This is a genomic window from Peribacillus sp. QJM3NY_7 (assembly GCF_056173225.1).
In genome coordinates this window covers 2,220,344-2,278,014 of the sequence record NZ_CM149663.1, presented here as the reverse complement: position 1 = coordinate 2,278,014, position 57,671 = coordinate 2,220,344, and the positions used below count along the sequence as shown (strand labels likewise).

Annotated in this window: 48 protein-coding genes and 2 pseudogenes (1 of these 50 cut by a window edge); 11 read left to right on the top strand and 39 right to left on the bottom strand. The window is 39.6% G+C overall.

Annotation, left to right across the window (positions count from 1 at the left end):
- Positions 1–518 precede the first annotated feature (518 nt).
- Positions 519–869 (top strand): c-type cytochrome, encoded by a 351-nt coding sequence (locus AC0VX1_RS10900; RefSeq protein ID WP_145505907.1) that lies wholly within the window; start codon positions 519–521, stop codon positions 867–869.
- 108 nt (positions 870–977) lie between these two features.
- Here the strand turns inward: AC0VX1_RS10900 and AC0VX1_RS10895 are convergent, their stop codons facing one another.
- The 3 genes from AC0VX1_RS10895 to AC0VX1_RS10885 form a co-directional block, all read right to left on the bottom strand.
- Entirely contained in the window at positions 978–1,238 is a 261-nt protein-coding gene (locus AC0VX1_RS10895; RefSeq protein ID WP_054396339.1) for a hypothetical protein, read from the bottom strand.
- Positions 1,239–1,745: 507 nt separating this feature from the next.
- Positions 1,746–2,729 carry an alpha-ketoacid dehydrogenase subunit beta gene (locus AC0VX1_RS10890; RefSeq protein WP_095679607.1) on the bottom strand — a complete coding sequence of 328 codons (984 nt, stop codon included), beginning with the start codon at positions 2,727–2,729 and terminating at the stop codon, positions 1,746–1,748.
- A 12-nt stretch (positions 2,730–2,741) separates the two neighbouring features.
- Positions 2,742–3,737 (bottom strand): thiamine pyrophosphate-dependent dehydrogenase E1 component subunit alpha, encoded by a 996-nt coding sequence (locus AC0VX1_RS10885; protein WP_475471194.1) that lies wholly within the window; start codon positions 3,735–3,737, stop codon positions 2,742–2,744.
- 541 nt (positions 3,738–4,278) lie between these two features.
- Between AC0VX1_RS10885 and AC0VX1_RS10880 the strand changes: the two genes are divergently transcribed.
- From AC0VX1_RS10880 to AC0VX1_RS10870, 3 genes are read left to right on the top strand one after another with little or no spacing between them, the layout of a single operon-like run.
- On the top strand, positions 4,279–4,758 hold the full coding sequence (locus tag AC0VX1_RS10880) for a MarR family winged helix-turn-helix transcriptional regulator (protein WP_057275992.1): 480 nt from the start codon (positions 4,279–4,281) through the stop codon (positions 4,756–4,758).
- Positions 4,755–6,479 carry an ABC transporter ATP-binding protein gene (locus AC0VX1_RS10875; RefSeq protein WP_475471192.1) on the top strand — a complete coding sequence of 575 codons (1,725 nt, stop codon included), beginning with the start codon at positions 4,755–4,757 and terminating at the stop codon, positions 6,477–6,479. The genes AC0VX1_RS10880 and AC0VX1_RS10875 overlap by 4 nt, the downstream gene beginning before the upstream one ends.
- Positions 6,476–8,335: an ABC transporter ATP-binding protein gene (locus tag AC0VX1_RS10870; RefSeq protein WP_475471190.1), complete on the top strand. Its 1,860-nt coding sequence runs from the start codon at positions 6,476–6,478 to the stop codon at positions 8,333–8,335. Before AC0VX1_RS10875 ends, AC0VX1_RS10870 begins: the two co-directional genes overlap by 4 nt.
- A 52-nt stretch (positions 8,336–8,387) precedes the next feature.
- On the opposite strand, the gene AC0VX1_RS10865 is transcribed toward AC0VX1_RS10870, so the two are convergent.
- Positions 8,388–8,840 (bottom strand): MarR family winged helix-turn-helix transcriptional regulator, encoded by a 453-nt coding sequence (locus AC0VX1_RS10865; protein WP_239861050.1) that lies wholly within the window; start codon positions 8,838–8,840, stop codon positions 8,388–8,390.
- A gap of 122 nt (positions 8,841–8,962) precedes the next feature.
- Between AC0VX1_RS10865 and AC0VX1_RS10860 the strand changes: the two genes are divergently transcribed.
- Both AC0VX1_RS10860 and AC0VX1_RS10855 read left to right on the top strand, forming a co-directional pair.
- Positions 8,963–9,403 (top strand): GNAT family N-acetyltransferase, encoded by a 441-nt coding sequence (locus AC0VX1_RS10860; RefSeq protein WP_475471188.1) that lies wholly within the window; start codon positions 8,963–8,965, stop codon positions 9,401–9,403.
- A gap of 32 nt (positions 9,404–9,435) precedes the next feature.
- Positions 9,436–9,614: pseudogene (locus AC0VX1_RS10855) on the top strand (YitT family protein); the annotation flags it as partial.
- A gap of 487 nt (positions 9,615–10,101) precedes the next feature.
- On the opposite strand, the gene AC0VX1_RS10850 reads toward AC0VX1_RS10855, so the two are convergent.
- Positions 10,102–11,370, bottom strand: a complete 1,269-nt coding sequence (locus tag AC0VX1_RS10850) for an erythromycin esterase family protein (RefSeq protein ID WP_475471186.1) — start codon at positions 11,368–11,370, stop codon at positions 10,102–10,104.
- Between the two features lie 29 nt (positions 11,371–11,399).
- Entirely contained in the window at positions 11,400–11,753 is a 354-nt protein-coding gene (locus AC0VX1_RS10845) for a hypothetical protein (protein WP_475471752.1), read from the bottom strand.
- A gap of 305 nt (positions 11,754–12,058) precedes the next feature.
- Between AC0VX1_RS10845 and AC0VX1_RS10840 the strand changes: the two genes are divergently transcribed.
- The gene (locus tag AC0VX1_RS10840) at positions 12,059–12,547 is read left to right on the top strand and encodes a divergent PAP2 family protein (RefSeq protein ID WP_034312708.1); all 489 of its coding nucleotides are present in this window, start codon (positions 12,059–12,061) and stop codon (positions 12,545–12,547) included.
- 344 nt (positions 12,548–12,891) lie between these two features.
- Here the strand turns inward: AC0VX1_RS10840 and AC0VX1_RS10835 are convergent, their stop codons facing one another.
- From AC0VX1_RS10835 to AC0VX1_RS10770, 14 genes and pseudogenes are all read right to left on the bottom strand, one after another.
- Positions 12,892–13,215, bottom strand: a complete 324-nt coding sequence (locus AC0VX1_RS10835; protein WP_413022926.1) for an AtuA-related protein — start codon at positions 13,213–13,215, stop codon at positions 12,892–12,894.
- On the bottom strand, positions 13,196–14,536 hold the full coding sequence (locus AC0VX1_RS10830; protein ID WP_413022924.1) for an acyclic terpene utilization AtuA family protein: 1,341 nt from the start codon (positions 14,534–14,536) through the stop codon (positions 13,196–13,198). Before AC0VX1_RS10830 ends, AC0VX1_RS10835 begins: the two co-directional genes overlap by 20 nt.
- Before the next feature lie 7 nt (positions 14,537–14,543).
- Positions 14,544–15,848: a CitMHS family transporter gene (locus tag AC0VX1_RS10825; protein ID WP_364278681.1), complete on the bottom strand. Its 1,305-nt coding sequence runs from the start codon at positions 15,846–15,848 to the stop codon at positions 14,544–14,546.
- A gap of 386 nt (positions 15,849–16,234) precedes the next feature.
- Complete coding sequence (locus AC0VX1_RS10820; RefSeq protein WP_475471183.1) at positions 16,235–17,650, bottom strand: sigma-54 interaction domain-containing protein; 1,416 nt, start codon at positions 17,648–17,650, stop codon at positions 16,235–16,237.
- Positions 17,651–18,065: 415 nt separating this feature from the next.
- On the bottom strand, positions 18,066–18,773 hold the full coding sequence (locus AC0VX1_RS10815; protein ID WP_034312712.1) for a GntR family transcriptional regulator: 708 nt from the start codon (positions 18,771–18,773) through the stop codon (positions 18,066–18,068).
- A gap of 250 nt (positions 18,774–19,023) precedes the next feature.
- Positions 19,024–20,076 (bottom strand): YeiH family protein, encoded by a 1,053-nt coding sequence (locus AC0VX1_RS10810; protein ID WP_413011072.1) that lies wholly within the window; start codon positions 20,074–20,076, stop codon positions 19,024–19,026.
- Positions 20,077–20,109: 33 nt separating this feature from the next.
- Positions 20,110–20,859 (bottom strand): annotated as a pseudogene (locus AC0VX1_RS10805) (PIG-L family deacetylase).
- A 151-nt stretch (positions 20,860–21,010) separates the two neighbouring features.
- A complete protein-coding gene (locus AC0VX1_RS10800) occupies positions 21,011–22,363 on the bottom strand; it encodes an aminotransferase (RefSeq protein ID WP_475471751.1) in 1,353 nt (450 codons plus the stop codon).
- A gap of 144 nt (positions 22,364–22,507) precedes the next feature.
- Complete coding sequence (gene xsc, locus AC0VX1_RS10795; RefSeq protein WP_063576547.1) at positions 22,508–24,271, bottom strand: sulfoacetaldehyde acetyltransferase; 1,764 nt, start codon at positions 24,269–24,271, stop codon at positions 22,508–22,510.
- Positions 24,272–24,446: 175 nt separating this feature from the next.
- Entirely contained in the window at positions 24,447–25,277 is an 831-nt protein-coding gene (phnX, locus tag AC0VX1_RS10790; protein ID WP_475471181.1) for a phosphonoacetaldehyde hydrolase, read from the bottom strand.
- A gap of 70 nt (positions 25,278–25,347) precedes the next feature.
- Positions 25,348–25,803: a hypothetical protein gene (locus tag AC0VX1_RS10785; RefSeq protein ID WP_475471179.1), complete on the bottom strand. Its 456-nt coding sequence runs from the start codon at positions 25,801–25,803 to the stop codon at positions 25,348–25,350.
- 166 nt (positions 25,804–25,969) lie between these two features.
- Positions 25,970–27,382, bottom strand: coding sequence for an amino acid permease (locus AC0VX1_RS10780; protein ID WP_057276002.1), 1,413 nt, complete (start codon positions 27,380–27,382; stop codon positions 25,970–25,972).
- Between the two features lie 368 nt (positions 27,383–27,750).
- Entirely contained in the window at positions 27,751–28,383 is a 633-nt protein-coding gene (locus tag AC0VX1_RS10775; RefSeq protein WP_475471178.1) for a YitT family protein, read from the bottom strand.
- Positions 28,384–28,749: 366 nt separating this feature from the next.
- Positions 28,750–30,168 (bottom strand): sigma-54 interaction domain-containing protein, encoded by a 1,419-nt coding sequence (locus AC0VX1_RS10770; RefSeq protein ID WP_475471176.1) that lies wholly within the window; start codon positions 30,166–30,168, stop codon positions 28,750–28,752.
- 175 nt (positions 30,169–30,343) lie between these two features.
- Between AC0VX1_RS10770 and AC0VX1_RS10765 the strand changes: the two genes are divergently transcribed.
- The gene (locus AC0VX1_RS10765) at positions 30,344–31,549 is read left to right on the top strand and encodes an iron-containing alcohol dehydrogenase (RefSeq protein ID WP_475471174.1); all 1,206 of its coding nucleotides are present in this window, start codon (positions 30,344–30,346) and stop codon (positions 31,547–31,549) included.
- A 271-nt stretch (positions 31,550–31,820) separates the two neighbouring features.
- A complete protein-coding gene (locus AC0VX1_RS10760; RefSeq protein WP_413011056.1) occupies positions 31,821–33,146 on the top strand; it encodes an MFS transporter in 1,326 nt (441 codons plus the stop codon).
- A 308-nt stretch (positions 33,147–33,454) separates the two neighbouring features.
- Here AC0VX1_RS10760 and tatC read toward each other — a convergent pair whose 3' ends face one another.
- The 3 genes from tatC to AC0VX1_RS10745 form a co-directional block, all read right to left on the bottom strand.
- Positions 33,455–34,156, bottom strand: a complete 702-nt coding sequence (tatC, locus tag AC0VX1_RS10755) for a twin-arginine translocase subunit TatC (protein WP_413022939.1) — start codon at positions 34,154–34,156, stop codon at positions 33,455–33,457.
- Positions 34,157–34,302: 146 nt separating this feature from the next.
- Positions 34,303–34,515 carry a twin-arginine translocase TatA/TatE family subunit gene (locus AC0VX1_RS10750; protein ID WP_034312740.1) on the bottom strand — a complete coding sequence of 71 codons (213 nt, stop codon included), beginning with the start codon at positions 34,513–34,515 and terminating at the stop codon, positions 34,303–34,305.
- Between the two features lie 70 nt (positions 34,516–34,585).
- The gene (locus AC0VX1_RS10745; RefSeq protein WP_413011054.1) at positions 34,586–36,328 is read right to left on the bottom strand and encodes an alkaline phosphatase D family protein; all 1,743 of its coding nucleotides are present in this window, start codon (positions 36,326–36,328) and stop codon (positions 34,586–34,588) included.
- Between the two features lie 540 nt (positions 36,329–36,868).
- Here AC0VX1_RS10745 and AC0VX1_RS10740 point away from each other — a divergent pair.
- Positions 36,869–37,036: an aspartyl-phosphate phosphatase Spo0E family protein gene (locus tag AC0VX1_RS10740; protein ID WP_082352106.1), complete on the top strand. Its 168-nt coding sequence runs from the start codon at positions 36,869–36,871 to the stop codon at positions 37,034–37,036.
- A 219-nt stretch (positions 37,037–37,255) separates the two neighbouring features.
- Here the strand turns inward: AC0VX1_RS10740 and AC0VX1_RS10735 are convergent, their stop codons facing one another.
- From AC0VX1_RS10735 to AC0VX1_RS10725, 3 genes are all read right to left on the bottom strand, one after another.
- Positions 37,256–38,242, bottom strand: coding sequence for a 2-hydroxyacid dehydrogenase (locus tag AC0VX1_RS10735; RefSeq protein WP_475471171.1), 987 nt, complete (start codon positions 38,240–38,242; stop codon positions 37,256–37,258).
- A gap of 21 nt (positions 38,243–38,263) precedes the next feature.
- A complete protein-coding gene (locus AC0VX1_RS10730; protein ID WP_475471170.1) occupies positions 38,264–39,562 on the bottom strand; it encodes an MFS transporter in 1,299 nt (432 codons plus the stop codon).
- A 932-nt stretch (positions 39,563–40,494) separates the two neighbouring features.
- Entirely contained in the window at positions 40,495–41,415 is a 921-nt protein-coding gene (locus AC0VX1_RS10725; protein WP_475471168.1) for a patatin-like phospholipase family protein, read from the bottom strand.
- Between the two features lie 248 nt (positions 41,416–41,663).
- Here AC0VX1_RS10725 and AC0VX1_RS10720 point away from each other — a divergent pair, with 248 nt between their 5' ends.
- Complete coding sequence (locus tag AC0VX1_RS10720; protein WP_475471166.1) at positions 41,664–42,167, top strand: DinB family protein; 504 nt, start codon at positions 41,664–41,666, stop codon at positions 42,165–42,167.
- 171 nt (positions 42,168–42,338) lie between these two features.
- Here the strand turns inward: AC0VX1_RS10720 and AC0VX1_RS10715 are convergent, their stop codons facing one another.
- From AC0VX1_RS10715 to AC0VX1_RS10655, 13 genes are all read right to left on the bottom strand, one after another.
- Positions 42,339–44,753 (bottom strand): heavy metal translocating P-type ATPase, encoded by a 2,415-nt coding sequence (locus AC0VX1_RS10715; RefSeq protein WP_475471164.1) that lies wholly within the window; start codon positions 44,751–44,753, stop codon positions 42,339–42,341.
- A gap of 75 nt (positions 44,754–44,828) precedes the next feature.
- Positions 44,829–45,035, bottom strand: coding sequence for a copper chaperone CopZ (gene copZ / locus AC0VX1_RS10710; RefSeq protein ID WP_053534714.1), 207 nt, complete (start codon positions 45,033–45,035; stop codon positions 44,829–44,831).
- A 16-nt stretch (positions 45,036–45,051) separates the two neighbouring features.
- Positions 45,052–45,390 (bottom strand): metal-sensitive transcriptional regulator, encoded by a 339-nt coding sequence (locus AC0VX1_RS10705; protein WP_223255974.1) that lies wholly within the window; start codon positions 45,388–45,390, stop codon positions 45,052–45,054.
- A 1,351-nt stretch (positions 45,391–46,741) separates the two neighbouring features.
- Positions 46,742–47,044: a hypothetical protein gene (locus tag AC0VX1_RS10700; protein ID WP_328144175.1), complete on the bottom strand. Its 303-nt coding sequence runs from the start codon at positions 47,042–47,044 to the stop codon at positions 46,742–46,744.
- Between the two features lie 137 nt (positions 47,045–47,181).
- Positions 47,182–48,432 carry an ABC transporter permease gene (locus AC0VX1_RS10695; RefSeq protein WP_413011038.1) on the bottom strand — a complete coding sequence of 417 codons (1,251 nt, stop codon included), beginning with the start codon at positions 48,430–48,432 and terminating at the stop codon, positions 47,182–47,184.
- Positions 48,425–49,324, bottom strand: a complete 900-nt coding sequence (locus tag AC0VX1_RS10690) for an ABC transporter ATP-binding protein (RefSeq protein WP_057276035.1) — start codon at positions 49,322–49,324, stop codon at positions 48,425–48,427. The genes AC0VX1_RS10695 and AC0VX1_RS10690 overlap by 8 nt, the downstream gene beginning before the upstream one ends.
- Positions 49,325–49,726: 402 nt before the next feature.
- Positions 49,727–50,488, bottom strand: coding sequence for a DeoR/GlpR family DNA-binding transcription regulator (locus tag AC0VX1_RS10685; RefSeq protein WP_101221779.1), 762 nt, complete (start codon positions 50,486–50,488; stop codon positions 49,727–49,729).
- Between the two features lie 139 nt (positions 50,489–50,627).
- Positions 50,628–51,787 (bottom strand): IS3 family transposase gene (locus AC0VX1_RS10680; RefSeq protein ID WP_475471161.1). Its coding sequence is split into 2 segments (ribosomal slippage): positions 50,628–51,529 and positions 51,529–51,787, totalling 1,161 coding nucleotides; the frame shifts between segments, so codons are not numbered across the junction.
- Positions 51,788–51,897: 110 nt separating this feature from the next.
- The gene (locus AC0VX1_RS10675; protein ID WP_475471159.1) at positions 51,898–53,193 is read right to left on the bottom strand and encodes a class II aldolase/adducin family protein; all 1,296 of its coding nucleotides are present in this window, start codon (positions 53,191–53,193) and stop codon (positions 51,898–51,900) included.
- A gap of 15 nt (positions 53,194–53,208) precedes the next feature.
- Positions 53,209–54,672 carry a rhamnulokinase gene (rhaB, locus tag AC0VX1_RS10670; protein WP_475471157.1) on the bottom strand — a complete coding sequence of 488 codons (1,464 nt, stop codon included), beginning with the start codon at positions 54,670–54,672 and terminating at the stop codon, positions 53,209–53,211.
- Complete coding sequence (locus AC0VX1_RS10665) at positions 54,672–56,336, bottom strand: ribulokinase (protein WP_475471155.1); 1,665 nt, start codon at positions 56,334–56,336, stop codon at positions 54,672–54,674. The genes rhaB and AC0VX1_RS10665 overlap by 1 nt, the downstream gene beginning before the upstream one ends.
- 95 nt (positions 56,337–56,431) lie before the next feature.
- Positions 56,432–57,469 (bottom strand): autoinducer 2 ABC transporter substrate-binding protein, encoded by a 1,038-nt coding sequence (locus AC0VX1_RS10660; RefSeq protein WP_413002701.1) that lies wholly within the window; start codon positions 57,467–57,469, stop codon positions 56,432–56,434.
- A 68-nt stretch (positions 57,470–57,537) separates the two neighbouring features.
- A protein-coding gene (locus tag AC0VX1_RS10655; RefSeq protein ID WP_475471152.1) for an ABC transporter permease crosses the window boundary here: on the bottom strand, positions 57,538–57,671 show its final stretch. 841 nt of this gene lie beyond the right edge of the window; only the last 134 of its 975 coding nucleotides appear in the window; the start codon falls outside the window, past its right edge; it ends in the stop codon at positions 57,538–57,540.

Here is a 57,671-nt window from a genome sequence, read left to right as displayed (position 1 = left end):
TTACATTTACTAAAACCGTTTGTACCCTTTACAGTAAACGTTATTATTCACAATAAAGGATGTTTAAGTGACTTTTTTATTCCTTTTACATATATTCACAAAACTGCTCAATTTTATACCTAGCTTATATTTAGACATGCCTGTTTTGTTTACAGTTCAATATTCAAATTCCTCATCTAAATAGTACATATTAGTTTTTCAGTAATTCGACTATATGTATAAACTTTTATTAAATAACCATGCAGAAAGTTGGAAATGTTATAAAGGAATTTTTGGTACCCGAGATTAGAGTAAAAGAATCTTACCTTTTATTAAAAATGTATTCATGCAAAAATAACTTTGGGGAAAGATATGAATTAATAATAATGCTTAAATACTTTGGAAGAGTAAAATAAGACCTTAGAGGTTTATGTATTTTCCACGGATTCTATTATTATGCAGGAGATATATTAGAAACGTTCTTTGTTCTATTATCAAAAAGATTTTCACTCCACGCCACATTAAATACGGAGGTATTTATGAAAAAAATTTGGTTTACTTCTGGAGCCAGTATCGTTCTTGCTGGATGTTTAATATTTTTACTGTTTTTTTACAGAGGCCATCAACCCTCACCCTCCCCAAATTCAAATGGGGGAACACAGGATACTTCAGCTGGTAATCCTGAAGAAATTGTGAGTAATAGTTGTATATCTTGTCATGGGGAAAATTTACAAGGAGGAGCTGGTCCAGCATTAAATAAAATTGGTGCAAAATATTCACAAAATGATATAGAAGATATTATTAATAATGGTAAAAATGGAATGCCAGCAGGCGTTATTTCAAATGAAGAAGCTGCAATCGTGGCAGAGTGGTTATCCCAGAAAAAGTGAAGAGGCAATTTTTCAACTATATCGATGGCCTTAATTAAACGTAAAATAAAACAGCCAAATCCAATCAAAATGGATCAGGCTGTTTTGTAATTTCAGGAATAAATATATTTAAAAAAATGAGGACCAATTCAAAACAATAGACCAAACAGCTGTGTTCAATAATAAGCCTGTAATAAAAAGAGACCATTGGTTTTTCTTTTGTTCCCAACAGGAAATCATGAGGGCAAGACCAATTGAAACACCAATAAAGGAAAGCCATGGAAATGAATCAGTGAACTTTGTGAGAAAAACCGCAAGGCAAGCTGTGAATAATAATGATACAAGGTACTCGGTGAATAATGATAATTCGCTTTTAATATGATCGCTCAATTTTTTCCTCCTTCGAAATAGATATTATCTTCATATAATACTTCATGATGAATTTTTTATACGAAATTGCGTGCGCCCGTAGATTTCTAAAAGATAATAGTCCCTTGCTAGTTTCAATTCACCAATCACTGTACTGCGTTCAACATTTAAATATACATAATATTTATTGCTAATATATTGAATTTTGCGTGACTATTGACAATTACAATTCCAGAATATGTACTTCCAGACACCATACCAATAGTTTATTATTGGATAATTGTCCAGAATTCTTTTCAATAGTATTTATTCATGTAGTGAAAGTCCCCCAAAAAATCACTGGTTTTATATGCTCCCTCTAGCGTAATCAAACGGATTATTTTTTAACTATAGATGATTTATTCAGCGTAAAAAAAAAGCCTGGCAACCTATTTTATAGTTGCTAGACTTAAGTTCATTTTTAAGATCAATCCAAAATAAACAACAATTTAAACGGATAAGAAGAGTTCGTTCCTTCATGCAGACCATTTAATAGGCAACCAGGTCCCGCAGTGCCTTTTCCACTTTTTCAGGATTCACCATGAATGATTTCTCTAATGATGGTGAATATGGCATGGCAGGAACATCCGGGCCAGCGAGTCTCATGATTGGGGCATCAAGATCGAAGAGGCAGTTTTCTGCAATGATCGCCGATACTTCACTAATGATGCTTCCTTCCTTATTATCTTCAGTAATCAATAGGACTTTTCCTGTTTTGGATGCAGCTTCCATTATTGCCTCTTGATCTAATGGATAAACGGTACGTAAATCAAGTATATGAACGGATATGCCATCACTGGCCAGCCTTTCAGCTGCCTGAAGCGCAAAATGAACACAAAGGCCATAAGTGATCACTGTAACGTCCTCGCCTTCACGTTTTACATCCGCTTTACCAATCGGTAAAACATAATCATCATCCGGCACTTCTTCTTTAATTAAGCGATAGGCTCTTTTATGTTCAAAGAAAAGGACCGGGTCATCATCGCGAATGGCAGCTTTCAATAATCCTTTCACGTCATAGGGTGTAGAGGGCATGACAATTTTAAGTCCCGGTTGATTCGCAAAAATGGCTTCAACGGATTGTGAATGGTATAACGCCCCATGTACACCTCCGCCGTATGGAGCTCTGATGACGATAGGACAATGCCAGTCATTATTGGAGCGATAACGGATTTTTGCAGCTTCCGAAATGATTTGGTTGATGGCTGGCATGATGAAATCAGCGAATTGCATTTCCGCAATCGGCCTCATTCCATACATGGCCGCGCCGATGCCGACTCCTGCGATTGCGGATTCAGCAAGCGGTGTATCAATGACACGCTGTTCACCGAATTGTTCGTATAACCCTGAAGTCGCTTTAAACACGCCGCCCTTTACCCCTACGTCCTCACCTAATACAAATACACGGGAATCACGTTCCATTTCTTCCCGCATCGCCATTATCACGGCATCTATATAAGATATCACTGCCATCTTCTTTCCTCCTTACCTTTCTGCGTAAACGTATTTTGAGAGCGTGTCTTCATTTGCAAATGGAGCATTTTCCGCATAATCCGTCGCTTCGTTCACAACTTCCATTATTTCCTCGTTCATTTGTTTCTCCATTTGATCATCCATGATTCCCACTGCTCTTAAATAGGCACCAAAAGTAATGATTGAATCTATTTTTTTTGCCTCCGATACTTCATCAGGCGACCTGTATTGACTATCATCATCATCGCTTGAATGTGGTGTAAGCCTGTATGAAACCGTTTCGATTAAGCTTGGTCCCTCACCACGCCTTCCTCTCTCAGCAGCTTCTTTCACCACCCGGTATACTTCGATCGGATCATTTCCATCAACCGTCACCCCTGGCATGCCGTAACCAATGGCCCGGTCGGACACTTTCCCGCAAGCCAATTGCTTTTCAATAGGGACGGAAATGGCATACTGATTATTTTCGCACATCAAGATGACCGGAAGTTTATGTACACCTGCGAAATTCGCTCCTTCATGAAAATCACCTTGGTTTGATGAACCCTCACCGAATGTAACGAATGAAACAATATCTTTTCCTTCCATTTTTGCAGCGAGTGCAATCCCCACTGCATGTGGCACTTGAGTCGTAACTGGCGAAGATCCCGTCACGATTCGATTCTTTTTTTGCCCAAAATGCCCAGGCATTTGACGTCCGCCTGAATTTGGATCTTCTGCCTTGGCAAAACTGGATAACATTAAATCCCTGGCGGTCATCCCAAACGCAAGCACCACTCCTAGATCCCTATAATAAGGAAGCACATAATCATTTTCACGATTCAACGCAAATGCTGCACCCACTTGAGCTGCTTCTTGCCCTTGACAAGAAACGACAAATGGAATTTTTCCAGATCTGTTCAACAGCCACATCCGTTCATCCACTCTTCTTGCCAACAACATAATTCTATACATCTCAAGCACCTGCTCATCACTCAGACCTGCCTGTAGATGGCGGTTTTCAACCATATGTCATCATCCCTCCTAATAATTAAAACGGTTTTCTGTTAAAACCAGAATGTTCTCCTCACGCTGTCACCCAATATAAATATGGGTCTATATATCACAAATTACTAACCTCTCTTATTAGCTGTTTGTTTGTCTCGCAAACTTATATCCTGTTATGTATCTAAGGAAGGGAAAGCTCTTTTATGTATGCATGCTTGCCATTTAACACCCTCAAATGCGTTATCATCTACTATTATTACCTGGTACTAACTCAATGCAATATTATCCTACCACTTTTCATCTCACATTTTCAAGTTAATTTCACTTTGTATCGTTGTTTTCACGAGAAAACCTTTTTTTAACAAAAATAAAATAGGTTTAACAGTTTTGGCCTGACCTGACTTTAACTCATTTCCATATAAGCACCAAGACTAGATAAAAGCCGGGGTGTTGAAGTTATTTATTTGTTGACTAAGCGGAAGAATAGCTGTAAATTAAAATGATTCATAAAATTAAATGTTCGAAATGGAACAGTTCAATACAGAAAGAATGGTGATGTTGAGTGGAGAATGAAAAACAATTAATGCGTTCCGTACAACTATTGCGTTCATTTTGGAACGTACAGAAAAATATCATGCGGTTCGTTCAAAAGACAGCCGCAGAAAATGGATTAACAGTTCCTCAATATTCCATTTTGATGACCATTACCCTTTACAAAGAGACCTCCCAAAAAAATGTCGGGGAGAAAACATTTCTTCCAAAAAGCACCTTGAGCCAAGCGGTTGATGGTCTGGTTCGCGGAGGTTTGCTCCATCGTGAGCCTGTGGAGGGCAACCGGCGTGAGATTCAATTGTCAATCACCGATAAGGGCGAAAATTTATTAAAAACGATTCATTTTCACGAAGGAAGCATTCACCAAGTCTTTCAAACGGCCATTGAAATGCTTTCCGAAGAACAGTTTGAAGAGTTGCTAAAAACACATCTTCAAATTACAAACTTTTTAGAAGCACAAGCAACCGAACAAGGAGAGTGTACAAAATGATAAAAATACTGAAAAATTTATCCGTTTATAAGTGGATTATTTTAGCAGTTATCGGTCTGGTGTTTATTCAGTCCATGTCGGACCTCTTTTTGCCTACACTAATGGCTGATATTATTGACAAAGGCGTTGTTCGAGGAGACACTTCTTATATTTGGAAAATCGGCGGTTTTATGCTGTTGGTTTCCGCACTTGGCGCTTGTGCATCCATAATCGCAAGTTACTATTCGTCCAAAGCGGCAATGGGAATGGGACGCGACCTCCGCCTGAAGGTCTTTAATCACGTTGAAAAATTTTCGTTACAAGAATTTGATGAAGTCGGTACGGCGTCATTGATTACACGTACGACCAATGATATAACACAGGTCCAGCAAGTGGTTATCATGATGCTTCGTATGGTTATCAGTGCACCTATCATGTTAATCGGCGGAGTAATCATGGCTGTATCCATGGATGCAAAATTATCACTTGTCATTGTTGTCACAATGCCTTTTTTGATTGGGTCAATCTTGCTTATTCTATATAAAGGTGTGCCGCTCTTTCAAACGGTTCAAAAACGATTAGACCGGTTGAACCTTGTATTACGAGAAAATTTAACTGGCATTCGCGTCATTCGTGCCTTCAATCGTGAAACACAAGAGAAAGAACGTCTAAAGAAAGCGAATAAAGAATTAACGGATGTCTCAATCAAAGTCAATAAAATCATGGCCTTCATGATGCCTGTAATGATGCTTGTCATGAACTTGACGGTTGTTGGTATCATTTGGTTTGGTGGAGTCCGTATTGATAACGGCGGTATGCAGATCGGGGACTTAATGGCATTTATCCAATATGTTATGCAAATTATGTTCGCTCTCGTTATGGCTTCCATGATGTTCGTTATGGTTCCACGAGCTGCCGTGTTGGCAACAAGGATAAACGAAGTCCTTGACATGAAACCTTCATTCCTGGATGAGGGGACAGAAAAGGCAGATCGTGTACACGGTACCCTTGAATTTGAACATGTTACGTTCAGTTACCCAGGAGCAGAAGAACCTGCATTATCGGATATTAGTTTTTCAGCAAATCCTGGTGAAATCACAGCAATAATCGGTGGAACAGGTTCCGGGAAAACGACTCTTGTCAATTTGATCCCTCGCTTCTATGATATTTCAAGCGGAACGATTCGCGTCAATGGTGTTGATATTCGGAAGTCATCACAAGATGAAGTCCGTTCAAAAATTGGCTTTGTACCACAAAAGGCCTCCCTCTTTACAGGTACTATCTCTGAAAACATTCGCTTTGGAAAACAAACAGCCACACAAGATGAAGTTGAGCATGCGGCTCGGATCGCACAAGCGGAGGATTTTATCAGCAATATGAAAGGCGGCTATGAGGCAGAAATCGATCAAGGCGGTTCAAACCTATCAGGAGGGCAAAAACAACGGCTTTCGATTGCAAGGGCACTCATTCGAAAACCGGATATTTATATATTCGATGATAGTTTTTCGGCACTGGACTACAAGACGGATGCCAACCTTCGCGCAGCCCTGAAAGATGAAACGAAAAATTCGACGGTACTTCTCGTTGCACAGCGTGTCAGTACCGTCGTTGACGCTGACCGAATCATTGTGTTAGACGAAGGCCGCATTGTAGGCATTGGAACACACCAAGAGTTGCTTAGTACAAACGACATTTACCGTGAAATTACCTTATCACAGCTCACAGAGGAGGAAATTGCATGAGTAATCAAAAAAAACCTCAAGGCGGCGGTCAGGTCGGGCATGGCCCTGGTGGCGGTAACATGATGATGATGGGTCAAAAAGCAAAAGATTTTAAAGGAACATTAAAACGTCTATTGACCTATTTAAAACCGAGGCGCAACAGATTGATTTCCGTGTTCTTAGCTGCAATCATGAGTACGATTTTTATGATTGTAGGACCGAAGATCATGGGAAATGCAATTACAGAATTATTCGAAGGAGCTTACGGGAAATTCCAGGTAATACCAGGAGCAGCTATTAACTTTGATAAAATTGGCCAGATTCTTCTACTCCTTGCCGGACTTTATGCTTTAAGCAGCCTTTTCAGCTATGTACAACAATACATTATGTCAAGTGTTGCACAAGACACGGTATATGATCTTCGAGAAGATGTGAACAAAAAGCTCGAGAAACTTCCACTCAAATATTTTGAAGGACGTCCAAACGGTGAAACACTTAGCCGAATGACAAATGATATTGATACAATCGGGAGCACCCTTCAGCAAAGTTTAACGCAATTCATCACATCAATCGTAACGATTGTGGGAATTATCATTATGATGCTTTCGATAAGCCCATTATTGACATTAATCTCGATAATCAGCTTACCTTTGTCAATATTTGCAATCCGGCCTATTTTAAAAAGATCCCAAAAACATTTTGCCGATCAACAGCGTAAACTCGGACAATTAAATGGTCACATTGAAGAAATATATACCGGCCATCAAGTTGTTAAAGCATTCGGATATGAAAAAAAGGCGAGTGCCCAGTTTACTGAAGTTAATGAAGAATTGTATAAAGCGGGAAGCAAAGCCCAGTTTATATCAGGTATCATCATGCCCGTAATGTTCTTTATCGGAAATTTGAGCTATGTCCTCATCAGCGTTGTTGGCGGAATATTGGTAACGCAACGTTCGATTTCAATTGGTGACATTCAAGCATTCATCACATATTCAAAGCAGTTCACCCAGCCAATCACACAAACGGCTAACATCGCTAACATTATTCAGTCGACGGTTGCAGCCGCTGAGCGTGTTTTTGAACTACTTGATGAAGAAGAGGAAATGAAAGAACAAACCACAGTTAATATAAAAAGGGCAAATGGTGCTGTTTCTTTTGAACATGTGGACTTTGGATATGGGGAAGAAATGTTAATTGAAGATATGAACATCGATGTCTTGCCTGGACAGACGGTCGCAATTGTTGGACCGACTGGTGCTGGAAAAACGACCATGATAAATCTCTTGATGAGATTTTATGAACTCAATGGCGGAAAGATTACGATTGATGGTCTTGATACACGGAATATGTCACGTCATGATCTTCGAAAGAATTTTGGTATGGTACTTCAAGATACCTGGCTCTTTAATGGTACGATTAAAGAAAATATCGCTTATGGCAAAAATGGAGCAACTGATGAAGAAATTTTTGCAGCTGCTCGGACGGCACATGCCGACCATTTCATTCGGACACTGCCAGATGGTTATGAGACAATCTTAAACGAAGAAGCTTCGAACATCTCACAAGGCCAAAAGCAGCTTTTGACAATCGCCCGGGCTGTTCTAGCAGATCCGCCAATCATGATATTGGATGAAGCGACGTCTAGTGTGGACACTCGGACAGAAGTCTTTATCCAAAAGGCCATGAACCGACTGATGGAAGGACGAACCAGCTTTGTCATTGCCCATCGTCTCTCAACGATTAAGGATGCAGATTTGATTCTTGTTATGGAACAAGGAAAAGTAATTGAGAAAGGAACGCATTCAGACCTTTTAAGGGAGAATGGTTTCTACGCAGAGCTATACAATAGTCAGTTCACTGAAAATGTAGCTGGATAATTAGAAAGAGGCTCGATTCCGAAACGGAATCGAGCCCCTTTCTTATAATGTATCAATACCCCCTTTTATTTCCCTTTTTCACAAATTCCCAATCTACCTCAATATTTTTTCTGACTCTTTGAAGAAGATGAAGCATCGTTTCCGCTTCGTCCAAAGAAAATCCAGATAACGCAACCTTGTCAGTATACTCCCCTTCTTTTTTCAAAAAAGGATAGACCGTTTCACCTTTATCGGTTGCATATAGCTTTTTAATTTTTTTGTTTTCCTCATCATTTTTCTTCTCGATTAACCCTTGTATTTCAAGTTTTTTAATGGCACGAGCTGCTGTCGTTCGGTCAACCTTTATCATTTCTGCTAACTTTTCCTGAATGATACCTGGGTTTTCACATATTCGAACAAGATACAAATACTGCCCTTTTGTAAGGTCAAATTCTTTAAATTCGATATTACTTATAGAGTCCAATGCCCTTGCTATCATTCCAATTTCACGGAGTATTTCCTTCATTCAAAAAGCCCCTGACTTTTTTGTTGTATTTACAACAAAAATAATTTCATTTATACTAAAATAGGATATACATTTATTATGACTTGTCTTATTATATAAATCTAGAAAAGGGATGAAGAACATTGGATTCAAAAAGAATAACTACTGAAAATGATTTAAAAATAGCCTTTCATATCAGAAAAGAAGTATTTGTCGAGGAACAAGGTTTCCCATTAGAATTTGAATTTGATGAATTTGATACACTTAATGCTTTATCTGAACACATATTAGTCTATTATAATGAAAAGCCAGTCGGAACTGGAAGATTGAGAGTTGTTTATGGGTTAGGTAAATTGGAAAGAATTTGCATCTTGGAGCCTTACCGTAAATTTGGTCTCGGTAAAATAATACTTAAAACGTTGGAAGAAATTGCAAAGGAACAAGGTATTACTCAGGTTAAATTACATGGGCAAACACAGGCAGAGGGCTTTTATAAAAAACTCGGCTATCGGACTTCATCCGATGTCTTTATGGAAGATGGCGGTCCGCATCTATTAATGATAAAGGAACTGGTTAACGAATAAGTGTTAAATGTGAGTAAAACAAACATTAACAAACTGGAATGAATACACTATATTCAAAAACATTCATTTATCTTTCTTCTTGGTTTTGGAAATCACTTACAGTGGACCAATAGGTATCGGAACTTTATTAACCGTCTGTTTAGGAGGCCCGATTCTTAATTACTTCATATTATTAATTGGCAGTTTATATAAAAAACCAGTCCATCCGTAAATAGATATCAAGATAAAAACCATCTTATAGAATGGTTTCAGACTGTAGACAAAATCAGTGAAAATTGATTTTTTTAGGGGATTGTATAATTTGAACGTTGATTTCCACTACAGGCACTCGCTTTCCGCGGGCGGTCCGGGAGCCTCCTCGGCGCCTTTGCGCCTACGGGGTCTCCCCCTGGACGCGCTTTTCCCGCAGGAGTCTCGAACACCCGCTCCAACAACTTTGTTTTACTTTTAGAAAGAACCCTTTTGTCTAACTGAACCATTATTTATGAAATGGTTTTTAATTTAAAAATTAAATCGCTTTGCACGTAACGATTCATTAGATTTTCATTAATCTCAAATAAAAATAGAAATGATCAAACCAATAAATTTGGTTTCCGTCGCGATAATATCTCCAACATTGGGTAGCATTAAGAATAAGCACGAACAAAAAGACGAAGCCGTTTATAACACGAAATGTTATAAACGGCTTCGTCTTTTTATTACCGAACGGGTGCTTTTTCTTGAACGAGCGGGTGAAGGGCCTGGGTTTCATCAATATAAATAAAAGCATCATATCTATCTGACATCACAGAAGGTACATAGTTACCATATTGTTCATATTCCGGTCTGTATACAACCCCAATCGCCCGATGTCCAATCCTCCCTTGGAATAGCTGACGATTTTCATCAGTGAAAATTAGCAACTTATCATAAGCCCCCGAAAGGTGCATCGCCTCCTCCCAACTTCCCTTCATTGCCGGGGGTACTGTTTTAATTTCGAAATCCACGCCCCACTCCTCTGCTGCTATAACAGTTCCTCTGTAGGTTCCGAAACCTGTGATAAATACATCTTCAGTCGGGTTTTGCTCTCGAATGACCTGGCCGACATTAATCATCCCGGAATCTTTCATATCAGTAGCGCTGGCGTCACCAACATGGGTATTATGTTCCCATACAATCGCCTTGCCTTCAGAGCCGTAAAAATCCATAATTTCATTAAGTGCATCAACCATATGCATATCTCGAATATTCCATGATTTATCATCATGGACGACCATGGTCCTGTAATAATTTTCGGCATTGTATGCTACCAATGCATTCACTTGAAGATTCAAATTCAATTCTTCGTGATGGGGGTATTTTTCTTTTTTTCGTTGAATAGTCGTCAGTAATTTGGCTACTTCCTCTATACAGTCTTCCGAAAAAATACCTGCAGAAACTGCGTACTCCTCGTTATTCCGATTGAATGGCTCAAAACAAGTGAACGCCTGTCTGGCAGCTTCAAGGTCAGTTGAATCAATTTGTTTTAAGTAACGGATAACTTCATCCATGGATTCCCAAAGACTGTATATATCTATCCCATAAAATCCAACTTTCGTTTGATTTTGTCCAGACTCATTGTATTCTTTCATCCATTCAATCAGGTCGATCATTTCCTCGTTTGCCCACATCCAGGTCGGCCAGCGGTCAAAACTTTTTAGCACATCCTTTGCGGATTTAGTCACTAGGTCATAGCCTTTAACATACCTATTTATTGCCTGGCATGCGGGCCAATCGCCTTCAACGGCTACAAAGGTGAACCTTTTTTCTTGAATCAGCTTTTTTGTTATTTCAACTCGTGCCGTGTAAAATTCGGATGTCCCATGTGATGCCTCACCCAGCAAAACAAATTTTGCATTATTAACTTGTTGAATGAGCTTATCCCAATCTGCTTCACTTGTAAGCATGACTGATTGTTCGACTATTGACTGAACAAGATTATGTTTCACCGTTTCTCCTCCTTGTTATCTTACGAACATTATCGTTTGTACTCGGCATTATAAGAATTGGAACCTGCGTGTACGGACAGTAAAGTATCAGCGTATCCCACTAGACGATTTATAAGTTCATCACAAATAGAGTAAACCAGCTGAAAATTTTCTTCCTCAAATAGAACAGGGTCATCCAGTATGACCGTTGTGTTAATGAACATATCTTTGTTTCCATATAGGTTGTAGTGAACGATAGCCTTTCCAGCAGCTCCCCCTGTACCAGGATCATTGAAGCCTGGTATGAATACGAACCATTCTTCTGCAGTAGCGGACCTGAAGTTTTTCGTGAAAGACATTCTCTCGGTTTCCGTCATGATCTTTTTTAACTCTTTCGGATTCATATCCTTGACCTTGTTCATTCCATTGCCACCTTAAAACCATGTTAATTATCTTCCGTTATATATTTTCCTTAAGGTTCCCATTCTATAAATATTATTATGAAATAGTGACCTTTTCCGAAGAAAATAAGCCTGAACCCACCTCGGATATGATGCTTCAGCTGAACTCGGACACAGCAAAAAGTGATATCATGATTCATTCATCATGGAACTGCTGCATATAAAAAATATTTTTGGGGTATCAAAAGAGGGAAGATAAATTCCCGGATTGGGTTGGGTTGGACTGGTCTGGAGTGGAGGAGTTGCTCATGGAAAAGATGAATCGGGGAATTTTAACGGCGCTGTCGGCGATTGGCATTGCGCAAGGGCTGAAAATTTTAACGCATTATAAGCTGACGGGAAAGTGGGACTCGAAGCAGGCTTTCACAACGGGTGGCATGCCCAGTTCGCACTCTGCGGGGGTGGCCGCACTGGCAGCGTATGTAGCAGCGAATAAAGGATGGCTGCATACGGAAACATCGCTTGCGACAGTGTTTGGCGTGATTGTGATGTATGATGCTCAGGGGATTCGCCGCCACACAGGCGAAATCGCTAAGCTCGTGAATGATCTTGAAGATAATATGGCCAAATTTTCCGGAGAGTTTCCGAGCTTTGAGTATGTTGAGCGTGAGAAGGAACTGAATGAACTGCTCGGACATCAGCCTGTGGAAGTGGGAGCAGGTGCGTTGCTGGGAGTTGCCCTTGGGCTTATTTCGGCTAAATTGGAGGATGGCAAGCCCTCAAAACCGAACGGCTGAAAACGGTGGGCAAGCCTTGATATTCTAGGTTTTAAAGTAAGGTATGTAAGGAAGAGTAAAAGATTGTCCAAGGTTTATAAATTTCCAACATAAATATAGATATTTTCAACTTGAAAATAAACCATCTCAGTAAGGTGTTTTTCTATCTTGTCCTTCTGCGTCGTGAAAACAGAAAAACCTCTATGTGGTGTTAGAGGTTTTTTTGATACTTTAAACAATTGGAATATAGTTAATAAATCATTTTAATACAAAATTGCTTTTTGCAAAAACAAGCTCAGTAAATTTAAAATAAGCAGCAACATCAACACACTATTTGTAGATTTTGTTGTTTTTTTATCCTCCTACTATAAAGATTCCTGTACCTCTATTTCCATTTCCAATAAGGCGTAACTCAAACTTTTCCCATGTGTATCCATTCCGAGTGATATTGTAACTCCGCCAAGCAAAGCTTGATGGCAAACGAACTGAAGAGCAGCGATATTTGGAACCTCGTATCGAAAAATTTCACCAACAACAATGTCCTTAAAATGTTGTTTTACTCTCTCTATTGTTACTTCTTTGCATAAAAGCGAATAGTCTTTTTCCTTATATGGAATAAGCGAAAGCATCAAAATATTCCCTTTATCACCGGCGCGACTGTGGGCAACCTCATACAGTTTTCTCTTCATGCAGTACACTCTCCTTTATTACAACACTCACTTCAATTTCTTCTCGAGGAAGTAGAGAAGAAACAATTCCTAAAACTTCCTGTGTATACTTTCTTGCTCCTCCTCCACCGGCTGGCCCGTTTGTGTAAAGAGATTCAACCTCTTCACCAATTTTAGCGGCATCGCTTAGACTGCATGTTTTAGCTGCGACCCTTAGTCGGACTTCGTATGGTTCATTCCATTGTCCAAACGTATTACGGTGTGTGGATGAAACACCGATATAATCAATCCGCAATTCATCAAAACGCTTCTCAAGTCTCGTTCTCATAACGTCTCCAGCTAGTTGTGCTCGTCCCCATGCATTTGAACCTGCATAAGAAATTTCTCCTTCTCCAATAAACCCTGCATGGTAACCGACGCTTACTTTTAACGTTTCCGGCCGTTTCTTTCCTTTCCCTCCTGTTACCTCAATTCGATCCGGCCCTGCCTCACGAAGCTTCACTGACATAAAGTCGGCAATTACATCAGGTGTAATGTATTCGTTCGGATTTGTGACTTCATATAAAAGCTGTTCTTTTGCCGTCATCAAATTGATAACTCCACCTGTATTTGGGATTTTTGTAATCAAGGCAGAACCATCTGCTTTTACCTCTGCATACGGAAATCCTAAGTCCTCCAAGTGTGGAACATCCTTTTTTCCCGGATCTGCGTAATAACCGCCAGCAATTTGACCACCGCACTCCAAAAGGTGGCCAATAATGGTTCCCTGTGCAATTAAATCTGTATCGTCAACCGACCACCCGAAGTGGTGTACCATTGGGGCTAAAAATAAGGAAGGATCTGACACTCTCCCGGTCAGAATAATATCTGCTTCTTTTTCTAACGCAGGTAAAATTGCTTCGACACCGAGATAGGCATTTGCCGATAAAATCGGGCCATATGAATGTAGAGGCTTATTTGTTTCCATAGACAGTGCATCTGTATCTAGGAAAGCCGATACATCATCTCCTGTCACAGCCGCGACTTTAATAGAAAGACCTAGTCTTTGGGCAATTTCAATTACCTTTTCAGCGCCACTGACAGGGTTGGCTGCTCCCATATTTGTAATTAACCGCACACCATTTTGAATGAGTGTTGGAAGTAATAGCTCCATCCTCTTTTCAAGCAGCGGATCATATCCTAATGAAGAATTCTCTTTTTTTCGCTTGTGTGCCAGTGCGATTGTCCGTTCAGCCAAACATTCCAACACTAGATAATCCAAATTCCCTTTTTCTGCAAGAAGTAATGCGGGTTCCAACCTATCTCCTGAAAATCCTGCACCTGAACCGATTCTAATCAACATAATCACCTCAAATAATAGTAATAGCTCCTGTTAGCAGGGCTGCGATAGTCATGATAATCGTTGTTCCAAATGCCCATTTAAAAATAAAACGCTGATGATCTCCTAAATCAACGCCTGTCATTCCGATAAGAATAAACGTAGAGGCAGTTAATGGACTTAATGGGAAGCCGGTTGTCATTTGCCCGAGTATAGCTGCCCGGCCAACTTCAATGGGATCAATTCCAAAAGTAGAAGCGGTTTGACTTATGATAGGTAAAACTCCAAAATAGTAAGCATCCGGTGTAAAAACTAAACTAAGAGGCATGCTTGTAATCGCTGTCAAAATAGGTAAGTAGCCCGCCATCGCTTCAGGAATAACCGACACCATTGAAAGCGCCATAGCATCAATCATTTTTGTACCGGTCAAAATACCGGTAAAAATCCCCGCAGCAAAAATCATGGTCGAAACCATAACAACGTTGTTTGCGTGACTTGTGATACGCTCCAGCTGTTGTTTTTGGTTTGGGTAATTCACCAATAAAGCGATTGCAAAAGCAATAATAAACAAGGTAGGAAGTGGCAGCCATACTTTGATTAAAGCGATGAGAAGAATCAGTGTCAAAATAAGATTGAACCAAAAAAGTTGGGGACGTTTAAATTCTAATGTCGCTACCGCTAATTCTTGAAAAGCTATGTTGTCCTTTTCCTCCATATCTATAATCCCTAATCTTTCCCTTTCTCTTTTTCCAAGCAAATAGGATGAAAACAACACCCATAGGATGCCTGCAACCATAGCAGGTAGAATAGGATTAAATAGTTGAGCAGACGTGACATTCAACGTTGCCATCGCCCTTGCTGTTGGACCGCCCCATGGTGCAAGATTCATGACCCCGGCTCCCAGAGCCACTACACCTGCTAAAATCAGAGGGTTCATCTTTAATCTCTTATAGAGAGGTAGTAAGGCCGAAACAGTAATCATAAAAGTTGAAGCACCATCTCCATCTAACGATACAAGCATCGTGATAACTGCCGTGCCCACCACCACTTTTAGGGGATCTCCTTTCACGATCAGGAGCATCTTGGAAACGATTGGATCAAACAAACCCGTGTCCATCATCAGTCCAAAATATAAAACAGCAAAAGCCACCATAATTCCGGTAGGAGCAACCTTTACGATACCCGCTAGCATCATTTCCCCTATCCCCAAGCCAAATCCGCCAATCAAAGCAAAAACGATTGGCACCAACACCAGAGCAATTAAGACCGATAAACGTTTTGTCATGATAAGGTAAAGGAAAACTCCTATTGTCAAGCAACCTAAAATAGCTAACACATTATTCCCCCCCACAAGGCATATTTACTAAAGATTCCATTGCCCTTTCTAAAAGAATTTTGCTGTGTACTATTCTTTTTGCAAGAACCATGCCTAAACAAAGAAAGTTAGATTATATTATTATTCAAGTTAGATTTTCTTAGGTGTTTGTTCACTCTAATGCTGATTTATCAGCTATTTAATTACTCACTAAGAAAATTGAAAAAACAAAAAAAGAAAGCACTTTATTGTTAGCGCTTTCCTTTATGGTAGATCAATTTCTAATTTTTTAGAAAATATAACTAATCATTCTCAAATAAATAATTTCATCCCCTAATTCTATGGCCTTTGTGGATTTCTAATTTTTTAGAAATCTAATGATTTATTCTAATTTTTTAGAAATCACTTTAAATAATACGGTATTTTTTCATTTTATTATATAAGGTGGCCAAAGACACCCCTAGAGAATTTGCTGTTTTTTTTCTTCCTTCCATATCATTTCCGAACTTTCCCAAAGTTTCTTGAATGTGTTTTGATTCTGCTTCTTCCGTTATGTCTTTTAGTGTTTGACCATTTGGTTTTAAAGTAGAATCCAAGCGATTCATTTCAAGCTTCATCATTACATCTGGTAAATGGTGGAATTTTATTTCCGTACCTTCCGCCATACAAGTTGCATAGTCGATTACATTTCTCAATTCTCGAACATTGCCAGGCCAATCATATGATCGAATAAATGCTAAAGTTTGTTCGTCTATCGTGTACATAGAACCATCCCTTGCTGATGGAGTTAATGACGAACGAAGCAATGAATGAACCAGTTCAGGGATATCTTCTCTTCGTTCCCGAAGAGGTGCTATCTTTAAGCTTATAACATTAAGTCTATAAAACAAATCTCCGCGAAAATGATTTTTATTTACAAGCTGTTGTAAATCACGGTGTGTAGCGGCAATAATCCTGACATCAATATTTCTCTCTTCTGTTTCTCCTACTCTTCTGATCTTACTTTCTTGTAACACCCTGAGTAACTTAGCTTGGAGATCATATGACATATCACCAATTTCATCCAAAAAGAGCGTACCCTGGTCTGCCATTTCAAATAAACCGATTTTACCGCCCTTTTTTGCATTGGTAAAGGCCCCATCCCCATAACCGAATAACTCACTTTCTAATAAAGTAGGTGGAATGGATGCACAATTTACTGGAATAAAAGGCTTATTACCACGATGGCTTTCATGATGAATGGCCTGTGCGAATAATTCTTTTCCTGTCCCACTCTCGCCGATAATTAATATTGGAAAATTGGAATCGGATACCCGTTTTGCCACATATACAACGTCCTTCAAGCCGCCATCTTTTCCTATAATGTCATCAAAAGTGTATTTTACTTTATAAAGTGCATTCATTTGCTTTTTAAGCAGCCGGACTTTCTCGTTTTGTTTTTGAAGTTCAAGTGACAATTTATGAACTTCAGTTAAGCTTTTGCAGATGGACACAGCACCAACAATCTGTTCATTGATAATTATTGGAGCCATATCGACCACATATTCCCGGTCTTTTGTTTTTCGATAAACCCCAACACGACACTGGCAATCTTTTAGTGTTTTTGTAAGTTGCGCTCCGGGCCGATATTTTACCAGTGGCTTCCCTATGATATCAGGTGTAACACCAGTAATACGTGTATATTCAGGATTAATCATTTTTACGTACCCATTATGATCAATTACTAGAACACCGTCATTGATTGACTCTAAAATTGCTTTCCACCAGCCTATGCTATTTTCACTAATTGAAACAGTGTTTTTATTATCTGATCGCTCTTTCAAGGAATTAACTCCTTTCACCCTTATATACTAATGTTCATCTAAAATTACCTCTCTATTTAGTTCGCATTTCAGCCATTTTTCTCCTGGATTATTTTTTAATTTTATCTCTAAACCTTACATTCGTGAACATTCCCTTTGTGGTGTTATGTGTATACCCACTTCTTCAAATAAAGTCCTCTCAATGTGTACGTTGAATACTATAATACTTAAATATTGTCTCTACTAAGTTAAAAATCAGCCATTTTTCTATCTTAAAACTACCTTGAACGCGGGAAATCATTTTGTAGCTAATAGGGTTTATTAGAATATCTTGACTGGAGTTTTTAAACGGTTCCAAACCGACTAACTCAATGATTTTAGAACCGAAAATGACCTAAGCCTCTCTTCTTCTTAGAAAGGCTTAGGTCATTTTAATTCAATTCTTCCGGGACATTTTCATTGCGAATGAATACATATCCGATCGGAATAACCCTTTATAATATTCTACTAAGTTACCATCAGAATCAAAAATCATTCGTTCTGTAATCAGTAAGCACATCGTTTCGGCTATACCCAAATGTTCTGCATCTTCTTTTGTTGGAAAGCCGCAGGTTATGATTTGTTCCGCTTCACAAAAGTCAATGTTTAATTCACCTTCGAGTGCATCATACAATACGGTTGTACTTAAATCGAATTTCGTCAATTTTTTTCCTAGGTCCAAAGAATAATAATGCAATTCAATGGCTATTGGGACATCCCCCTGTAACCGCAGCCTTTTAATATGGTAAGATTCATCCTCAAACCCATTTGCATCAGCTATATTTTCAGGTGTCATTACACGGCCATGATCTAGTAGTTTAATCCCCATGCTTTTAGTGGTTTCCGTAAAACTTATCATCTTAAGCCATTCTTGCACAGGTTTAAGGGAGACGAACGTTCCCTTCCCATGCCTCTTTTCCAATATTCCCTCACGAACCAGGATGGAAACGGCTTCCCGTACAGTGCTCCTGCTGACAGAATACATATCCATCAGTTCCCTTTCACTCGGGATTTTGTCTTTATAATAACCTTCCAAAATCTGATTTTCCAATATGGTTTTCAATTGGGCATGTAAAGGGATTGGATTTTTAAAGTCTAACTCCATAAAATTTCCTCCAAACAGAAAAAGACATCGTAATGTTCGTATCAGTTCTTATATTGTAAACCAAGTAGTTATAATATTCAAACATGCCAGCGTTCAATTTTTCCCTTAAATTAGGATTTTGTTGAGTTTCCAGCGTTCAAATACCGTTTTTCTTAGAGTGAATAAAAAAAACCTGAATAGCTCTATGTATTCAGGGCTTATCCTATATGCAACCTTCATCACATTTCAGGCATATATGAAAGCTTATATATTAAATGATAAAGTACGAAATTATGGAAAGCAGCAAAGAGGTAATGGTCATGGCTAAAAGGGGACGCATGGCTTTTGTTCGCAGTGCCTGCAGGCTAACATTCAGTCCAAGACCGATCATGGCCATAGTCAATATAAATGTAGTCGCTTTGGAAATGCCATCCATTACGAGAGGTGAAACCGTAATATAACTTCCAAACACATAACTTCCTATTAGGCTCATGATTATAAAACCAACGAGGAACCATGGAAAATCAATTTTGGCATCATGGCCCATTTTCCCGGATGTTCGCTTTTTCATCCAATACATAAAAATGAAACATAAAGGAATGAGTAAAAAGACACGTCCCAATTTGGCGAGGAGTGCAATCGCTAGCGCATCTTCACCAGCCGGTGCTCCTGCCAAAGCAACATGGGCGATTTCATGAAGACTGATCCCAGACCAGATTCCATAATCCAAAGCAGATAGCGGAAGGATCGGACGTAAAAGTGTATAAACAATGGAGAAAAGGGTTCCCATTAAAGCGATTATCCCGACGCCTATGGCTGTATCCTCTTCCTTCGCTTTCACGATTGGAGATATTGCCGCGATGGCTGCTGCACCGCATATCCCGGTTCCTACAGCAAGAAGAAGGGAAATGGAAGCATCTGCCTTAATCCACTTAGCAATCAGGACCATCACGACTATGGCGAATGTTACTGTCCCTATGTCACGTATCAATAATGGCAGTCCCTGATTGAAAATCACATCGATATTTAATTTCAACCCGTATAAAATAATGGCAAAACGCAAAAGTTTTTTTGCGGAAAATTCGATTCCCGTCCGGAATTTCTCTGGATATCCCGCTATTTGACGATATATCACGGCAATGATGATCGAGCATGCAAGTGGACCGATACGATCGAATCCCGAAATCTTCGAAAGCCCCAAGCCTAAGAGGGCAATGAAAAAGGTGAAAGCGATACCGCTCAGCCACAAAAGCACCTTATTTTGAAGTGGGTTTTGCTGTGCCTGGGGTGCTTCTTCAAATGGCTCATATTTTTCTAATTCCATACATTCCTTCCCCCTTTCCAGATAAACTAAATATCATCCCATCCTTTCAATCGTTTGAAAAAAATCGGTTTCTTCTAGATTAGGAAGTGAATTCCCTTTGATAAAATACTCGGATTCCTTTAAAAAAGGCAAGCTTGGATTTTGATTCGTCCACAATTCAGGAACCGCTAAAGTCTGGGAACGATGTGACCTTAAGGCACGGATTTTTTTCTTTAAAGTCCCTGCTATATTGACTTCTGTGATACTGCCCGGCCCATTTTCCTTTAACCATTCATCATAAAACGCATGCCAAAGTACAAAGTACAAACTTTGAACCTTAATAGCTGGAAATACTGGATCTGGATAAAAATCGGGATCACCGGAGTTTAAGAAAGCAAATGCGGCAGCACGGCCAATCGCACAATGGTCTGGATGCCCGCCGTATTTCTCATGGAATGTAATTAGTGCATCCGGCTGAACTTCACGAATCACCTTTACGATTCTCTCGGCCAATAAATCGAAGCTTTCAAATTCAACCGTTTTATCCCTTACGTTTAAAAATCGCAAATCACTAATCCCCTATTCTTCACAAGCTTTATTTAACTCCTCCACCCTTAGTTTTGGCAATGCCTCCCTTGTTGTTACAATGGGATTTCCCATTCGTCTGCCCATTTCGCCTTTTGTCGCACATAGTAAAGTTATCTGAACACCTCGCTCAGACATTTTAGCAATGGTTCCCCCACACAGGAATGACTCATCATCGGGATGTGCCAGAACCACCAATAACCTTTGTTGTGATTGCATATTTCCTCCTGTTTTGGATTCCCCAGTTTTCCCACACTGTTAGACTTAATATGAAAAAATGGACATGGATGTCAAATCGGCTAGACATATCATGCCCATCTTCATTTTTTTCTTCTATATATATAGCACCCTAAAGCTAATCATCTTTTGGTTAGCATAATTCACATAAAACGGATTTAACCGTTTCTATGACAAAGCGTAAATCTTCAACGGTCGAAGATAAAGGCGGTGCAATGATGAGTACATTACCATATCCAGGAACCGTATCACCATTACGTCCGATGATAAGACCCTTTGCCTTGCAAGCCCCGATTATTTTACCCATGACCTCTTCGGAAACAGGCGTTTTTGTCTTTTTATCTTCCACTAATTCAATGCCATATAAAAACCCAACTCCCCGAACCTCCCCTACTTTATCCAGGGCTGTCAATTCAAAGAGCGCGCTTAGTGTCGATTCACTAAGTTCAGATACTCGTTGAACGATGTTTTCATTTTCCAAGATTTCAATGTTCTTTAGCGCAACTGCGCAAGATGCAGGGTGGCCTCCATATGTTGACACATGCCTGAAATGATTTAAATTTCCGTTGTCTTTGAACTTCTCATAAATCCTGGAATTCACTGCCGTTGCCCCAAGTGGAAGATAACCGCTGGTCAAACCCTTTGCCATCGTAACAATATCCGGTTGAACCCCATCTGAGTGCATGAACCCAAACATTTTTCCGGTTCTTCCAAAACCTGAAACCACTTCATCCACAATTAATAGAACATCATGCTTCTTACAGATTTCCGAAACCCTCGTTAAGTATTCTTTTGAAGGAATAAGGACCCCGCCACCAGAGATGAATGGTTCAAGGATAACGCCCGCTACCGTTTCAGCTCCTTCAAAGTTAATGACCTGATCGATATATTCAGCTGCAAGCAAATCGGAGTTTTCAACGTTTTCCCCAAACGGGCTTCGATAACTGTACGGGGGTGGAACATGCAGGAAACCTGGAACCGCCGGATCATATTTCACTCTTCGATTAGCCTGTGCAGTTGCGCTGAGCGCGCCAAAAGTATTGCCATGATAAGCTCTATACCTTGAGATGAACTTGTATTTACCCTGATTTCCATTTTGGGAATGATATTGCCTGGCTATTTTAAAAGCTGTCTCATTCGCCTCGGAGCCGCTGTTCGTAAAAAAAGTTGTATAAGGGCCCTTTAAATGTTCACTTATTTTTGCAGATAATTCGATTGCCGGCCTATGACTTAATGTTAAAGGGAAGTAAGATAAGTTAATCATTTGTTCATAGGCTGCCTGGGCAATCTCTTTTCGTCCGTGACCAAGGTTCAAGCACCATAATCCGGAGACACCATCTAAATATTTATCCCCTTTAGTATCAGTGAACCATGAGCCGGATCCTTCTGTAGCCATCATGGGAGCATCCTTCTCATTATAGCGATGCATCGCATGCCATAAATGGTCTTTATCCATTTGAACAAGGTCTTTCGTTTCAGTTTCCATCTTCACTTTTGAAACCCCCTTATTTTTCATCGAATGCAACTAAGTTAAGTTCCCATGCTGTTACAGATCCTTTTATGCGAATTGGTGATGGTGCGATGACCCCAATCGTTCATCAGGGCATCGCAGCTGTCCTATCACCTTTTTTTATTTATCCCAGTTTTTATGATCTAAATGAGAATATTTTTCTAATAATCTAGTAGGCATTTTTAATGCATCTTTTCTAAATGGCGGAGCCAATTGTGTTCCATCCACTTGTATATCAATGACAGTCGGTTTGTTTGATTTTATTGCTTTTTCAATGACAGCGCCTAACTCGTCTGCTTTTTCGACCCTAATGCCTACAGCACCCATTGATCGGGCAACTTCTGCAAAATCAGGATTTTGGATATCGGCCCCTACAAAACGGTTATTATAAAAATCGACCTGATTCTTTTTCTCAGCACACCAAGCATTATTATTGAAGACACAAGCTATGACAGGTATGTTTTCTTCAACGGCCGTGCTCACTTCATGTAAGCTCATGCCCCACGCGCCATCTCCAACAATGGCTATAACAGGCGTATTCGGCTCAGCTAATTTGGCACCTAGTGCGGATGGGTAAGCAAATCCAGTATTCCCGAATGTAAGCGCAGCGATATGCCTGCGTCCCTGATTGAATTTCAAGTAAGCGTTTGCAGTTGAAGATACATTACCGATATCTGTAGTGACGATGGCATTTTCAGGCAACACTTTTGTCAATTCCAATAGGGCCCGACGCGGATTGATCGGGGTTCCATCGATCATCGCAAGATTCACCAATTCTTCTTCCCATTTTTGTTTTTCATTCGTAACTTCTACTATCCGCTCTTTTTCTTGTTTTAGGTTTGGTTTATCAGCCTTCAACCGTTTCAAGATTTCACGACTCGCTTCGCGGGCATCTCCGATGATTCCCACTTCCACAGGGTGCGTCCTCGCTATTTGCCTTGGGTTAATATCAATTTGGATGATTTGCGCATCTTTCGGGAAATAATCAATGTCATAGCATGGTAACGTTCCAAATACCGATAATCTTGTGCCTACCGCCAATATGACGTCCGCTTTCTTAAGTGTATTCATCGCAGCCTTTGAACCCATGTAACCGATTGGGCCTACTGACAATGGATGATCAGCAGGAAAAGCATCATTATGCATATATGAGACAGCTACCGGAGCCGTTAAATATTCCGCCATATTCTTAATTTCCTCAATGCCATCTGAATCAACCGTTCCCCTACCGGAAATGATCACCGGATACTTCGCCTCGGCTAAAATTTCTGCCGCTCTATCCAAGGATTCAGAAGACCCGCAGCCCCTTTCATCCACGCGATATTGATGTGGTTGAAGTATTTGATCTTCCACTTCACCATAGAAGTAATCACGAGGGATATCGAATAAAACCGGTCCCCTCTCGGCATAGGCAATCCGAAATGCTGTCCTTAGGCAATCAGCGACCCGGCCTGGGTGTGTCACTCTAACTGTTTCTTTCGTGATTGCCTTGAAGATGGAAACCTGATCGCATTCCTGAAAACCATCCCATCCAACTGTTGGTGTACCAGCTGAAGGTGATATGACCACCATTGGAGTATGAGCTTGATTGGCCGCTGCGACAGAGGTGACCATATTCGTCATTCCAGGTCCGTTTTGCCCGATGACAACTCCAGCAACACCAGAGACACGACAATAAGCATCTTCCATATGTGCTGCACTTTGTTCATGGCGGACACCAATGAAACGAATGCCTGCAGTTGGCAATAAATCAAGCATATCCATGAAAGCAGATCCCAAAATTCCCGAGATATGTTTAACTCCCTCGGCCACTAATGTCTCAACGATGGCTTCACTTGGTGTCATTTTTACTTTCGTACCTCTTAACATTTTTGTTTCGACCATAGCACATTCTCCTTAATTAAAATTTATTTCTGATAATGACGTTGCGACGTCCGTACCAGTTATAAGATGTATAATACTACCATTATGCGTAACAGTCAATAAATAATTTGAATATTTCGAATTAATTTAAAATCTCTGTCCAGCATAGGCACTAACACATGTATTTGACTCTTTTTTAACCAATAAATATATCCTTTTTTTCAGTCAATCTGTAGTTGATTCTATCGATGATCTCCAATAAATCACCTATTTCATCAATTACGAAATCGGCACCTGCATTCAAAAAACGGTTTTCTGCATGCTTCATCCGTTTTTGCAGATCATAAGGGTCCATTTCACTGATTTCTGCTTCTGAAAGTCCGATTTCACTGCCGCCTTTCAATACGGCAACAGTCCACATTCCCGCATAAATTCCTTCTTTAATATCACTGATCGTATCACCCACTTTAACGATTTTGCTGAGTGGATACACTTGGAGATTCATCGCCGTCTTAAAGCACATCCAAGGAGCAGGCCTACCTGAAGGCACTTCGGTGGACGCAACGATGGAATCGGGTTGATAGCCCCATTTTTCCGCCTCTTCTTTAACAACATCAATCATTTCACGAGTATACCCCGTTGTCGAACCGATTTTTATTCCTTGCTGCCTTAAACGGCTGACTAATTCAATTACGCCGGGTATTGGCTTGGCATTATCCTTTAGAACTTTAAAAAGCAAAGCCTCAAAGTCTTTATATAATGAATTTAGATCTCTTTCGTCCGGTTCTTTCCCGAATTTAGCACTCCATAAATTAGAGATTCGTTTCATTTTCAGGAGTTCCATAATATGATCCATTTTCAATAACCCCATAGGTCCCCTTGCTTCCTTAACGGTAATATCTATCCCCCTTATCCTGAATATCTCGACAAATGCTTGGACCGGTGCAAAACAACCATAATCCACCGTCGTTCCTGCCCAATCGAATATCACTGCTTGAACCTCTTTGCATTCTTTTGCCCTTTCCAATCTATGCTCCCCTCCTCATCTTACCTCCTCCAAAATCACCAAACTTGCTAAACCAGGGTATAAAGAGAATTCAATTAACTTCTTCCAAAAATAACTGTAAATCTTCCTTTGTAGCTTCAGAGAGTCGTTTAATCTTTTCAAGGTCCTTTTCCGGATTCCCTGACTCCCCAATTAATGGGTAAAGGTTTTTCTCAATTCTTTCATACCAATCCGGGTATTCATCTTCCACTTGCTTTTCTATCGAATCCCAAATTGAACTCATATCTTTTCCCGTTTCTTGAATTCTCTCTGGATCCGCTTCCGCACTTAATTCTGATTCCAATTCTTTTATGGATTGAATCACATCGCCGACACCTTTTTTAATGACCTCCGGATTTTGGGTTTCACCCGTATTTGATTCCGGATTTTCATTCATGATTGGACTTTTTTCTTGTTGAGCCTCGTCCGGTTCAGCTGAATTGCCGCAGCCTGACAGCAATATGGCTCCAAGGACAACTCCACTGGTTATTACACTTAAACCATTCAATATAACCCCTCCTTCATGATTTAAAAGACAAATGGCACCAAGCACTTATTGGCACAATCTCTTTTTCTATTGGAATCATATTCTAGCTGATTAGTGAATTGAAGAATTTTGTCTGAGGAATTCCATAGAAGTAACCTTAAATTAAACCAATGGTGTAGAGCCAAAGCTAAAACTTTTCAGAATTAGGGGAACCAGAAGCAATATTTAATTCATTCTCCAAATACTTCGCTTTTTTTCGCCGAATGAAAAAGAATGAACAAATAACGATCAAGCTAAATAGCATGGTAAATATGAACTGCGGACGCTGCGAATCGATAAAAGCCATTAATATTAACACGGAAATCATGGAAATGATGGTTGCATAAGTCAAATACGGGAATAACCACATCTTGATCTTGAATATTCCAGGATTCTCCTTCTCCATTCTCTTCCTTAATCGGAGGTGGGAAACCGCAATGGCCAGATAAACAAGAATTCCGACTCCTCCCGAGGAATTCACTAAAAAGAAAAAGATTTTATCTGGTGAAACATAACTGAAAATGGTGCTGATAAAGGCGAATATAGTAGAGCCGACTACAGCAAATATAGGGACACCGTTCTTGCTCACTTTAGAAAATAGCTTTGGGGCGTCACCCTTTTGTGCAAGTGAAAATAACATGCGTGAACTCGTATATAATCCCGAATTCAAACAGGATAGCAATGCAATGAGAATCACTATATTCATGATCAGGGCAGCAGAAGGGATTCCCAGCATTTCAAGTACGGCGACAAATGGACTTTTCAGCAAAGAAGCCGAATTCCAAGGTAATAGCGTCACCAGTATGGCGATGGACCCGATATAGAAAATCAGGATTCGCCAAACCACACTATTCAATGCACTTCTAACTGATTTGACCGGATCACTGGTTTCACCCGCAGCAATCGCTGGTATCTCCACTCCAACAAATGCATGAAAAACGATCGCAACACCAACAAGCACAGAACTTAGACCATTTGGAATAAACCCGCCAAAGTTTAAAAGATTGGAAGTGCCAGGTGGTTTTATCGTTGGGATAAACCCTAATATCACTGCCACCCCCAGGCACAGGAATAGTATGATACTGATTATTTTAATGATTGAAAACCAGTATTCGAACTCACCAAACGATTTCACGGAAAAAATATTCGTCATTTTCAATAGGATGATCAATGATAGACTTATGACCCAGACGGGAACGGAAGGAAGCCAGCTGTGAATGATTGCTGCTCCAGCCGTTGCTTCCAAAGCGATTACGATAACCCAAAAGAACCAATATAACCAACCTGTTGTAAAACCGGCCCATTCACCTATCCCTTCTCTTGCATAAACCGCAAAAGATCCAGTATTAGGATTCACTGTGGCCATTTCCCCAAGCATCCTCATGACTAACACAACGATCAAGCCTGCCAAAACATATGATAATATCGCCCCGGGGCCCGTTTGACCAATAATGATACCGCTTCCTACGAATAAACCAGCTCCTATGACACCACTCAAAGATATCATCGTTAAATGTCTTTGTTTCAGACCTGGTTTCAGTTCTTCCTGTTGATGTTTCATACCCTCCACCAACTTTCAATAATTTGGGGAATCAACTAAGATAATCGCTACTTGAATGTAAAGCAGGCTTTTCAGCTGCCTGTCCTTTACACTTTCACAAAGATAGTGGGAACTGGAAACATGGCATTTTCAAACAACACAGGGTATGACACTATGAACTTAGGATTCTATATCACTAGTCCTCCTTCCTTATGGCTATTTTGAAATCCGAAGCGGATCTAACATCACTACGTCATGATGTTAGTACCACTTTCTATGTGTATAATACACTCTGATTTTTTTAAAGTCAATTTAAAAATCAGAATATTTAGATAACAAAATGAAAATTTTCATATAAAAAACGATGTCCATTAAGTCTGCAATTTTAGTTATTTTACTTCATTTACCTGTGGTGTTTCATCCAACACACTTTCCGTAGCTGACGTTACTGCCTTCTGCTTCCTATCCAGCATTTTCTTTAAAAGATATGAAAAAAGCAATGTAAAAGCAATTCCCTTAACAATCGATGCATAACCATAAACCAGAAGGCCCAATATCAGTACGATAAGATTAATAATCCTTATTGTCGCAGCAATATCTATTTTTTCATTTTTGTGATGTAAAATTAAGGCGAGCACGTCAAAGCCAACAGTGGAGGCATTTGCAGTTATACATAAATAATATCCTATCGCTATAAAAATCGACGAAATGAAAATCACTAAAACGATATTCATATCAAAATGAAAGTTCAATGAATAAAAAAAATTAAAAAAAACCATATAGCTAAGGGAACTTACGATCGACTTAAAAAAGTACTCTTTCCCTAGAAAAACTAAACAAATGATTAACAGTAATCCTGTAACCAAATTGGCGAGCATGGCAATGTTATAGCCCAATAATGCATTCAATAATAATGCCGAGCTAGTTACCCCGCCATTGATGATTTCATTGGGGACGATTAAATAAGCATAGGCAAAGGTCATGGAAATGTTTCCTGCGATAATTTTCAATAAATCCTTCATACATTCTCACCATCCTGTTCGATATTTTGATAATGCTCTTTCCCCCCTAAATATATATTTATATTTGAACGATAATAAGGTTCGAACCTTTCACCTTTCGATATTTTTACTATTACGTTCTTATGTTTCTTTTGGAATGTCCAATTACCTATTACATGTTGGAAATTAACATATGATATTATTAGTTTGTTTAAAATGATATGAGTGAATTAAAGGGGAATATAATTTGCTGGGTCATTATTATTCAGGAAAAAAACTCCTTCCATAACTATCCAATTTTATCGTATAGGGGTAAAAAATATAACTAGAGGTAAAAACTTTGGGTGCATATCGTCTATTAGGCTTCATTTATAGATTTCATTTGCCTCAATTCTGAATCCCAAGACGTTTCATTCTCCTAATTAGATTTGCATGGTCAATTTCGAGTTTAATAGCTGCTTTTCGAATGCTTGGTGAGGATTTTAAGGCTTCTAAGATTATCTGAGCTTCAAATTGATTCATTGCTTCCTTTAAGTTACGGTGACTTGAGGGGGATATATGATATTCCTCATATTCGGTATCGCTCTCTAATTTCCAATTATCCCTAATATGTTCAGGCAGGTCTCTAGGGAATATGGAAGGTACTGATGTTGATACCACCAAATACTCAATTATATTTTTCAGCTCACGAACATTTCCTGGCCAATGATAACTTTCCATAAGCTTTATAGTTTCAGGCATTATTTTTTTTATTAACCCGAACTGCTCACAAAGCATCATAAGGTAAAAATCAATAAGAGGTAAAATATCAGATTTCCGCTTTTGTAACGGTGGTATATCTAAATGGATGACATTAATCCGATACCATAAATCTTCTCTGAATTGCTTTTTATAAATAAGTTCCCTTAGGTCTTTATTGGTGGAACAAATTAATCGAAAGTTAAGAGGAATTGGTCTTGTTTCACCTATTCGGGTAATAGCTTGATCTTGGAGAACACGGAGCAATTTAGCTTGCATCATCAATGGAAGTTCCCCAATTTCATCTAATAAGATGGTACCCATATTCGCTTTTTCAAAAAATCCAGCCTTTCCACCTTTTTTAGCTCCTGTAAACGCTCCATTAGCAAATCCAAACAATTCCGACTCAAATAATTCAGATGGGATGGCTGCACAATTCACCTTAATGAAAGGGCCTTCTTTTTGTGGGCTGTATTGATGTATGTAATTAGCCAATACTTCTTTACCTGTCCCGGAGTCACCTGTAATGAGTACAGATGTTGGAAATGCAGCAATTTTTTTTGCCTTTTTTATAAGGGTCTGCATTTGCTGACTTTTATAAATTATTTGAGGATGATGTTTAATGTTGTGTTTTGCGTCAATTTCATTATCAAGTTCAATTTTTCTTGTTTGACTTTGTAAATGATTCAAATAAGTTATATCTCTTACACTCGTAACTATCATTTTTACCTTTTTCTTTGAGTTATCAAAGACTGGGGTAGCTGTTGCTACAAAATATTTACATTTATTGATTTTTTGCATGATAGTGGTAGTTTTCTTAGACTGTAATGCCATATACGCAGCTGATTCATCAAAATACTCCATTAATACTAAATCTCTAATATCCTTACCAATAACTTCATTACGATTTATCCCTGTCATTTCTTCATAAGCCTTATTAACTTCTATAGTGATTCCATCCTCATCAACCACATAAAGCCCGTCTGAGGAAAAGTCAATGATTGTACGCATTTGTTTATTGTTTGCCTCTAAATGTTTTATCTTTTCTAAAAGTTCCTTTTTTTCCATTTATCCGCCTCCTTTTGTAGTCATTTTATTACCAGGTTGGTGACAATTCAATACCATTATTTTAAGTGAAGCACCTTTTTTACACAATTTTCACAACATTCCAACTTCGGCATGTTTCTTGCATTATTATTTTATCAGTTAAACTCTTTAACAATATTAAGAAAAGGGTGATAAAATGGCTATACTTGATTTACCTCGGAATATTATGCTTGAAAATGGTGCCATTCATTATTTGGGAAAACTAATTAGTTCAAAAGGAGGAAGAAAAGTTTTCATACTCATGGACTCTTTCTTGGCTAAACCTCCGTTGAACCTCCATGAAAAGATAGGGGTTATCTTAACGAAAAGTGGTATAGAATACAAACTTTTCACTAATTTTTCAGGCGAACCGTCTACCAAACATGTTAAAGAGGCATTAACCCATTTCAATGATTTTCACGGGGATTGTGTACTCGGCATAGGAGGAGGCAGTGCCATTGATTTAGCAAAGGCATTATCAGTTTTCGGTAAATCGATGGATACTGAATGGAAGAGCATACCTAATTACCAAAAACTAGATCGACTCCCTCTTTTTGCGGTTCCTACAACATCTGGAACCGGATCTGAAGTTACTAAAATTATGGTTATCACTGATTTTGATACGAATATAAAAATGAATCCAAGTCACCCGGACCTTGTTCCAGATGTGGCAATTCTAGACCCGGAATTAACTTTAACCCTCCCCCCCAGTTTTACGGTCTATACAGGGCTCGATGCTCTTTCACACGCTATTGAAGGACTTCTTTCGAACAGAGCGACAATCATGACCAAATTATTTTCTATTGAGGCTATAAAACTAATCAGAAAATCACTGCCAAATGTCTTTGAAAATGGATCAGATATTGATTCAAGAAGAGAAATGATGTTGGCAAGCTGTTATGCAGGCATCGCTTTTTCAAATGCTTCAACAAATTTAGCCCACGCAGCAGGAAGAGCGTTAGGAGCGAGGTTCCACATTCCACATGGACTAAGCGTAGCCTTGCTGATGCCCTTTGTTATGGAATTCAGCCTAGATTCCTGCCAAGAACATTTTGCAGAAATAGCATTGGCACTTGGGGCCTCTCCCTCTCTCAGCAAAGAAAACCTTACTTTATTTGCTATTTCCTCTTTGGAAGAATTTAATGAAAAGTTCGGTGTTTGGCATGACGGACTTAAATATATAGACACCCAAAAATTAAATGCCGAAATTCCAACATTAGTTAATGATGCACTTTCAGGTAATGGAATAGCTACTAACAGAAGAGTTCCGACTGAGCAGGACATACGGAATGTTTTTCACTTATTAGCTGAAAAACTTTCTAACCGAAATTCACAAGCTGTCTCTGAAATAACACCAAAATGAAAGCACATACCAAACTGGCCAATTCTGAAAGTTTTAACAATTATTGAAGTGCCCAAACAAATCAAGGATAGATACATTCACTTTAAAACATCTTTAGAAAGCATTTTAAAAACAGTACAAAATTCATTTGTGGAGTTATCAGATACTGGTATATATCGATTAAATTGTCTCCCACTCGGATTAATTTTTTGAAATCCATTAGATACTTTATCGTACTCTTCTTCATATCCAACCATTTTTTTGAATTTGTCAATTTTAGGGAGGAAAAGAGATGGAAATAAAAAAGGATAAAACGCTCTCACGTGTGGTGGGAGCAAGTCTCATTGGTTCTACTATTGAGTGGTATGACTTTTTCCTTTACGGTGTAGTCGCTGGAATAGTATTCAATAAGCTATACTTTCCTGCTGATGATCCGATCGTATCCACTTTGCTAGCCTATGCCACATTTGCTGTGGGGTTTATAGCCCGTCCGGTGGGAGGCTTGATTTTTGGTCATTTCGGAGACAAAATCGGGCGGAAAAGCATGTTGATAACCAGCTTAGGTATTATGGGCGGGAGTACTGTATTAATTGCCCTAGTACCCACTTATAACCAAATTGGCATATGGGCTCCTATCTGCTTGCTTATCTTAAGAATATTGCAAGGAATTGGACTAGGCGGTGAATGGGGCGGTGCTGTACTAATGACTTTTGAACATGCACCATTAAAAAAGAGGGGGCTATATGCGAGTCTTCCACAAATTGGATTATCAATTGGCTTGCTTTTGTCTTCTGGTGTTGTGGGAGTACTTTCTTCCACTTTATCTGATAGTCAGTTCATGTCATGGGGATGGCGAACAGCTTTTGCGCTTAGCTCGATATTGATATTCCTTGGTTTATGGATTCGGCTTAATGTTTCGGAATCACCTGAGTTTAAAAAAGTGAAGGAAAGTAACGTAGAATCTAACATGCCAATAAAGGACATGTGGAAAAATAATACCGGTAATGTCCTGGCTGGCATGGGTGCAAGATATATAGACGGCGTGTTTTTTAATGTTATGGGTGTATTTTCAATTACCTATTTAACAAACTCTCTTGATTTATCACGTACTGAAGCATTACTCGGTGTATCCGCAGCAGCATTTGTCATGTGTTTTTTCATTCCTATCTTCGGTCATGTATCTGACCGAATTGGAAGAACTCGAACCTATTTAATTGGCAGTCTTGTTACAGGACTTTCTGCCCTTCCTGCTTTTTGGATAATGTCGAATAGTAATGGCAGCACCCTTGTAATCTGGATGGCACTCATCATTCCTCTAGGAATCTTTTATTCGTCAGTTTATGGGCCAGAAGCTGCATTATTTGCAGAGCTATTCGATGCTCCAGTCAGGTACACAGGAATGTCTTTCGTATATCAATTTTCCGGAATTTTCGCTAGTGGTTTGACACCTATCATTGCCACTGCATTATTAGGTTATAATAATGGATCTCCCATTTTACTTAGCTTGTATGTTGTTTTTGCTGGTTTAGTGAGTGCAATATCGGTTTGGTGGATTGGTAACAATAAACGTAAAACTTCCCCAAATATAAGGTCAGAAGCCATGATAAAAAAAGGATAATTGATCAAGTTATTCCCATCGAGTACTTTTCAGAAATAACAAAGTTGATTGGAGAGGAAAGTGTGAGACTCCTGACGGATAAGCACTACTAGGGAGCCACCAGGAGACTCCGTAACTCCTGCGGAAAGCGAGTCCTTGAACAAAAACCAACATCCAAATTGATGAAACCAAAAAATACTGTAGACAAACTTGATTTTCATCGAGTTTGTCTACAGTCTAGTCTGAGTAGTGGGGATTATACCCCTCTACTTTTTTATACCCCATTATTTCCCAAGAAATGTTACTTTCAATAGCTGTGATTATCCTTTTCATGTCACGGATAATGCTGACTCATCCTTCATAAGCCTTTTACGATAAACCATATTGGACAGCTGTACACTCACTTCATAAAGCACAAGTAAAGGGACGATAACCAAAATGTCCGAAATTATATCTGGAGGTGTAATCAGGATTGAGATGATGACCAGGACGAAATAAGAAATCTTGCGAGACTTTTTCAACACTGCTGGATTGATGATGCCTAATCTGGTCAGGAACATGACCACAAGCGGCATCTCGAATAAAATCCCGAAAGGTAAGATCAAATTAATCATGAAACGAAAATACTTTTCCGCAGTGAACATCATCTCGAACTGCCCGGCCGATAGGGAAGTTAGGAAACCCAGAACTATTGGAAACAACACAAAATATCCAAATGAGATACCTGTGATGAATAGAATGAACAGTCCGGGTATGAAGCGAAATGTAACCCTTCTCTCTTCCGGTTTCAAAGCTGGAGCCACAAAGCGCCATAACTGATAGGCTGCAAGCGGAATCGTTGCAGCTATTGCGCAAACCCCAGCAATAATCATATATACCCATAGGATCTCACTCGGCCCGAGCACGGCAAGCTTTCCTTCCAAATCTTTAATAAGTAAATTATAAATATCCTGTACGAATATGAAGCTCATTATGAAAAAGGCCACAAAGCCTATCAGTGTTTTAATGATTCTGTTTCGGAGTTCCTCCATATGCTCAATAACGTGTAAATCCTTACTCTCCACTTTCACTCCCCCTTTTTAGACATATTATTTGCCACTTTGCAAATAGCGGCCCCTCTAACCTTTCTCATGAAAAGAAGCAGGCGAGTCTTTCCGCCCGCTCTATCTCATTTACTTCATCCCTCTTTTTTAACAGCTCTTAATGCAGCTTTATTCTCATTTTCTTCTTCTTTTTCTGTATCATTCACCAATCCTTTGGTTGCACTTTTGAATTCGGATAATGTCCGGCCAAATGCACGGCCTATTTCCGGCAGTTTGGACGGTCCAAAAATAATCAGTGCAATCACAAGGACAATCACCAAACCGGGTATTCCTATATTTGAAAGCATTCCTACTCACTCCTCTGTTCTTCTCATTTTTCTTCGCTACATTCCTGTCAAGCATCATAAGGATTCCCTATCAATTAGTCACTTTCCCCTGACTTTTCATTCTTTGTTTTTCATGTGCGCGATTATGGGCACGTGTCCGATCCTCCTCGACTTCGTTCGTTTTTTGTACACCTTCCATAACCGTTGCTGATGCAACCTTTCGCAGCCCTGTTTGATCCTTATCAAAAACAAAGGATACTCTTGTCGATATATCCGCACCTGGTTCTGTCACGAATGGGACTACACGGTAATCCGCCTTCCATTGTTCTGGTGTTACTTTGCACCGGACATATCCCCTGTAATCATTAAAGAACTTTATATGCGGATTCTGACTTAGTATTTTATCCGTGTCCGCACGCTTATCCGCACCATTTCCGCCAGATGTGATCGAAGTGCCGACAAACTCCACTCCGAAAATCTTTGAATTTGGATCATCGAAATCCGCCTTTAAATTGGCGGCCCAGCTTGCATGTACATCACCGGTCAATACGACCAGATTTTCCAGGTTGTTGCTTTTGATTACATCAATTAAGCGATCGCGTGCAGCCGGGTAACCATCCCAGGAATCCATGCTGAATTTTGGGGCGGTTGGTGTTCCATAATTCCGTTGTGCAAAGAAAATCTGCTGAGGCAGAACATTCCACTTCGTTTTTGATTTTGATAGATTGTCAGTTAGCCACTGTTCCTGCTCTGGACCTAGTAATGTCCGTTTCGGATCAAGTGACTCAGGCGTTTGCGGTGAACTTCCATCACCGTTTGCCTGATCATCCCGGTATTGACGCGAATCCAATACAAAGAAAGAGGCCAGGTCGCCATATGTGAAATTTCGGTATAACCTCATATCCGCTCCCTTAGGCAAAGATGATTTGCGAAGGGGCATATGCTCATAGTAAGCCTGATAAGCGGCGGCCCTTCTCTTGATGAAAGCTTCTACCGATTGCCCTTTTTCCGGGATGACATTTGCATAATTGTTTTCAACTTCATGATCATCCCAAGTCACGACCCATGGGAAAGCTGCGTGTGCCGCTTTTAAATGGGTATCAGAGCGATATTGTGCGTATCTATTCCGATAATCTTCAAGTGTAATGATCTCTGGTCCACTATGTACACGGACATTACCTGTAGAAGAAACATATTCATTTGGTCCATATTCATATATATAATCGCCAAGGTGGAAGACAATATCCAGATCTTCCTTTGCCAAATGTTTATAGGCCGTATAATAACCATGCTCAAATTGCTGGCATGAAACAAACGCGAATGACAAGCTCGAAACACTTGAACCTATTGGCGGAAGTGTTTTCGTTTTCCCAGTCTGACTTACTTCCCCGCCGCTTTTAAAACGGTAAAAATAGACTTTATCAGGTTTTAACCCGCTTACTTCCACATGTACGGAGTGGCCAAGTTCCGGCCTGGCTATTTCCTTGCCTTGCTGGACAATCTTTCTGAAATTCTCATCCTTTGCCACTTCCCATTTAACCGAAATGGCTTCTTTTGGCATTCCTCCTCCATTCAACGGATCCGGTGCCAGCCTTGTCCATAAAACGACACTGTCCGAGAGCGGATCTCCTGAAGCTACACCGAGAGTAAATGGATAATCACTGAATTTCGGGGCAGCATTCACTTCAATCCCGCCCATTGATTGGGCAAGGGCAAGACCTAATGAAAGTCCGGCAAGCTTACTCGCTCCCTGGATAAAATTTCGGCGGTCCATATTCTTACCTAATTCGCTCCAATTCTTAATTAAATCATCCATTGCTCTTTCATTATTCATTGATCTTTCCCTCCTATTATTTGAATCTGGTTCAAGTATAGAAGGCCATTTTTAAAGGTGTATGAAGATGTGTAAATCAATAAATCAATAAATTAGGAATTTTTAGGCAGGCCTTATGATACCCATTGAATACAAAAAGAGTTTTGATTCACTCATGCATTTACATAGCCCTACAAACTTTTACATTTAACGACAGTCTTTCAGCCTAGTTCTCTTAACGAATCATTTATTTAATCGTTACAAATAACTTCCAGGGGCTATTTTTACAATAAACCTTTAAAACTATAAAAGCCTAAAGAAGCCAGCGAAATAATGGAATAAAAGAAAGATCGACATCACTTGGTTGAATCCCACCGCAGTAAGGAAACATCAATTTAAAGGAAGGTTTAGAAATCATCATAGTTTTCTAAAATCGGACATTAATGCTTAGCAATAATTTTATGAGTGAATACTCACTTTCTGTTTAAAAACATCCTAATTTATGTAATAATAGTTTCATAACAAAAAAAGAAAGCACTTGAGGATTCTACATTGGAGAGTATGGAAGCATTATTTGAAAAAATTGAGATATTGAGGAAAGAACTAATAACCACCGGATTGATTTATGGATTTACTGCCCCAAAAACATTACATAAAAGCCAGGAACTAGATGAACTGTTGAATTTACTTACAAATGAAAAAGAACCAAATGATTTAGAATATGTCTAAAAACAGGTATGAACTAATACTTCATGGTTCTCTTACTTCTTATATTTTTCATGGACTCGTGGTCTAATTTTTATGTAATATCCGCTAAATCATTAGAGTAATTGTTAACATCATCACTCTTCCTAATTAAAAAGCATCCAAAATGAATGGATGCCTTTTTTATCAAAGATTCTTTTAAATGGGTCAACCTAATATTACCGCTGTGTTAATGATTCATTACTATTTTAGTGACTGAAATCCTTTCAATTCAGGGACAACATTGCTTATCTCCCTTCCTGTAACAACAGCAACGAGGTTCTTCGCCGCAAGCATGGCCATATCAAATCGTGTTTGATGAGTAGCTGAACCTATATGGGGCATGGTTACCACGTTAGGCATGGCTAAAAGCGGATTGTCATGCGAAATGGGTTCCTTTTCAAATACATCCAAACCGGCTGCAAGAATTTCCTTATTTCGCAGTGCTTCTATGAGGGCCTTTTCGTCCACCGTCTGACCCCGGGATGTATTGATAAAGATCGCTGATTTTTTCATCAGTACGAACTGCTCCCGTCCCATAAGATGCCTCGTCTCCGGAGTATAAGGGACCATTAATAGAACGAAATCTGATTCCCGTAAAAGGTGATCTAAAGAAGAATAGGTTGTACTGAGCGTTTCCTCCACTTCGGATTTCCTTCGCCGATTATGATACAAAACTTCCATGTTAAAACCGAATTTGGCTCGTCTTGCAATAGATTCCCCTATCCTCCCCATACCGATGATGCCCAATGTTTTTCCATGAACATCAACGCCAAAGAGGGGTTCATCGCTTTTATTTCCCCACTTGCCATCCTTTACAAGCTTGTCCATTTCCGGAATACGACGGGCTGCTGAGAGCATTAAGGCTAAAGCTAAATCAGCCACGGTTTCATCGAGAACACCAGGTGTATTTGTACCGATTATGCTTCTCTTTTTCATTGCCTCCAGATCAAAGTTGTTGTAGCCTACCGAGATATTGCTGACAGCCTTTAGACGTGGTGCATGGTCCAGAAATTCATCATCTATTTTTTCTCCTGTGATGAGCAGTCCCTCCGCATCAGAAATTTGCTTTAACAGTTGGCTTCTGGTAATGGGTTCAGGGCCGTTCCATTTTTCATACTGGCAATACTTCGAAATAAATGCCTCTACCTTGGCCGGTACTGGTCTTGCTATATACACTTTTGGCTTCAATTTATGTCCTCCTCGATAATACTATTCTTGAATAGGATGTTTTACAATAAACCAATAACAGATTGCTGCGCATCCGGCGATTAAACCGCCAGATATAAAGGCGAAAGAGTAAGATCCAGTTGTATCCACTATCATGCCTGCCACAACAGGGGAAAAGGCACCACCAAAATAACCGCCAAAATTCTGAATTGCTCCTACGGAAGCAACCATAGAAGGAGGGGCAATGTCGCCGGCGAGTGCCCATGCGCTGCCTGTAATGGCAGAAATAAAACAAAGAGCAAGGGTCAGTAAAAGTAAGGTAATAGCGAGCCCTTTAACAAGTGGAACTGCACACACAACAATAGCGGCCGAGATGGCACATATACTAATTAAGGCACGCTTTGCTTTAATAGGTGTAGTAATTCCCTTGTCGACCAATTTTTTAGTAAGATATCCTCCGAAAATATTGCCAAAGATTCCGCCAAGCCAAGGAATACCAGCATATATACCCATTTCTTTAAGTGAGACATGATGGACATCAAACAAATAAAGGGGAAGGAATACAAGGAAAATATTCCAGATCCAGATGGTACAGAAGAAGCCTAGAATCATCCCCCATACGCTTCGATATTTAAATAACGAACCCCATTTTATTTTTGATGATTGAATGCCTCGCTCCACTCCACCACCTTCCGACTTAATGTATTCAAATTCCTCCTTGGAAAGTTTTTGGCTTTTTTCAGGATTTTTATAAAAAATAACAAAACCGATCGCGAAAATGATGCCGATTACACCCGTAATATAAAACAACGCTCTCCACCCAAAAGTCACCATAATGAAAACGAGAAGTGGCGGTGCAATGGCAGGTCCCCATTTGGAAGAAGAATCCCAAATTCCAGTTGCCAGGCCGCGTTCCTTTTTTGGGAACCAATACGATGTAATCTTAGCCATTGTAGGAAAACACGGTGCTTCACCCACTCCAAGTAAAATCCTTGCAGCAATAAATGAACCCATTTTATGAACGGCTCCCGTTAAGATGGTCGCACCACTCCACCAAATAAGCGCGATTGTATACACCTTTTTGGTCCCGAACCGATCGATCAGCCAGCCTGAAGGAAGCTGCATTAATGCATAACTCCAAGAAAAAAAGGTTCCCAATAACCCGATTTCGGTCACGCTTAGCCCGAGTTCCTTCATCATTTCGGGAGCTGCAATGGAGAGATTGGCACGATCTAGATAGTTGATTATTCCCCCAATCAATAACCAGATGACAACTGTCCAGCGAAATTTCCGGCCAAAATTTAATGGCTTTTCTTGCTTTGTTTCCATTCTTGCTTCCATACCTTATCCCCCCTTGTTATATAAAACGCCTAAATTGGCAGCGCTTCCAAAATAAGAAAAAGCCCAGTTCACTCTTGGAGAATATGTATATACAAGGAGGCTTTTGTTTTATAATATAAAACCGAGTTTTGGTTTTCTAACAAAAAAATAAAAAGATAATTCCTATTATTCTGTAAAGTATCGTATTATGAGGATGTGTGAATGTCAATCTTTATTCTTATTTTCAGGATTATATTCCTAGTAAATGTTATATGCCAAGTGGGGAAAATTGATAGACGTTTTTTTAAGTAGTAAAATCTTAACAGACTTTATCCCACAATCCATTTCATTTCTATCTCTAGCTTTGCTGCCGGGATGGTTGAGAGCCCATTCTATCCCTCATAAATCTCGGGCAATGTTAAACAACGGTTAAGCTTTATTATTTTTCTATAAGAAAAGCAAGCAGTCCTGATACATGTGGGCCGACCATAGACGTACCTGTTAAGGCAGCTGAAATCTACCAGAAAAGTGGGATATTAATTGTTCGCTTGGCGCAACTGTATCCACTTTTCTATTGGACTTACTAAACCTTAATGAAAGCCGGGATGTTTAACGAAGATCCCATCCTTTCTCACTACATCTATATTTTTTGTCTCATTCTCCGCTCCTCACAGTGCATACAGATACGCCAACTACTTCTCCTTGAGGATCTATTCATTGAATTTCATAATCTTTATTCCAACTTTGTTTTCTTCTTTTATTCTTTGTTTTCCGTTTATTCATTTAGATAATTATAAAATAATATATTATATTAATTTTTTATGATTGTAATTCCACTTATTGCTTTTGAATTAAACGATTGGTTCGTTCATTCAATAAGAAAAAGAGCCGTTGTAGCAGCTCCTTGTCCCCTCTTTCCCCCTTTTGGACCGAATGATAGAGGAATGTTTCTCCTACTCTTTTTTGACTCTTTGCAAGCGTTTGGCCTTATATTGTTCAAAATCCCAATTCGACAAAAATTCTTTTGCAGAAGTATAGCCTGATTTATAGAGAAAGTTGATTTCTTCCTCATTCAGTTCAAAATCCGTTGCATTGATGCCGCCAATAGGAATTTGAATGGTGCGTTCAATCGTTTCTTCGTTCATATGTCGTAAATCATGGGCTTGAAGCATCGTTTTAAATATATTTTTGAAAAGGTGGATGGGCGTTGGGATAACCCCGCCTATGTTAACTTCATCTTTCACAAAATGGAATCCGAATGTTGGAAAACGAGGATTGTCGGTATCAAATATCCATATCGGGAAGTTACTAAGTAAACCACCATCTAAAATGTAGGATTTTTTCCGATCTTTTGATTTCCAAATAACCGGACGGAAGAAAAATGGTAAGGAGGCACTCATCATAACAGCAGTTGAAACTTTTAAATCAGCAGGAGACATACCATAGCGGTCCAAATCATCTGGCAATATAAGCATCTTTCCATTCGAAACATCAGAAGCAATGATCTTCAACTTTCCATCTGGAAGATCCGCGAATGTCTTTATCCCTTTTTCTGAAAGAAGTGAATCCACCCATGTCTCCAAATAATCATTTTTGTAAATCCCAAGATGAACCATGAGTTCCAAAAAGAAGCCCAAAATGGGAATTCGATTCAGAATTGTCCTGCCTCGAATCTTTGAGTAATTGATTTCACTAAACTTTTTTCTAATTTCATGGCTTTTATAGCCACTAGCCAAAAGAGCAGCTATTATTGCTCCTGCTGATGTCCCAGCAAGTCTTTCCCATTCGACATTTTCCTCTTCCATTGCTTGAATTGCCCCAATAAAAGCAATTCCCCTGACCCCCCCACCTTCAAAAACAGCATCTGCTCTCATTTTTTTCCACCTCTCGATAAGAGTTACTATCATATTAACAACATTTGAAAATAAAGTGAATTTTCACACTCCTGGACTCTTTGATGGCAATCAAACGTAATAACAATAGTAGGATAGCATCTATTATCATGGTATGTAGAAAACGAAGCATTTGCATGGACAAATTATCAGATTAGGAAGCAGCCTTTGATAAAGGAATTCTTTAAATGATGTCGAAAAGGATATGTAACAATTGAAGGAGTGAAAAAATGGAAAATAATCGTGCCAAGAAAATGTATGATTACCATGTTTGGGCTAATCAGCAAGTGTTCCAAAAACTAAAACAATTACCGGAAGGAGTCTATGGAGACAAGATAAAAAGTGTCTTTCCATCAGTCAAGGAAGTCCTTGTTCACCTTTACGCAACAGATATTACCTGGTTGGAGATAATGAAAGGAAGCACAGTTCAAGAAACTTTTAAGAAAGTTGAACAGCGTCGGAAAGAAGTGGACGGAATCACTTTATATGAACTGGAATCCTCATATGATGAACTTGCAAAGGATTACGACAATTTCCTTACTTCGCAGCCTGATCTTGAACGGACCATTGTAACCGAACATCCGAAAATGGGGGCTTGTGAGTTTGTACTTGCCGACCTCATCCATCATGTAGTGAATCATGGGACCTATCATCGCGGTAATGTATCAGCGATGCTCCATCAACAAGGCGAAAATGGCACACCTACAGATTATGTTTTTTACTGTTTAAAATAAGCTGTTTGACAACCTATAAGAGTTGCAGTAACATTGCCGCTCATTCCAGATGAAAGCCGATGATCCTCTTGCCAAGGAATCATCGGCTTTATTTGGATGATTATAATTCATACGCCCGTAGAATGGTATATTCAGTCAGTACAACTGCCTTCTATATATGCTACATGACCTTTAAAGTTTTATCCGTTGAAGGCGAAGTGCATTCAATACAACTGACACTGAACTGAAGGCCATGGCAGCACCCGCTAACCACGGGGCAAGAAGTCCGATGGCCGCAATTGGTATTCCGATTACATTATAGGCAAAAGCCCAGAATAGGTTTTGTTTGATGTTTTTCATCGTCTTCCTGCTCATGAGGATGGCATCTGCAATACTGTTCAAATCACCCCGGATCAAAGTGATATCGGCAGCTTCCATGGCTATGTCCGTCCCGGTTCCTATTGCCATTCCTATATCGGCTAGTGCCAGCGCGGGCGCATCATTTATCCCATCGCCGACCATTGCCACTGTTTTACCGGCGGCCTGCAGTTTTTTCACTTCTTCGGCTTTCCCTTCAGGAAGGACTTCTGCGATTACATGGTCAATGCCAACTTGATGTCCGATGGCATTTGCTGTTCTTTGATTATCCCCGGTTATCATGATGACCTGGATATCCATTGCTTTTAACCTTTTAATCGCCTCAAGCGAGCTTTCTTTTATCGTATCCGCAACAGCAATGAGTCCGGCATATTCCCCTTCAATGCTAGCGAGCATTGCAGTCTTCCCTTGCTCTTCAAATTCTTCCATCGCTGTTAGCGCCTTAGTGATATCCACGTTATTTTGCTTCATCAATTTACGGGTTCCGATGAATATCACTTTTTGATCCGCCACAGCTCTAATCCCGTATCCAGGCATCGCTTCAAATTCCTCAACCGCTGCAAGTGAAATCTGTCTTGCTTGAATTCCTTGAACGATTGATTGAGCAAGAGGGTGTTCAGATTGTTTTTCAGCTGCACCGACTAATGATAAAAACTGTTCTTCCTCCATACCATTCTCAATGAGGACATCTGTCAACACAGGGGTACCATTCGTTACCGTTCCCGTTTTATCCAAGATGACCGTATCAATATGGTGGGTGGTTTCCAGATGTTCCCCGCCTTTAAATAAGATGCCGAATTCGGCAGCCCTTCCAGACCCTGCCATGATAGAGGTGGGAGTGGCCAGGCCTAAAGCACATGGGCAGGCTATGACTAGCACTGCAATCATCGCTTCAAAAGCAGGTGTGAATTCTCCAGGGTTAACCCAAATCATCCAAACCAGAAAAGTTAAAAGAGCAATTCCGACAACAATGGGAACGAAAACACCGGAAATTTGGTCAGCAAGCCGTTGAATCGGCGCTTTCGAACCTTGAGCATCTTCGACGACTTTGATGATTTGGGAAAGAGCTGTATCCCTTCCTATTTTCGTCGCTTTCATTTTGAGAAACCCATTCTTATTCAATGTTGAACCAATAACAGTATCCCCATTTGTTTTATCGACCGGAATGCTCTCACCCGTTAACATGGATTCATCCACGGCAGAGTTCCCCTCGATTACCTTGCCATCGACAGGGATCTTTTCACCCGGCTTCACCAAAATCGTATCCCCTACGATGACTTCCTCAAGTGGTATTTCCCTTTCTTCCCCATTTCTTAAAACCAATGCCGTTTTGGCCTGAAGCCCCATCAATTTTTTGATGGCCTCGGAAGAACGTCCTTTTGCTTTTGCTTCAAACAGCTTCCCCAAAAGAATGAGGGTGATAAGAATCGAACTGGTTTCGAAATAAAGTTGTGCCGTATTGTGATGGGACCCCATCGAGATGATCGCCTGATAGACACTGTAAAAATAGGCAGCGGATGTTCCCATCGCGACTAATACATCCATATTGGCACTTTTATTTCTCAGGGCTTTATAAGCTCCAACATAGAACTGCTTTCCAATCAAAAATTGAACGGGGGTTGCGAATGCCATCTGCACCCAAGGATTCATGAGGAAATCAGGCATATAGATAAATGAAGTAAAACTAAAATGGCTTACCATCGCCCATAACAATGGAAAAGATAAAATGACCGAAAAGATGAATGTATTCTTTTGTTTTTGTATTTCTTTTTGACGGAAATTCACGGATTCCACTTTATCTTCCTTGATGATCGCCCCATACCCCAGCTTCTCAACCCGTTGAATGATGTCAATTGGGGAAGCTTGGGAAGGATCATATTCGACGGTCGCATTTTCAAGCGCTAGATTGACATTAGCCATGCTCACCCCATCCATCTTATTTAACCCTTTTTCTATTCGGTTAGCACAGGCAGCACAGGTCATGCCAGTAATCGTAAATTCCTTTTTCTCTTTTACTACATCATAGCCAAGATCTTGAATTTTCTTTTCAAAGTCCTGGTTGCTTAGTTTTTCCGAATCATATTTAATAACCGATTTCTCAAGTGCCAAATTAACGGTGGCTTCCTCAACGCCTTCCATTTTGTTTAACCCTTTTTCAATTCGGTTTGCACAGGCAGCGCAAGTCATTCCAGAAATCTGTAAACTTGTTTCTTTTATTTGGCTGCTCACTTCATCCCGCCTCCCTATACCGCTATGGGGTATATTTCTTTGTAAAAAAGAAGTGCTTAACAGCACTCTCATAACTTACTCGACATCGTAGCCTTGATCATCGATTGTTTCTTTTATTTTCTCAAGTGATACTTTTTCCTTGTCAAACGCTACATCTACTTTTCCTGCATCCAAATGCACTTTTACGCTTTCAACACCTGCAAGTTTTCCTACATTCCCTTCAACTGCATTCACACAATGACCACAAGACATTCCACTAACATTCAATGTTACATTTTCCATTTTATCCACTGCTCCTTTATTTTTTCATTAATTTTTGTATCGTTACAAGCACTTCATCTATAACCTCTGTATCCCCTTCATTCAGGCGTTCCACCACACAATTCCTTAGATGGCCTTCCAATAAAATCTTGGCTACACTATTCATCGCGCTTTGTGTAGCTGCTATTTGGGTGATCACATCATCACAGTACGTATCTTTTTCAATAAGACCCTTTATACCGCGAATTTGACCTTCAATTCGATTTAACCGGGTCGTTAAATTCTTTTTTACTGCTTCTGAGTGATGACTCTTTCGGCCGTGGGAAGAGGCCGTACAGCATTCTTCTTCATTCACCGCATCTTGACCATTCATCATTTCATCCATTTGCCCATCCCTCCTCAAAATTAAATATACCATACCCTCCTACCCTATGCAAAGAGAAAGATTTATGTGCATCATTTATTACTATCTGTATTTTTATCATTTATTATTCTTAAGCTCAGAGCCTGCTCCCTATCTGCCAAGTCTCGCAGGGGCCCGGCTAGCCAGTCATTTCGGCAGGAGTGTCGCAAATTTCTTCAATCTCTGTGTGGTATCATCTTTTTTTAATGTAGGTTTTGACATCTTCATTAATAAATGAAGCATATTCATCTGATCCACTAACAGATTTAGAAAATATGATTTTTATAGCCATTATAAGGATAATCCATATCAAATCCACGAATGACATCATAAGTTCCTTTTCTCATAACAACGGTGTCTATTCTTTCGAGGATTGAATTGTAGCCAGAATCTCCTTCTATTTCTGTTGATCCTAACCACTCTAATATACCATCCTCATTTGCAATATAGCCATCAATCGAAGTCCAATGTATAATATAATGTTACGCTGTATTTACATTAACCAACTTATTCCCCGTCGGAACATGATCTTAATATTTCTTCATATAAACCATCTTGTTATGCCTTTAATACTTCCTCAGGTGAGATACCAATGTAACAAGATTATCTTACTAAAATTGATTCTCCTTCTTTCACAAACCTGCGTTGTTAGTTGAAGAAGAAGGCTGTTTTCACATACTTTGTTGCTACTTACCAGGTAGTGAGTTGTGGTTGATTTCCCCTCCAGATGCTCGCTTTCCGCGGGGCGGGCGGTGAGCCTCCTCGGCGTAAACACCTGTGGGGTCTCACCTGTCCCGCTGCTCCCGCAGGAGTCTCGCACTTCCGCTCCAATCAACCTTAAATAGTTTCGTTTTAAAAACAACAATCTTTACGAAAAGAGCCAATAAGAAAAAGGAATTTCATTCGACTATCGTTAATGAATTATATCATCCCAAGAATGTACTTTTTTGGCAGTTCCTAAACGCTGAGCAGGATTTTTCCTATGTTTCGCCAGACTTGCAGATGTTCTAATTGTTTTAAGGATTATAGTAGCCATTTAAGCATACTTAGGAATAAAATTCGCATATATATATATGATTTTCCATCTCCTTTGGATGTTACTACAGAACTTTCTAATAATGAAAATTTCGTCCAGTTTCCAGGTATCAGGATTATAGGTTATTTATTCTTACTCATAGAAACCCTCCGTCCATTATCATTCTACCTATTGAAACATAAAAAAACCCGGATAAGGGACTTTTTGATGTGTGTCCGTTATTCGGGGTATCGTTTATGGTTCTTCAGCGTTATTATTTTCTTTTAATTTAAGATTCCAATGTGATTATCACAGTTCTTTTGACATATTATTATTCCTTTTCTTTTTCACTAAAAGAATGATGCCAATGATAAAAGCAACTGCGCTGTATAACCAGGTATACATAAAGGCAAGGCCCAGTCCGATATTTGCGTCCATATAATCGTTTTTCACATGATCTATGGCTAAATATAAAAGCGGAGCAGCTCCAATGATGAACAAGATGACCCAGAGAACATTTCTTTTCGGATTCTTGGTTGATAAAATAATAATGATGAAGGATAGCAAGAGAAACACTTCTGAAACTATCGTCAACGTTACCAGATTGCTCATAATAATTCACTCCTAATCGTGGTTGCATAAAGGGAATATATTTATGTTCCCTTATATCTATGCTACTTTTCGTTCCTATTTTATTAACTTTAAAAAACCTGAACCCCTCCAACAGGATGAAAGATCCAGGTTTCATGTTAATTTTTCTTGGATAATTGCAGGGCATTCTTGATGCTTTTCAATGATTTTGAGCTACCGTACATCAAGACTCCACCACGATAGATTTTTGCTCCGATTATTCCAAGTAAAACAATCGTTAAGATCAAGACAGCAATGCTGATGGCGATTTCCCAGAATGGAACCTCAAGCATCCCTACGCGCAAGAACATGATCATCGGCGTGAAAAATGGAATGAATGATGTGATCGTAATATAACTGGCTGACGGATTCCCCAGTCCAAACATTGCAATCATGAAGGCGATGACAACTAACATGGTCATCGGTGAAATCATTTGCTGGACATCTTCAATTTTGCTGACAACGGATCCAAGGCATGCTGCAAGAGTCGCGTACAGAAAATACCCAAGCAAAGCGAAGATGATTGCATAAATGATCGTTGAGATATCTGTGCTGCCGAAACCGAAAAATGAAAAGAATCCTTCATCCATACCTGTCAAGTTTTGTTTAATCGAGAAATAGCCCACCCCAAAAAATAAAATCATTTGAGTAAGACTAAGTAAAGCAACACCCATTATTTTGGCAAACATCTGTGTGACTGGCGGGACACTTGAAATCAGGATTTCCATGACTCGTGATGTTTTCTCAGTAGCGACTTCCATTGCAATCATCGTTGCATACATCAACACACCGAAGTAAATCACGAATAGGAGCACATACACGAGACCGCGTGCTTGATTGAGATCCTCTTCCGTTTTTGCATTTTTCTGAAGAGCAATCGTATCAAATGCTGGCGGCGTATTCAATTGAGCGATTTGCTGCTCTGTCAAATTCAATTCCTTCGCCGTTATTTGACCCTTCAGCTGAGTAAGCGCTAATAGTAAATCATTACTTACCGCAGAATCTGAAATTTGATTCGCTTTGTACGTTCCCTTGAAGCCGAGAGTTTTATCCTTTTGGATTAATAAATACCCAACGATTTCTTCCGCGCTGACCATTTCCTCCGCTTCCTTTTCATCCTGGGCGGATATTATCGATAGGTCATCGTTCACACCTGCTACAGCATTTTTATAAGAATCAAATAAACCGCCTTCAGTCTGATCGATTACGGCAACCTTTTCCTGTTCATCACTGTCGAATTTATCAATAAGATTCGAAAGATTCGAAAGAAGGAGAATCAGTGCCATCATAATGATTGTAGAAATGATAAAGGATTTCGTCTTTAATTTTGATAGGTATGTATGGGAAAGGACAATCCAAAATTTATTCATAGACGGCACCTACTTTTTCAATGAAAATATCTGTTAGCGATGGTTCTTCCAATTCGAATTTCCGGACGAAACCTCTTGGAACAAGATCACGTAGCATGCTCTCAGCCACATCTTCACCAGTTACTTGAAGAACTTTCCCTTCCATCGTGTTCTTGACTTTTGTTACACCTGCATAATGATCCAAGAAAGATAGATCAAAATCCGCTTTAATTGAGACATTCTTTTTACCAAAAGAACGCTTGATTTCTTTTAACTTTCCAGCCACAACAGGTGAACCTTTATGCATGATGCAAAGATGCTCACACATCTCCTCGACATGCTCCATGCGATGGCTCGAGAAAACGATCGTCGTGCCGCTGTCCCTTAAGTCAATGACCGCTTTCTTCAGGATTTCCACGTTCACTGGATCCAGTCCGCTGAAGGGTTCGTCAAGAATAAGTAATTCAGGTTTATGGATCATTGAAGCGATCAGCTGGATTTTTTGTTGATTTCCCTTTGAAAGCTCTTCAACTCGCTTATCGATATAATCGGGCACCATAAAGCGATCCAGCCAATACTCCAATTCTTTCAAAGCATCGCGTTTGTTCATCCCTCTTAATCTAGCCAAATAAACAATTTGATCGCGCACTTTCAGTTTTGGATATAGTCCGCGTTCCTCAGGAAGATAGCCAATCATTGAACTGGTCGTATAATCGATTTTCTTCCCATCCCAGACAACTTCCCCTTCAGTAGGGTCAAGCAGGCCGAGTATCATCCGGAACGTGGTCGTTTTCCCCGCTCCATTCCCGCCTAAAAAGCCGAACATTTCTTTTTCGGGAATAGTTAAATCAAGCTTGTTGACTGCTGTAAAATCCCCGAATTTTTTCGTAACTTCTTTAATGTGTAAAACCAATGCGCAACCTCCTATTATATGAATCTAATTATATGTTAACGGAAAGGTTTTCCATTTTCAACTATCACCAAAGACCAAATAAATCTATTTCTCTTCGATTATATGTAAATTTCCAGAAAAAATTAACGTTTCACGTCTGCCCTTTCGTTTGCCCTTTACCCTAATGGTATTTTTTCTGCGAAACTTAAGACAAAACCCCCTTTCCCTTCCTATTGGTAATATTCACAACCCCGTACGTCTCCTGCCTTTCCCTCACGCAAGCATGTTACTAAACTGAAAGCCCTTTTTTTTTGAAACGAGGCAATAATAAAAATAGATTGGGTACCGTAAAGATACCCAACCTCTATAATAGATTGCTCGCTTTAAAGGACACATTTCCCAACTGTCGCTAATGATTCTATTTTATTTTACAATCGTTACTTTTACATTTCTTTTTTCAAGCAATTTTCTTGATGCTTCATCTATTTCTCTATCCGTAATGACCTCATCCACTTCACTAGGCGGAACGATTAATGAAAACGCCTTTTTTCCAAACTTTGAGGAATCCACCATCAGGATCACTGCATCCGACCTTTCGATCATTTTCTTTTTTAATAAAGCCTGCCCTTCATTAGAATCACTGAGTCCTTCTTCTAAGTGAATCCCCTTGCAAGACAAAAACGTTTTGTTGACATGATACATCGTTAATGATTTCTCTGCTATCGGACCAACAAATGATAAAGACTTTGACAGCAATCTTCCCCCGGTTGAAATAACCTCTATTTTTTCTTTTTTACTCAATTCCATCACCACTTTGGTGGAATTGGTAATAACCGTTAGCGGTATGTTTGGTAAGGCTTTTGACATATACCAGGCAGTTGTACTTGCATCTAAAATAATCCTGTCACCTTCCACTATCCGCTTTGCCGCTTCATATGCTATCACTTTTTTTTCGTTGACATTTGTTATCACTCTTTCGGAAAAATGGATTTCCGAATCATCTTCTTGCAGGCTAACGGCACCGCCGTGGCTGCGTTTTAGTTTTGTTTCTTTCTCAAGCTTTTCGAGATCTCGTCGGATTGTTTCCTCTGTTACTGAAAAGATTTCACTTAATTCTGTAACACGAATACTCGAACGTTCATTTACGAGTTCGACAATTTTTTGGTGTCTTTGAGCTACAAGCATACCAACTTTCTCCTATCTATATAATCTTTGTTTACTTTTGTTTGTTTTTGTATTGTAACATATATAAAGCCCTCTATATAAATAGAGAGCTTAGGATGCACATAACCCTGTCAAGTAGACATTAAAAAAAGAGTATTTTTTAAGCTGCGGCCTTTTCTCGATATTCAATTGGGGAAAGGCCGTTGAATTTCTCTTGAAAGCGAGCCGTATTGTAAAACTCTATATACTCTTGAATAGCTAGATAAGCTTGCTCTGCTGTTTTTGGACATTTTAAATATAACTTTTCTGTTTTTAAATGTGAGAAGAAGCTTTCTATACACGCGTTGTCGTGACAATTGCCACGACGAGAGTGGCTTCCTCGAATGCCGAGTTCCTTCACCTGATTTTCATATGATTTCGTCGTATATTGGAATCCTTGATCTGAGTGCAGGAGAGCCCCCTTGCTAAACGGCTTGTCCCTTAGCTGGTTTAGCGTATTATGAACCAATTCAAGATCATTTCGTGTAGAAACTTCCCATGCAACAATTTCATTATTATACAAATCTAAAACGGCGGAAAGGTAGGCAAACGTGTCTCCAATCCGTACATAGGTTATATCTGTTACTAACTTATGAAACCTCATCTCTGCGTAGAATTCACGATTTAAGACATTATGAAATACAACTGACCTTCTTCGACCGTAGAAAGGGCGTTTCTTCCGAATGACTGATTGGACCCCCAACTCTCTCATTAATCGACGAACACGCTTGTGGTTTACAACGATTCCTTCTCTGGACAAAGCTCCAGTCATCCGTTTATATCCGTAGTAGGGGTGTAGCTTATGGATGGCTAAAATATGTTCCTTTATCCATAAATTTTTCTCAAGTCGCAAAGAACGAGCAGAATGTGTCTTCCGCCATTTGTAGTATCCAGCCTTTGAAACTTCAGCGATTTTTAATAGCCACGAAAGTGGGTACGTTTTCCTCAAACCATCGATTATTTGAAACCTTTCGGCTTTCAGGACCATTCCTTCCCATGTAGATTTGGATTGCGCTTTTTTAAATAATCCACCTGCGCTTTTAGATAGGTATTTTCCTCTTCGACACTAGAAAAATTCTTACGGTTCCATACACCACGTTGATCTTCAAAAGACTCGTTATTCTGCACTTTCTTCACCCAACTGGCTATCTGTGCATCACTTTTAATACCAAAACGCACACGAATCTGGCGATATGACCAACCTTCCTCCACTTTCAGACGAACCACTTCTCTCTTTAATTCTTCTATATACGCTTGAAACGTTTGCCCCTTCTTTGCCATACAAAAAATCCCCTCCAGATTGACAGTTAAGAACATTTTATCATGTTCTCTTTTTTCTCTGTCTACCTGAAGGGGATAATACCAGGAACTGCCTTTTTTCATTGATATCGTTATTTGGCAATTAGCTTAAAACCTTCAATAATTTCTTCAATATCTTCATCACTAATATCGATTACTTCGCCAATACTTTTAGCGTACACCAATGCTTTTGCACTATATTCAGCTACTTCTAGCCTATCAAATACACTCAGTAAACTTTTTCCTGAGACAACTGCATACCCATTTTCAATTAATAGGACAGGATTATCCTCTGCTAGTTTATCTGCAATCATTCTATTATGATCTTCTCCCATTCCAAAAGGCACTTTATCTATATCCCGAAGTACAATGTAGGCCTCTGGAATTATATGTGTATTATATTTAACATCTGTCACAGCATAGGCCATTAAAAATCTTGGGTTCGCAATGATTACGGATGTAAGCTCCGGGTTTAACTCATATATTTTTTGATGAAGCTCAAAAAACTCACATGGTTCCTTTCCAGCTTCACTATACTCCTGATGAATCAGAACCAATTCATCTTCCTTAATATATTTACGGTCCTGTTGAGCAGGCGTGATTAAAATAGAGCCATCTTTAAGGCGGGTTGAAAAGCTGCCTGAGATACTTGTAAAAAGCTGACGATCATATAACCGTTCCAATAACCTGATCATTTCTTGACGGCAAGAAACCTCTTCGACAGAATGGTGCTTCATTTCTATCTGTGTTAATTTATCCGCTTTATATAAATCTATTTCTTGTAAATTTTGTTCGGTCAGTTCAAATGGTTTCCCTATATTCCTTGCATTTATTTCCATACAAGCAGTATCTTCAAGTGTTTCAAACAACATAAAGGCATCAAATATAGTGGGTTTCCCTACCACAATACCATGATTCTCCAATATGACCGCATCCCCTCCTTTTGCAAATTCAGCCGAAATATTTTCCTTTAATTTGTCGCTTCCAGGGATCGCATAGGGTGCAACCTGAAGGGAATCTGCTACACTCTTATATGCATGTAAAAGCAACTTTGGGTTTGGTCCTTTACGAGCCATGCTAAAGGAAACCAAAGCCGGGGGATGTGCATGTACGACAGCTTTTATATCGGGCCTTGCTTCATAAATTCCTTGATGAAAAGGAAGCTCTACCGATGGTTTATGTTTCCCTATGAATGTACCGTCCTTTTTGACGCACATGATATCATCCATGGTTAATGCTCCTTTATCAATTCCCGATGGAGTAATCCAAAGGTCACCATTTTCATCTAGAATAGATAGGTTTCCTCCTGAAATTGTTGTCATGCCATATTTATAGACACGTTCCATGATCATAACAATTTGTTTGGCTGGATGCAGATTTTCATTCATACTTTATCACTCCTATTATTTACATTCTTCTTGCATGGAAATTGCTTGTTTGAATTTTTCAATCAGGGATGATGATTCAATTTTTTCTTTTGGCTCATATTTTTTTATAAGGAACGAGTGTTCTATTAACTGACGTGCCGTTTGTAAATCGCTTATTTCATTGCCTGAAATCATTTGTACTAGTATATTCCCAATCGCCGTAGCCTCCGTTGGTCCAGCGTATATGGTTTTCCCGCTAAGGTCTGCCGTAAGTTGATTAACGAATTCATTTTTCGCCCCTCCTCCGACAATATGAAGTTGCTCGATTCTTTTCCCCGTTATCTCTTCTATTTGCCGAATGGACATCGCATAAATAATAGACATATTTGTAAATATACAGTTCGCTAATTCTCCCACTGTATGTGGAATCTCCTGATTCGTCTCCCGACAATACTGCTGAATTTCTTGAATCATATTTTCTGGATTTAAAAATCGTTTATCATTAAAGTTGATGAACTGCGTGCACACCTTTATTTTCTCTGCCTCATATACAAACTGCTCGAAGTTATAGTCTTCCTTTAAATGTCTTCTGACCTCTTGAATAACCCACATACCAATGATATTTTTCAGAAAGCGGTAGGTCCCGTATGCACCCCATTCATTTGTATAATTGTTTTTAAGGGCTAACTCATTCACTATCGGTTTATCGCTTTCAATCCCAAGCAACGACCACGTTCCGCTACTAATATAGGCCCATTTCTCTCCATTACCAGGTGAACCGACTATGGCGGAAGCAGTATCATGTGAAGCAACGATAATCACTTCTGTATTGGGAAGATCAAAAGTAGAAAAACGTTCTTTCATCAGTTTCCCTAATCGTTCTCCCGGATTAACAAAAGGCGGGAATTGATCTTTTGACAATGCAATCAGGTTTAGTAACTCTTCATCAAACTTCTTCGTGTTTACATTCAATAATTGCATCGAAGAAGCACTTGTAACTTCTGTGACCTTTTTCCCCGTTAGGCAGTAACCTAAATAATCTGGCACAGTCATGACATTCCTAGTGACTTTCAGGTTCTTTATATCTTCTTCGTACAATTGGTATAACGTGTTAAATGATAAGAATTGAATCCCCGTTTTTTGATAAATGATTTCTTTAGGTAGTGTTCTTGTGACCTTTTCGATTGTATTTTCGGTGCGCTTATCACGATAAGAGATAACTTCTTGCACTCTGTGTCCATTATCATCCAACAATACGTAATCCGTTCCCCACGTATCAATTCCAAGTGTACAGTGGTCGTATCCAAGCTTTTTTGCTGATTCTAACCCCTTTAAGATTTCATTCAATAAATGATCAATATCCCAAAAACAGGTTCCATTTTGGGTGGTGAAACCATTCGCAAATCGATGGATTTCTTCAATTACTAATTTCCCGTTCTCCATTTTCCCTAAGACCAGCCGGCCACTTGAAGCACCAATATCCACCGCAATATGTATCATTAGTCCACACTCCTCAATTTCTTTAAACCATGCATTATGGAAATATGATCGCGGCCAAAGAAGTCATGCAGTTCTAAATAATAAGCATACAGTTGTTGATAAATACTTACATTTTCTTTAACCGGTATAAAAGTATCTTCTTTTACTTTTGCCATCTTAGAGGATGCCTCCTCTATGGAATCATACCCACCATTTATACGGCCGGCAGCCGTGGCAGCGTATATGGCTGCTCCTAATGCAACCACTTGTTCCCCATCCGCGATTTTAATTTCACGATTTAAAATATCGGCATATATCTGCATTAACAGTTTATTTTTTTGAGGTAATCCGCCACAGGCGTACAAATCGTTTATCTCTATACCATCATTCTCAAAGGTTTCAAAGATTTTCCTTGTTCCAAAGGCTGTTGATTCTAAAAGTGCACGGTATATTTCTTCCGGCTTCGTGGAAAGAGTAATCCCTGCTATCACACCTGACAAGTTCGCATCTACAAGGACTGTTCGGTTGCCATTCCACCAATCTAACGCCACTAACCCAGATTGACCAGGCCTTAAGCAAGAAGCCTTTTTTTCCAGTAAGCTATGTAGATTGACACCTTCTTGCTCAGCTTCTTTCTTTACATACTCAGGAGCAGTTTGCTCAATATACCATGCAAACGAATCGCCAACAGCCACCTGACCCGTTTCATAACTGAATGATCCGGGAATTATTCCATCCTCCACTACTCCACAAATACCTTCTACTGTTTGTTTTTTCTCAGAAATTAACATGTGGCAAGTAGAGGTTCCCATCGTCATCACAAATTGGCCTGGATGGACAGCTCCTACAGCTGGAACACCTGCATGGGCATCGATTATGGATACAGAAACAGCCGTACCAGATTTCAACCCCATCTTCTTAGCCATCCCTTCTGTTAAACCACCCGACCGTCCAGCGATGGGTAATACTTCACCACGCATTTTTGTATCCAGTATATCCAGAAGACGTTCATCAATAGCCGCTAAAAAAGCAGGGTCCGGATATCCATCTTTTTTATCCCAAAATGCTTTATAACCGCTCATATTACTGCTGCGTACCAGCTCTTTCGTCAGTCGGAAGGTAATCCAATCTCCGGCTTCCATAAATAGATCCGTTTCTTCATAGATATCAGGTGATTCACGTAACACTTGTAAAATCTTAGGGAACATCCATTCAGAAGAAATTTTCCCGCCATATCGTTGCAGGAATGGTTGATTCGTTGCCTGTGCAATGCGTGTAATATCATCCGCTTCTTTTTGTGCGGCATGATGCTTCCATAATTTGACCCAACTGTGAGGGTCCCTTTTCCACTTCTCATCAAAACAAAGGGGATTTCCTTTCTTATCAACAGGCAAAATGGTACATGAGGTAAAATCGATTCCAATGCCTATCACATCATTCGCATCTACTCCGCTTAACCGAATCACTTCAGGAACAGAAGTGTATAAAACGTCCAAATAATCACCTGGATGCTGGAGAGCCCAATCTTTTTCAAGTTTACATCCGTCTGGAAGCCTATTAGACAATACTCCATGACGATAAGGTGTAACATGTGTAGCCATTTCATTTCCGTTCTCTATATCTACTAGCAGCACTCTTCCTGATTCAGTGCCAAAATCAATTCCGATTGTATATCTCTCATTCATCCCTTCATCATCTCCTAACATGCAAGTCACGCAATGATATTTAATAAAAAGGCCCCTCTAGATAGTTGAGAGGGGCCTTTTCGGTCTATCTAACCTTAAAAATTAAAATCAGCTGCATTGTCTTTCGTAAAATCTGTCGGTGGTCCCATGATGATTGTTTTTCCATCCTCCCACACGTCAATTTCACCTACATTTTCAACTTTCAAACCATCTTCTGGTTTCTCCCCTTCAGCTAGACGTTTGGCGAGGGCAACTGTTAAATAACCTAGTTTGTCTGGCTCCCAAAGAATGGCTACATCTAGAGATCCATCATTTAAATATGGTGAAGAGTCTTTCGGTAGAGCAGTTCCAACAACTGTTATATCATCTTGCAGTCCTTTTTCCTGAACAGCTTGGGCTGCCCCAAGAGGTGCCGGAGTAGAAAAAGCCATGATTCCTTTTAATTCAGGATTTGATTTTATTAAATCCAGTGTTTTTTGGTATGCCACCTGTTGTTTTTCATCTGTCGCGATTTTATCCGATACTAATTCAATACCTGGATAATTCTCTTCCAGTTCTTTTTTTGCTGCATCAATCCAGGTGTTTAAGTTTGCAGCTGAAAGCCCTCCAGTTAATATAGCGATTTGCCCTTTTTCAACACCCATTTGTTTTACGAGTGATTTAGCGATATGGCGACCGTATGCTTCATCGTCTATTTGGTGGACGGATAATTCTACAAGGGATTGATCAGCTGGTGTATCCCAATCCATTACAATTATTCCTTCATCCTTCGCCTTTTGAAGGACTGGTGAGAGTGATGCAGCGTCATTTGGTGCTACTGCGATTACATCCACATCTTGACTAATTAAGTCTTCAATGACTTTTACTTGCTGTGCAGCATCCGGTTCCGTAGGTCCTGTGTAAATGGTTTCCACACCAAGATCTTTACCTGCTTGAATCGCTCCTTTTTCAGAAGCATTGAAATATGGTATCCCCATTAATTTTGGAACTACGGCAATTTTCAACTTCTCATTACTACCTCCGCCACTTGTTTCTTTTTCACTGTTCCCCGATGCTCCTTCTTGTGATACACAGCCTGCTAACAGTCCCCCAGCTAAAATAGCTGTTGCCAATATCCCCGTCATTTTCTTCATAATGATCCCCCTTACAATTTTTCTGATTTTTCACTAAAGTATTTTCAGAGATTACATGGTCATGTAAATTACGCTACAGAGTTTGAAGGTAACTTCCTTTGACTTTTTTCGTCTAATTTCGTTTTCACGAAGTTTATGACCAATACCGTGATTAAAATAACCCCCATCATTACAGTTACGATCGATCGTGGTACACCCATTA

Coding starts and splice junctions, on each gene's coding strand:
- tatC (WP_413022939.1), bottom strand. CDS start 34,156: ATGGAGGAACTCCGAAACAGAATCATTAAAACACTGATAGGCTTTGTG.
- xsc (WP_063576547.1), bottom strand. CDS start 24,271: ATGGTCGAAACAAAAATGTTAAGAGGTACGAAAGTAAAAATGACACCA.
- AC0VX1_RS10695 (WP_413011038.1), bottom strand. CDS start 48,432: ATGAATAAATTTTGGATTGTCCTTTCCCATACATACCTATCAAAATTA.
- AC0VX1_RS10765 (WP_475471174.1), top strand. CDS start 30,344: ATGGCTATACTTGATTTACCTCGGAATATTATGCTTGAAAATGGTGCC.
- AC0VX1_RS10760 (WP_413011056.1), top strand. CDS start 31,821: ATGGAAATAAAAAAGGATAAAACGCTCTCACGTGTGGTGGGAGCAAGT.
- AC0VX1_RS10665 (WP_475471155.1), bottom strand. CDS start 56,336: ATGAATGAGAGATATACAATCGGAATTGATTTTGGCACTGAATCAGGA.
- AC0VX1_RS10830 (WP_413022924.1), bottom strand. CDS start 14,536: ATGTTGATTAGAATCGGTTCAGGTGCAGGATTTTCAGGAGATAGGTTG.
- AC0VX1_RS10800 (WP_475471751.1), bottom strand. CDS start 22,363: ATGGAAACTGAAACGAAAGACCTTGTTCAAATGGATAAAGACCATTTA.
- AC0VX1_RS10900 (WP_145505907.1), top strand. CDS start 519: ATGAAAAAAATTTGGTTTACTTCTGGAGCCAGTATCGTTCTTGCTGGA.
- AC0VX1_RS10685 (WP_101221779.1), bottom strand. CDS start 50,488: ATGCTTGTAGCTCAAAGACACCAAAAAATTGTCGAACTCGTAAATGAA.
- copZ (WP_053534714.1), bottom strand. CDS start 45,035: ATGGAAAATGTAACATTGAATGTTAGTGGAATGTCTTGTGGTCATTGT.
- AC0VX1_RS10780 (WP_057276002.1), bottom strand. CDS start 27,382: ATGAAACATCAACAGGAAGAACTGAAACCAGGTCTGAAACAAAGACAT.
- AC0VX1_RS10810 (WP_413011072.1), bottom strand. CDS start 20,076: ATGGAATTAGAAAAATATGAGCCATTTGAAGAAGCACCCCAGGCACAG.
- AC0VX1_RS10815 (WP_034312712.1), bottom strand. CDS start 18,773: ATGGAGTTAGACTTTAAAAATCCAATCCCTTTACATGCCCAATTGAAA.
- AC0VX1_RS10870 (WP_475471190.1), top strand. CDS start 6,476: ATGAGTAATCAAAAAAAACCTCAAGGCGGCGGTCAGGTCGGGCATGGC.
- AC0VX1_RS10745 (WP_413011054.1), bottom strand. CDS start 36,328: ATGAATAATGAAAGAGCAATGGATGATTTAATTAAGAATTGGAGCGAA.
- AC0VX1_RS10875 (WP_475471192.1), top strand. CDS start 4,755: ATGATAAAAATACTGAAAAATTTATCCGTTTATAAGTGGATTATTTTA.
- AC0VX1_RS10750 (WP_034312740.1), bottom strand. CDS start 34,515: ATGCTTTCAAATATAGGAATACCCGGTTTGGTGATTGTCCTTGTGATT.
- AC0VX1_RS10700 (WP_328144175.1), bottom strand. CDS start 47,044: ATGAGCAATCTGGTAACGTTGACGATAGTTTCAGAAGTGTTTCTCTTG.
- AC0VX1_RS10675 (WP_475471159.1), bottom strand. CDS start 53,193: ATGAATGAAAATCTGCATCCAGCCAAACAAATTGTTATGATCATGGAA.
- AC0VX1_RS10660 (WP_413002701.1), bottom strand. CDS start 57,469: ATGAAGAAAATGACGGGGATATTGGCAACAGCTATTTTAGCTGGGGGA.
- AC0VX1_RS10705 (WP_223255974.1), bottom strand. CDS start 45,390: ATGATGAATGGTCAAGATGCGGTGAATGAAGAAGAATGCTGTACGGCC.
- AC0VX1_RS10840 (WP_034312708.1), top strand. CDS start 12,059: ATGGAAAAGATGAATCGGGGAATTTTAACGGCGCTGTCGGCGATTGGC.
- AC0VX1_RS10770 (WP_475471176.1), bottom strand. CDS start 30,168: ATGGAAAAAAAGGAACTTTTAGAAAAGATAAAACATTTAGAGGCAAAC.
- AC0VX1_RS10865 (WP_239861050.1), bottom strand. CDS start 8,840: ATGAAGGAAATACTCCGTGAAATTGGAATGATAGCAAGGGCATTGGAC.
- AC0VX1_RS10720 (WP_475471166.1), top strand. CDS start 41,664: ATGGAAAATAATCGTGCCAAGAAAATGTATGATTACCATGTTTGGGCT.
- AC0VX1_RS10730 (WP_475471170.1), bottom strand. CDS start 39,562: ATGGAAGCAAGAATGGAAACAAAGCAAGAAAAGCCATTAAATTTTGGC.
- AC0VX1_RS10725 (WP_475471168.1), bottom strand. CDS start 41,415: ATGAGAGCAGATGCTGTTTTTGAAGGTGGGGGGGTCAGGGGAATTGCT.
- rhaB (WP_475471157.1), bottom strand. CDS start 54,672: ATGATACATATTGCGGTGGATATTGGTGCTTCAAGTGGCCGGCTGGTC.
- AC0VX1_RS10885 (WP_475471194.1), bottom strand. CDS start 3,737: ATGGTTGAAAACCGCCATCTACAGGCAGGTCTGAGTGATGAGCAGGTG.
- AC0VX1_RS10775 (WP_475471178.1), bottom strand. CDS start 28,383: ATGAAGGATTTATTGAAAATTATCGCAGGAAACATTTCCATGACCTTT.
- AC0VX1_RS10845 (WP_475471752.1), bottom strand. CDS start 11,753: ATGAATCCGAAAGAGTTAAAAAAGATCATGACGGAAACCGAGAGAATG.
- AC0VX1_RS10835 (WP_413022926.1), bottom strand. CDS start 13,215: ATGAAGAGAAAACTGTATGAGGTTGCCCACAGTCGCGCCGGTGATAAA.
- AC0VX1_RS10890 (WP_095679607.1), bottom strand. CDS start 2,729: ATGGCAGTGATATCTTATATAGATGCCGTGATAATGGCGATGCGGGAA.
- AC0VX1_RS10740 (WP_082352106.1), top strand. CDS start 36,869: ATGGAAGCATTATTTGAAAAAATTGAGATATTGAGGAAAGAACTAATA.